Below are 57,671 nucleotides of genomic sequence, written 5' to 3' on the forward strand. Positions count from 1 at the left end.
TTCAGTGAAGATCGAAAGCTTTCCTTTAAGGTCCAATATCATCTGGCGGGCCGTCTTCTTCCCTACTCCCGGAAATTTCACAAGAAACCCTTCATCCTCAGCTTCAATGGCCCGGATCACTTGTTCTGGCTGTCCGAATGCCATGATGGCTAAGGCTCCTTTTGGGCCTATTCCTGATACGTTTAATAATTTTAAGAATAAATCTCGCTCTTTGCGTGTTTTAAACCCATACAGCGCGATCAAATCTTCCCTCACATAATGATATGTGTAGATCGTCTCAGCTTGACCGGGACGATAGATGAATGGATTCGGACAAAAAATTTGGTAACCAATCCCATTGGCTTCAAGAACTGCATATTCAGCAGACACGTGTTCAATCTTTCCATTTATATGTTCAATCAATCATGTTCTCTCCTTAAAAAAGCGACCATACGTTTCTGTCAGTATTGTATCACAGAGTCAGCCCGAACGGGGAGTTTAACACAAAAATCGCAATGCTTCTGTTCAAAGAAATAAAAAAAGAGAACAGAAAAAATCCTGTTCTCTAACGATTATTTTCGAAAGGTCGTTTAACTGCATTTCCTAAGTTGGTGCCTGCTTTTCCGATATCCGCCATAATTCCCTTGATGTCAGAGCTGACTTCATTGGTTGTTTTGCCGTCACGGAGATTATTATCTACGTTTTTGATTCGATTCACGATCGAGTCATCAGTTGTCACGCGAACATCCCGATTGGGAACCAGCTTTTTCACTTCTCTATACACTCTCTGATTGACAGCGCTTTTATCGTTTTCACTGGTATCTATTCCGACAATGACGTTGTTATCATTCAAAATAACGTGAGCATCGTCTACATTGTTCATACTGTTAACCCGGTTCCTGATCTTCTCGGCAAGCGCACCATCATAGTCCTCATGATACGTTACATTATGGTCGGTACGGTTATTATCCATCATGTCAGTAACAGGGCCTTTACTGCGGTCCAAATCACCGCGGTTGTCACCCTCGTTGGAATAATATCCGATCGGCCTTACATCATTATCGTTGCGGTCGAGCGCACCTTTGTTGTTGTTACAGCCCACCAGACCTGCTGTTAATGCAAGAACCGTTATTCCACTTAGTAAAATCTTCAATGCAAAAACCTCCTTTCACCACTAGAATGGCATTCGGAGGTTCTTTTTACTCTGTTACATACCGGTAAGACATATAATTTCTGGATATTACGTGGGATTCTTGACCAATTCCTGTATTGTTTTTATAAACTTTCTCCGGAACGGAAGATCTTCTTCTGTAAAGGCCGTCATTTCTTTGATCTGATCTTTCCCCGCTTCGAATGCACGATTCCATTCTCTGTATAGATCCGTCGGAAAAACAAGGGCGATTAAAAACCATTTTTTACGAAGAAGCGATTCCAGCTCAGGGTCTTGGCATTTTCGCAATATGGATGGGGACCAATCCCAATATGGCATGATCCGGTTTACATATTGAAGAATGTCATAATCATGCGGGACGACGGAAAACAGGTCGTAATCGATTAAGATTACGTTGTCCCCGCTTAAGCGCATAAAATTATGAGGAGCTACATCTCCGTGGCATACTTCACCCTTTTGTCTTGCGTTCTGTTCCATTTTTTCCAGTTCTCTTCGGTTCAATTTGCTCAATGACCATTTCCCCCACCCAATCATTTCCTGAAAAGCTTCACTCATCTCATGAGAAATATGATGTTTTTTACTATTTCTTTTAAAAGCATTAAATCGTTTGGTCCACTTTTCGATAAGTGAATAGCTCGATAGAAGCGAGAGATAGGAGTCAGACTGAAAGATACTCTGGCGGTGGAACTTTCGAATCGCATGGATTCCGTCTCTAATGTCCTTTTCGTCATTCAGATCAAGTTCATCACCTTTATAAAAAGGCATGATGCCCCAATACATGTTCTCATAGTAATGTATTTTCTTTCCGGTCGGAAAAGCCGTATATATTCCCATCATCGGACTTGATTGCTGAGAATACCACCGGGACAGCTTCAATTGCTCCTGACATTCTTCCTTTCTGGAGAACCCTTTAAGCACATAAGTTCCTGCTTTGGTTTCAATAATACAAACATTGTGTTTCACAAAATAATGGTTTTTAATATCCAGCCCTTTCTCAGTAAGGCTACTTAAGAAGAGACGCTTTCTTTTGAAACCGTCTCCGTATGAATTACTCTTCATCTTGATCTTGGCTGTCTAACGAGCCATCACGGTATTGCGCCTGTGAGTATGGATTTGGCATTCCTTGCATCTGACCCATTTGTCCTGCTGGGGGATTACCGCCGTAAGATACTTGCCCTCCGGACATATCACCATAACCTTGAGAAACTTGACCTGGCGGATATTCACCATACATTTGCTGACCCTGCATTCCTTGGCCCATCGGATGGCCGCCATATGGCTGAACTTGCATTCCCTGGCTCATCGGCTGGCTGCCATATGGCTGACCCTGCATTCCCTGACTCATCGGCTGGCTGCCGTATGGCTGAACTTGCATTCCCTGGCCCATCGGTTGGCTGCCATATGGCTGAACTTGCATTCCCTGGCTCATCGGCTGGCTGCCGTATGGCTGAACTTGCATTCCCTGGCTCATCGGCTGGCCGACGTATGGCTGAACTTGCATTCCCTGGCCCATCGGCTGACCTTGCATCGGCATAAACGTAGCATATGGATTTTGCTGCTGATCCTGCGATAGCATCATTCCGTGCTGGGATGCCATATTAGGCTGCTGTTGCATTCCAGTCTGAGGCATGCTGCTGTATCCCATCTGGCCTGAACCTGGCGCCCCCATACCCATTTGTAAACCGCCTGGGGGAACTTGAGGATAAGATCCTGCCTGCTGTCCCTGGCCTTGATAAGGCATGGCACTGAATGGCGGCATTCCTGCCCCTGCACCTCCATATACTGGAGCAGTGTACCCCTGAGGCTGTTCAAACATCGGCGGAACACCTGAAAACATCTGGTTCATTACAGAAGATGACTCTTCACCCAAGAATGGATGTTTATGCTGTTTCCCCATTCCAAACTGGTCTTTTCCATGGACGAGCCCCGGGGAAAGATAGGCAGGCGGCACATAGTTCATTTGAGGTTCTTTATAGTGAATCGGCTCGTGGTGATGTCCCCATTTCATATGTGAAGATGAGGATGATTCCATAAACGCCGCAAAATCTTTATGAGACATAGGGGCAAGCGGTTTTGGTGATTTCATGGACGATTCTTTGTAATCTTTTTTCGGAAGCAATGGATTAAATGGCATATCCTTTTTTGCCGGTGCCGGCTTTAACGGCATGATGGGTTCTGCTTTCATCGGCATTTTATGCTCGGCCTTTGGCGCCATTTTAGGTTCAGCTTTTAGGATTATCGGTGCTGCTTTTGCGATTATCGGTGCTGCTTTTGCGATTATTGGTGCTGCTTTTGGGATAATCGGTGCTGCTTTAGGCGGAGCTGGAATAGGTGCAGGTTTTGGCGGCGGTGGCGGCGGGGCTGGAACCGGAATTTCCTGAACTGGAGCTGCTGGCATTTCTTTTTTGGGCATTTCTTTTTTCTTCGGCTGCTCTTTTTTAGAGCCTGGCATCATAAACGGCATCTTTGCTTTCTCTCCGCGTCCGATCGGCACTTGTTCAGAAGGAATCTTTACTTTTGATCCTCTTTCAAGAGCGCCTGAAGATAAACCGAAATTCACTCTTCTTAATTCTTCAGAAGTTACATTATACTTATCGGCGATTTTTTCGAGAGTATCACCTTTTTGAACGATATGAATTCTCACGTAAACAAAACTCCCTCCTGCCAAATTTCTATACAGTATATGAGAATCTGGGCATTGTGCTACTACCTATTTCAGTAGTCGGTCTTTTACCAATTTATGCCCTGAAAATCAGCTGTATGACTTTGACAGGAAGGAGTCATCTACGCTCTTGCTAACATTCTCTCAAGAGCTTTTACTGCGTATTCAGTTGTTTCGCTGTCCACTGTTATGATGTTCTGAGGATCTCCCTGTGCGATTTTTTCAAGCGCATATGTCAGATGAGGAAGATCAATGCGATTCATCGTCAGACAGGGGCACATATTGGGATTTAAAGAAATTATCCGTTTATCCGGATGGTTTTTTTTCAGGCGGTTGACGAGATTCATCTCTGTCCCTATCGCCCAAGCGCTGTTTGGCTCAGCGTTTTGGATCGTCTGAATAATATAATGAGTGGAGCCCGCCATATCCGATTGCTGAACGACTTCATGGCTGCACTCTGGATGGACGATGACCTTCATCTCTGGATCGTTCACACGCAAGGATCGAATATTATCAACTGTGAATTTTTCATGGACCGAACAGTGTCCTTTCCAGAGAATCACTTTAACTGCATCCAGATCTCCGTCATATTCCAATTTATTAGCAATTGGATCCCATACTGCCATTTGCTCTAATGGAACACCCAGCGTATAGGCAGTGTTCCGGCCCAAGTGCTGATCGGGAAGAAAAAGGATTCTTTCTTTTTGTGCAAACGCCCATTCCAGCATTCGTTCTGCATTTGATGAGGTCACGGTTGCACCCCCATTCTTACCGCAGAATGCTTTGATGGCTGCCGTAGAATTGACATACGTGAGCGGCAGGAGCGTATCACCGAACAAGGACTGTAATCGGTCCCACGCTTTCTCTGTCTGATGGATATCCGCCATGTCCGCCATGGAACATCCGGCTCTCATATCCGGAAGGATCACTTTTTGATGAGATTCCGTCAGCATATCCGCTGTTTCCGCCATGAAGTGCACCCCGCAAAATACGATGAATTCCGCATCACGGTTATTGGCCGACTGCTGGGCGAGCTGGAGCGAATCTCCCGACGTATCCGCAAATTGAATCACTTCATCTTTTTGATAGTGATGTCCTGGAATATACAAACGGTCTCCGAGCTTCTTCTTAACTGCTCTGACCCGTTCGATCATCTCTTCTTCCGTCATCGTGAAATAGGTTTCAGGAATTCCGGATTTCAGCTTGAAGGCTTCCAGTAAGCTCATCTTTTAACCCCCCTGTAATGTTTAAACTGATGTCGAGTGATACCGCTGAGTGAGTGAGCAATCCAAGCGAAATAAAATTCACTCCTGTTTTCCCATAATGACGAAGTTCATCAAGGGATATGCCTCCGGAAGCTTCCGTAATGATATGACCAGGAACATGATGTTTCCATGCTCCAATCTCTTCTGGTGTGCGGTTATCGAACATAATCACATCCGCACCTGCGCTTACAGCTTCTTTCACCTGTTCAAGATTCTCTGTTTCTACTTCCACTTTCACCATGTGTCCCAGACTGGACTTCACAGTATTTACGGCTTCAGTTATACCGCCAGCCCGGGCGATATGATTGTCTTTGACCATCACCCCGTCATACAGGCCGAAACGGTGGTTATACCCTCCGCCGCAGCGGACAGCGTATTTCTCGAACATCCTGAGCCCTGGTGTGGTTTTACGCGTGTCGCAAATTTTCGTTGTTTCACTGTTTAGAACGGTTACTGCTTCATTCGTTAGCGTCGCTATCCCTGACATCCTCTGCACGAGATTCAGAATGACTCGTTCTCCGCCAAAAATAGCAGATGCAGGACCTTTCACCTCAGCAAGAATCTGTCCAGGTTTAATAACATCGCCGTCTTTCACATTAGGAACAACTGTACAATTTTCGCTTAGCAGCCGGTACCCTTCGGAAATCACATCCATTCCCGAAAATACACCGGATTTTTTAGCGATAAAGCGCGCTTCTGTCTCCTCATCCTCCGGAAACAGCAATCCGCATGTGATGTCCCCTTCTCCAAGATCTTCAAGAAAAAATTCCTGCAGCTGCTTTTTTAGCTTCAGCTTGTTCATTTTGATCCTTCTTTCTGTATACTTGTTTTTTCAGCCAGCAGTTATCATCGTTGGACGGAAAATCACTTCTGTAATGGCCGCCCCTGCTCTCTGTCCGCAAGCGAGCAGATGTAACGATCAGCCAGCCGGTTTGCAGCATGTTAATCCTTTCAATTTCATCGGGTTTACAGTGATAATCCGGCTTTTCTATGGAGAAATTTTCAAACCAGCGGATCGCTTCACCCAGGCCTTCCCTTGTCCGGACAATCCCTGCATACTGTGTCATTTGTCTTTGAATCTCATGTTTCTCCGGCCATCTTCTTTTCTGTTGTTCTGTATATTCCCATTTAACCGGGTACAGGGAGGCTTCATGCTCCTTCAAAGCCATAATCCTTGCAGCTGTCCGTTTGGCGAAGACTACACCTTCAAGCAGTGAGTTGCTCGCAAGCCTGTTGGCGCCATGCACGCCGGTTCGGGAAGCTTCCCCAACAGCATACAGATGAGGAACTGTCGTTTCCCCCCATTGGTTTGTGACCGCTCCTCCCATTGTAAAATGAGCACCCGGGGCAACAGGAATTCTGCCTTCGTTAAGTACAATTCCAGCGTTTCGGCAATTTGCTGTTATGGCAGGAAACCGGTTTGTGAAGCTTTTCACTTTTGAAACATCAAGAAAAATTTCATATCCCTTTTGAATGAATTCAAAAATAGTCCTCGAAACGATATCTCGAGGTGCCAAGTCACCCATCTCATGGACACCAGACATCAAGGGTGTTCCTTCGGAAGTAACCAATGTGCCCCCTTCTCCTCTTACCGCTTCCGATACTAAACCGAAAGATGCCCCATTCGTAAATAGCATCGTTGGATGAAACTGTATAAATTCCAGGTCAGAGAGTACCGCACCTGCTCGAAATGCAAGGGCGATGCTGTCTCCTGTAATGCTTTTGTCGTTGGAATTGACGGTATAAAGACCAGCTGCGCCTCCGGAAGCAAGAATGACAGAGTCTGCGAAATAAACAGTAATCTTACCGTCCGCATTCTTTGTCCAGGCACCAACGCATTTTCCTTGCTTAATGATAAGGTCCCCAGCTATTTCAAATTCTTTGACCGTAATATGATGTGAGATTCTTTGATAAAGGACATCAACTATTTTTGAACCTGTTCTATCACCGCCAGCATGGACGATCCGTGCCCGCCGATGTCCTCCTTCCCTGCCGAGCGTGAGACTGCCATCTTTGTTGCGGTCAAAGGGAACCTTCCAATCCTCCATCGTTCGGATCATGTCCGGACCTTCTTTGACCAGAATCTCGGTGAGAGTTTCTTCATTGTGAAAACTTCCTGCTTTTACGGTATCTATAAAGTGTTCAGCCCAGTGGTCTTCTTTTTCAGTGACCGCTGCGATCCCTCCTTGGGCATGATAAGAATTGCTGTTCTGGAAGGAAGACTTTGTGATGATTGTCACATTCTTATGCGAGCGTAAACATTCGGCTGTCATTAATCCAGCAATGCCGGAGCCGATAATGAGAACGTCTGTAGACTCTAGGTTCATGACGAAACCCCCGTTCATTTTCTTTACAGGTGTCTTGACACTTATATTTACATAGAATTACACTTATGACAAGAGTTTTTTACGAGAGGCGGTTTAAGAATGATTTATCTTGATTACGCAGCAACGACTCCTATATCAGAAGAAGCACTGTATGCTTTTACAGAAACAGCAAAAATGTACTTTGGAAATACCTCGAGCCTGCATGACCAAGGATCACAGGCTGCAGATCTGGTCAATCTGGCACGTGCTGAACTGGCCGGGATGATTGGCTGCAATAGTGAAGGGATCTACTTTACAGGAGGAGGGTCCGACGGTAATTTTCTTGCGCTCACAAGCCTTGCTTTTGGAAACAAGGAAAAAGGAAACCACATCATCACTTCACCGCTAGAGCATGGATCCGTGCAGCAGGCCCTTGCTTTTCTAGAAAATGAAGGCTTTGAAATCACCGTACTTCCTGTTGATCAGAACGGGAGGATCGCTTTAAACGATCTTCGCAGCGCCATTCGAAAAGAGACCATTCTCGCTACGATTACTCATGGAAACAGTGAGATAGGCGTTATCCAGCCATTAGGTGAAATCGGAGCTTTGCTGAAAGAAGAGAATGTCATTTTCCATAGTGACTGTGTCCAGACGTTCGGAAAGATCCCTCTTCATGCGGTGGAAATGAATATTGGTGCTCTTACTGTTTCTTCTCATAAAATTCATGGCCCTAAAGGTGTAGGTGCTGTATATATTTCCCCCACTCTCACCTGGCAGCCGCTGCTCAAGAACGGTACACATGAAAAAGGGTTTCGCCCTGGAACAATCAACACTCCGGGAATCGTTTCTTTTATTACAGCGGCAAGCAATCACGTGACTCGTATGGTAGAATGGAAGACAAATGTAGAAGAATTAAAAAACTACTTTCTTTCCCTGACAGAAGAAGATGAATGTTTAATCATTGAAGGAGACAGCCATACGACGCTGCCACATTTTCTGGCCATTCGTCTGAAAGGGATTGAAGGGCAGTATGTCATGCTAGAATTAAACCGCCAGAAGATCGCTGTTTCAACCGGTTCAGCTTGTAAAGCAGGAAAGCAGGAACCTTCCAAAACACTCCTTGCGATGGGGCGATCAGCGGATGAAGCACATGAACTCGTGCGGATTACACTCGGAAAAGAAACAACAAAAGAGGAAATTAAGGCTTTGGCTGCAGCCATCCATGATCTTACACAACGCTTTTATTATCAAACAGGGAGTTGAAAATGTGTAATGGAGACTCCAAAAAAACCAGGAGACGAAAGAAGAGACCTCATACTAAAGTGGTTAAAAGAGAGCAAGAGCCCGATCAAAGGCGGTGAACTCGCACTTAAAACAAATGTCAGCCGCCAGGTTATTGTTGGCGACATCTCGCTGTTAAAAGCAAAAAATGAACCGATTATCGCCACTTCCCAAGGATACCTCTATTTAAAAACGGAAGAAAAAGATGTTCCACATAGACATTTGATTGTTTCCAACCATTCTCCTGAGCAAACGAAAGATGAACTTTTTACAATTGTCGATCATGGAGTGACGGTTAAGAATGTAATTGTCGAACACCCGATTCACGGAGACCTGACTGCATCTCTTCTTCTCAGTACCCGAAAGGATGTAGAGGATTTTCTCGGCAAATTGTCATCAACAAACGCTGCATTGCTCAGTACATTAACAGAGGGCATCCACCTTCATATGCTCGAGGCACCAACGAAAGAGCAGCTGGATAACGTATGCAGGGAGCTTAAACAAAAAGGATATTTGCATTCATAAAAAAAGAGGACTGCAGCAAGATCTGCAGTCCTCCTTTTTTGTTGTTATGCCCCGGTTCCAATCACTTCGACTCGCTCTACAGCTTCCATACGATTCAATGTGGTCAGCAGTTCATTGATTTCACCACGAAGGCCGTTGGTTTCAATCGTCAGCATCACATTGGCTCTCCCTTGCAGCGGTATGGTCTGGTTAATGGTGAGCACATTGCAGCCAACAGAGGCAACAATGGTGAGAAGGCTTGACAACGCACCTGAACGGTCTTCGAGATTGATGGAAAGGGTGATGATCTTTTCTTTGATCATCGTATGAAAAGGAAAAATTCCATCCCTGTACTTATAGAACGCACTCCTGCTGAGGCCCACTTTTTCAGCAGCCTCCGCGACAGTTTTTACCTTGCCACGGTCTAACAAGGATTTTGCTTCAAGCGTTTTTTGCATGGATTCTGAAAGAACATCTTCCCTGACCATGTAAAATTGCCTTTCTTTCATATGTAACCTCCAAAACGGGCTTTTTCATAAGTATATCCAATGAGATAACCATATGTCTATCCCATATAGACAAAAAATAGACTGCCCTCAAGCGCAGCCTATTCGATAAATTCAAATTCATATTTCAAGATTCGGATGGTATCCCCGTGTTCCGCACCTTTTTCACGAAGCGCTTCGTCCACACCCATGGAACGCATCTGGCGTGCAAACCGTTTTACTGACTCGTCTCTTGTAAAGTCTGTCATTTTGAATAGTTTTTCGATCTTTGGTCCGTTGATGATAAATGTACCAGCAGAATCCCGTGTAATATAAAAACCGGACTCTTCCTTTTCGTGGCGGTACAGCACCCGGCTCTCTTCTTTTTCCTCATGGATCAGCGGGAACTCAGGTGTGTTTTCCAGAAGATCAGCTGTTGTGTAAAGGACCTCTTTTAATCCTTGTCTTGTAACTGCTGATATCGGATAAACAGGAATATCCTCAGATAGCCTCTGTTTAAATTCTTCCAGGTTTTCTTCCGCACCCGGAATATCCATTTTGTTGGCTACAACAATCTGCGGACGTTCTGTAAGCCTTAAATTGTATTGCTTTAGTTCTTCATTAATTTTAATGAAGTCCTCGTATGGATCTCTTCCTTCCATGCCGGACATGTCGATCACATGCAGGATAACCCTTGTCCGTTCAATATGGCGAAGGAACTGATGTCCGAGGCCAACGCCTTCATGCGCGCCTTCGATCAACCCTGGCAGGTCAGCCATCACAAAGCTTCTGCCGTCATCTACTGCCACTACGCCTAAATTAGGAGTGATGGTCGTAAAGTGGTATTCTGCAATCTTTGGCCTAGCCGCGGATACAACAGAAAGAAGCGTGGATTTCCCTACGCTCGGGAATCCAACAAGCCCAACATCCGCTAGTACCTTTAATTCTAAAACAACTTCTCTTTCTTCACCTGGTTCCCCGTTTTCCGAAAGCTCAGGAGCAGGGTTTGCCGGTGTAGCAAAACGGGTATTTCCCCGTCCTCCTCGTCCGCCTTTGGCAATAACAGCACGCTGTTCATGATGAACAAGGTCTGCTAGTACTTGTCCTGTTTCAGCATCTGTTACGACAGTGCCAGGTGGTACTTTTACGATCATATCTTCTGAATTTTTGCCATGCATGCCTTTGGACATGCCATGTTCACCGCGCTTGGCTTTAAAATGCTTGTTAAAGCGAAAGTCCATTAACGTACGTAGACCCTCTTCTACTTCAAAAATAACATTAGCGCCTTTACCGCCGTCTCCGCCGGCAGGTCCGCCGTTAGGTACGTATTTTTCACGGCGAAACGCAACCATTCCGTTTCCGCCGTCTCCGGCTTTCACAAAAATTTTGACCTGATCCACGAACATGTTTGCTCGCCTCCTTCTATAATTTCTTTACTGTTTCATCTGTAAAACAAGAAATACTTCATGGGGTTGAATATAGCTTTCGATTACGTCTAATAATTTATGTGCTGAAATGACATCCTTCAGCTCCGACTCAAATTCCTCTGTATTATGTATACTGCCCGTTAAGCGAAACATAAAAGCGGAAGGATGCTGTTGGTTTGAGATCGTGAAAACAAGCCGATTTTCAGCCAGCGGATTAACCGAGCGGTTCATGACGGCAAAAAGAGACTGGCAAGCCTCAAGGATGACCTTCCCAACCTTTGAGAGGTCTCTCGCCTCACCGGCAACTTCCGTTTCAAGTACAATGGGGTGTTTCAGCCAGTTGAAGGTTATGAGGTACTCTGCCAATTCAGGAACTTTCAAATTCATGAGGTTTGATTCGTGCCTGGAAATAAGAATGATTTCCTCGATAATCTCCTTTGCCCGTTCGGTCCGACCCATAGATAGGTTTGCCTTAATAAGCTGGAGCTGATTGAGCCAGTCATGGCGGGCATGCCTTAATAATTCTAACGTTGACCAATCTTTACCCATATTTGCACTCCTGTTTGAATAGTTAAATTGCCATTTCCTCTGCTTCAATGGTATTAGACCCAAAAGCCTGTTAATAAATACCCATTTACAAAAGAAAAAGCTCTAACCAACCCGGTTAGAGCTATCTTCTTACGCTTCGTTTGCGATTGGGTATACACTTACTTGTTTGCGGTCACGTCCAAGACGCTCAAAACGAACAACTCCGTCCACTTTCGCAAAAAGAGTGTCATCTCCGCCACGGCCAACATTCATACCAGGATAGATTTTTGTACCGCGCTGACGGTAAAGAATAGATCCGCCTGATACCATTTGACCATCCGCTCTCTTAGCACCAAGGCGCTTTGATTGGGAATCACGACCGTTCTTTGTGCTACCTACTCCCTTTTTGGAAGCAAAGTATTGAAGGTTTAATTTTAGCATTCGTCCCACCTCCTCATTCGGTGTTTTGCAGCAAACCAAGACTATGCTTGTTTTTCCTGCAATGAAATAAATCGACCATAGTCGTTTTCGATTGTTTTTAAGGAAACAACCATACCTTCCAGAAGAAGCTGCACTTTTTCATGGATATGGTCTTCAAGATGATCCGGAGCACGGAAAATCAGGTAGCCTCCATCCTGTTGTGTTTCCACATCAGGTGTAATGCTGCACAGGACTTCCATCGCATTGATCGCTCCAAAAGAGACGGCTGATGCACCGGCACAGACAAGATCTTGTCCATAAGGGCCGGAATCGGCATGTCCACTCATTGAAAACGAACGAATGTGATGCTGTTCATCTCTGTAGATGGTTACCTTAATCATTGGAATTAACCGTTGATTTTGTCGATAACTACTTTAGTGTAAGGCTGACGGTGACCTTGTTTACGACGGTAGTTCTTTTTCGCTTTGAACTTGTAAACGACCACTTTTTGGCCTCGGCCATGTTTTTCAACTTTACCTGTTACAGTCACTCCATCAAGCAAAGGAGCTCCTACTTTCAGGCTGTCTCCACCAACCATAAGAACATCCTCGAATGTTACAGTATCGCCAGCTTCCACATCAAGCTTTTCAACATAGATCACTTGACCTTCTTCAACTCTTACTTGTTTGCCACCAGTTTGAATAATTGCGTACATCACGTGCACCTCCTTGTAAACTCAGACTCGCCATCACAGGTGCTTATGTAAGCTTGAAAACCTGTTCCTGAGCGGTTGGAGCGGGTGCTCCAATAAACTAACAGAAGAATCATACCATGTTGTGTTCTGCCATGTCAATTTATCTTTTCATTCTTTCTTCAATTTCATTAATCGGCCCGATATGGCGGATAGCATAGGATGGGATGGAATCGTGGCCGCTTTCACTTATATAAATCCGATACGAGAGAAGCGACTCAAGATTTTGAAGATGTTCACTGTCTATCCCTCTTAAATGGCGGGCTACTTCAGGAGTAGCTTCGATCCACAGAGCTTCATCATCCATGTGGCGGTATTCCCGCAGCGCCAGTTCTGCCTGATTGGCGACTGTTCTTGCAGACTGCACCCTGCCTGTGCCCTTACAGACAGAACAAGGCTCGGTCAGTACATGGAACAGTGGCTTTTTCTCTTTTTTGCGAGTCATTTCAAATACGCCCATTCGGGTAAATCCGTGAACCACGGTAGTTGTTCCATCGAGAGCAAGTGCAGCTTTTAAAGCTTCCTCTACACGCTGCTGATCCTCTGGCTCGTTCATCGTAATGAAATCAATGACAATCATGCCGGAAATGTTTCTAAGCCGAAGCTGTTTCGCAATCTCCTCAGCCGCTTGAAGGTTCGTTTGAAGAACAGTCTCCCTCCGGCTTGATTTCCCTGTGAATTTATCCGTGTTAACATCAATAACAGACATGGCTTCGGTGTGATCAATCCGCAATGAACCTCCGTTTTTGAGCCAGACATGCGGTCGGAGTGCTTTTTCCCATTGTGCGTCAACTCCGTAATAGGAGAAGATATTCTCCTTCCCGCTGTACAAAACGATATTCTTTTGAAGCAGCGGAAAAGGCTTGGCCAGCCAGATCAGTTTCCTGAATTCCGCTCCGTCATCAATGATGATCTCCGTTTCGTCTTCATACGCATGGTCACGGATAATCTTATTCAGATAATCACCTTCATCATGCAAAAGAGCAGGAGCTGCCGCTTGTTCCGCCCGTGCCGCCAGATGGCGGTGCCTCTCTACAAGTCCGTCGAACTCCGCTTGTATATCATCTTCCGATTGTCCCGTGCATGCGGTACGAAAAATCACGCCATCTTCGCCCTTCACAAGAGAATGGCCAAATAGACGCCATTTTTCCTTCTCGTTCCTGCTCATTTTCTTGGATACACCGATATGAGAAGCGTTCGGAAGGAAAACAAGCCGTGAGCCCGGGATTGCCAGCATCCCGGTCAGCCTCGCTCCCTTTGAATCTGTTTCTTCCTTTATTACCTGGACGATCAGTTCTTCCCCCTCTTTCACAAAAGAACTGATGGATGTCCCTTTCTTATCTTCTGGTGCCATATACATCTGATGATAGGAAAGCAGGTCATCACGATGAATGAATCCGTTCTTCTCAGCTCCAATGTCCACAAAGGCCGCCTGCATGCCAGGCAGCACTTTCTTTACCCTGCCTTTATAGATGCTTCCAGGTACAGTCTGATCGGACGAATCATCAACTTGAAGTTCTATCGCTTCATCGAAATCCATGACTGCTGTTCTTTTGATTTGGGTTAAAGCATTAATAATAATTTTTTTCACATCTACTTACCTCGCTTACGTCACTCATCCTTTTATTTTAACGAAAAAGATGTCCGATTGCACATCTGACCTGATTGGATGAAAAAAACATGTTAAGCACCTGCTTCTCTTCCACGATCCTGTTTGTTTCCGAAGCCTGGATGACGATAAAATGACGGACCCCTTTTCGAAACAGACTGATGACGTCATAAAGCGCTGCATCCGAGGGAACATGTATGGGCTTTGTCAGCCAGCCCGATCTCCTGTCATCCACAATCCTCGACATCAAGAAACGAAGGAAGACAAACTGCCGCCTTTTCCACTCGATATAATGAGAGACACCAAGGAAGATCGTCACGAACCATAGATTTAAATGCAGGGGATCCCGGGGTAAAAATGAAAAGAACAGGATCAGCATGATGGAGAAAGAGGTTAATAAAAATACAGTATGTGCTTTTTTAAATGGAAAAATGCTGGCTGCAGCGGCAAACATCAGTTTTCCTCCATCAAGGGGCCATACCGGCAGCAGATTAAAAACCAGAAGAGTTACGTTCATTTTAATAAACCACTCAAAGTCCTGAGGATTCCACCAGCCAAGCTGAAATAAGAAAAAAGCGGCCAGCATAAGCCAGAGATGCTGCACAGGGCCCAGCAGGGTAACGATCACTTCTTCACGGAACGGCCGGTTTCCATGTTCCTCTACTTCCGCAACTCCGCCAAACGGAAAAAGTTCGATTTTCTTTACACGCCATTGAAAAAGATGGGCCCCCGCATAATGACCCATCTCATGTATAAAAACTGCCAGAAACAGCAATATGATTTCACGAAAATGTCCGGTGATGATTGAGAGCCCAATGATTAGCCAAAAAAGGGGGTTAATCTTTACTTTGCTGAAAAATTGAAAAACAGGATTATTCAAAAGGGATCACCTTGCTCGGATCAACAAATGTGTTGCCTTTTTTCAGGGCAAAGTAAAATTTACCTGTTTTTCCGTCCTTATTCGGTGTCACTTTACCAAGGTGTTTTTTGCTTTCCATATAGCTGTAGAGCTTTACATCGGGATCAATGCTGTCCAACTCGCCATACCAAGATTCTTCCCCATTGCTGTGCTGAATGACGACGGTATTTCCAAGGTCTTTCTTTTTGCCGATAAAAATGACATATCCTTCTTTTACGGTATCCACGTTCGATGTTTTTCCCGTCTCCATCATAATGCCTTTTCCGTTCGTCTCAAAGGATTCATACACTCTTCCAGATGCAGGCTGGGCATAATCTTCGTTTTTATTTGCAGCTGTTGCATTCTTGCCTGGTTCAATTTGTTTTTCAGGCAATAACGCCAGTGGTTTCCCAAATTGATTCTCGTACCATTTTTTCGCGGCTGCAAACTGAAACTCACTGTGGTACATTTTCTTAATCAAACTCTGCCCTTTTGCCGAAAGCTCACTGTCATTTTTAAATAGAATTCCCGCCCCAAGAAAAAGGCACACGGACATCATGATCTGAAATAAAAAGAACGACCCGTTAAATCGGGGGCCTTTCTTCTTTTCCTCCATTGAAGCTGTACTCCCTGTATACAAGCTGGTTCTGAACGTTTCATTCTCTCCTTGAGCAAGCCTGTCTGCATACCGCCGTCTTATATCATCCGCACTGTTTCTCATCATCCATTCCTCCGCATCATGTTATACCACATCTTATGACTTGTCCGCGGGCCTTATGACAGAGGAAGAAAGGGTCTTTGCCTGAAGAATAAAAAATCCTCCAAGTCCGGGGAAGGGCAGATGGACTGCCTCCCTTTCAATGAAGGAAATTCGGGAATGAATTATCTCATTCCCAGCAACGTTTTAATTTTTGAGAAGAATCCTTTTTCCTCATCAATCGTAGTCAGAGGGACAGATTCTCCAAGAATTCGTCTTGCGATATTTCGATAGGCGATGGACGCTTTGCTATCGGGGTTCATCGCGATCGGTTCACCTTTATTTGCCGCTTTGATGACATTCTCATCATCAACGACCACGCCGATCAGCTCAATGGCAAGGATGGATACAATCTCATCCACATCAAGCATGTCACCGCTTTTAGCCAGGTGGTTTCGTACTCGGTTAACGATCAGTTTAGGAGCTTCCACTTCTTCTTGTTCAAGCAGCCCGATAATACGGTCAGCATCACGAACCGAAGAAATTTCAGGATTTGTCACCACGATGGACTTGTCCGCACCTGCAACTGCATTCTTGAATCCTTGTTCGATACCAGCAGGACAGTCGATGATGACGTAATCATAATCCTGTTTTAATTCTGTAATGATTTTCTTTATCTGTTCCGGTTGAACGGAGCTTTTATCCTTGGTCTGCGCGGCAGGAAGAAGGAATAAACATTCAAACCGTTTATCTTTAATCAGCGCCTGGTGAAGCTTGCAGCGCTCTTCGACGACGTCAACCAGATCATAAATGATTCGATTTTCCAGACCCATTAACACATCCAGATTGCGAAGGCCGATGTCAGTATCAACAAGACATACTTTTTTACCAGAAAGGGCAAGGGACGTACCGATATTCGCAGAAGTCGTAGTTTTACCGACTCCCCCTTTCCCAGAAGTAATGACTATTGCCTCTCCCATGATTCATTCCCCTTTCTTACTATAAACGATTCAAATTGGGCCTGATTCTATGTACTGTACTGATTCGGTCAATCAAAATTTGATTTTCTTCATCAGAAATATAGGCGCATTCCATTTCATGCCCAATTTCCGGATAATGGTCAGGCGCCCGGCTGATCAGATCCGCAATTCTTAGCTGAGTGGGTTTCATGACAGAAGCGGCAATAACCGCTTCACGGTTACCGGATGATCCTCCGTGGGCGATGCCTTTTAACGAACCCATCACAAAAATATTGCCGGTTGCCATTATCGTGCCGCCTGGATTTACATCTCCGATCAGCAAAAGATCCCCCTGAACACTTAACACCTGGCCGGAACGGATGACTTTTGAAACTCTCATGATCTGAGCTTCTTTCTTCATTTCCTCCGCTTCAGCCACCGTAATGACATTGGATTCAAACCGCTTGATGTCCAGGTTCTGCTTTTGTCCGATAATTCCACGCACCAGCTCCGACTGCTGGTCTGATAAATACCGGTTGCCGGTTTTGACAATGACTGAAATAAGCGGTCCATTCAGCAACTGTCCATGGTCGTCGGATAATTTATCATGTAGCTCCTCGACCAGCTGCTCAAATGAGCATAGGTCGTCCAACAGCAGGACAAGACCGTCTTTCGTGCCTTTTATTGTAACATTATGTTGGAGTTTTTGTGCCATTGCCATCGTTCACCTCAACATACTTTCATTCGACAACTTTTTAAATAATCCTCTTTTTATGTCCATTAGTTTTCATGGATGGTTTTCTTCACCTTTTTCAGCAGCTTAACAAACGGATAATAAACGAGAATCGTAAACACAGCGTTCAAGATCAGCGTGGGAAGCAGCCTGTCATAAAAGAAGGAGTCTATACTTGTATCGGCAATACCAATTAAAGAGTTTAATCCATAAACCATAAATTCAAGTCCTGCCACCCCGGCTGCACTTAAAAGTATAGCAACAAAAAAGTTGCTGAAAAGATAGCGGGATAAAACAGAAATAAAGTAAGCCACCAATGCGGTAGAAAACATGTACACACCGATCAGATCTGTATAGATAAGATCGGTAAGAAGCCCAAAGATCATCCCGTACACGATGCCAAACGAAGGTTTAAGATAGCATGACATCAGAATAATCAGGACAAGAGAAAAATGCGGAATCAACAGGAAGCCCCATCCATAATGTTCGGGTGCCAGCACCTGCATGACCGTACTCTCAGCCACAAACGCAATATAGGTAATAAAAGGAAGAAGAATCCTATTCATTATTCTTCCTCCTTTGCTTTAAATTCGTTTTCATCGACTTGAGGCATCGACCGGTCAAGAATCATCACATGATCAAGATCATAAAGATTAGCAGACGGCTTTAAATATGCGGTCTTTGTCAGCCCATATTCATCCGGCTTTACTTCCTTGACTGTTCCGATCAGCAGCCCGCGCGGAAAGACCTCGCCAAGACCCGATGTAATCACCTTCTGGCCTTTTTCCAGCTTGGCATTTACCGGTATCTTTTTAAACAGCAATGCTTGTTTCTTAGAATCATAGCCTTCAATCATTCCGAAAATACGCTTATTGCTTTCAGCGATAGCGGAAATACGGTTCGTCCTGTCGTTGTCGCTGATCAGCTGTATCGTGGAATGGAAAGCAGATACCTTCGCCACTTTGCCGATGAATCCTTCAGGTGAAACTACAGCCATCTTGGATTTGACACCGTCTCTGTATCCTTTATTCACAAAGATGAATTTGTTCCATCGATCAGGAGAGCGTCCGATGACAGAAGCCTCCCTCACCTTATACTCCGTAAGATCAGCCTCTTTTTCGAGCTGGCTCTTTAATGTTTTGTTTTCCTTTTTCAGTTCCTGCACATCCACAGACAGCTGTGCATATTCATCCAGCTTGGATTTCAGCAGTTTGTTCTCATGATACATATGCTTCATTTCTGTCAGGTTCTCAAAGAAACCCGCTATAGAGTTAGCGGGTTTATAAAACAGCGACTGGCTTACACCAACCGTATCTTTTAAAAATTGTTCCGGCCAGCTTAATTCTTCACGATCTTTCATAGAAAAACCGATCATTGCCACCAAGACTATGATACTCGCAAGAAGAATAATTAGCCGCTTGTTTGAGAAAAATTGTGGCACGATCTAAACACCTACTTAAGCCTTTGTTTTCGAACGAGAAGTAATCCCGGCCTTTGAACGGAAAAGATGCAAGTTTTCAAGTGCGCGTCCTGTTCCGACAGCGACACAGTCCAATGCGTTCTCAGCAACGATGACAGGCATCTTGGTTTCTTCGCTGATCACCTTATCCAGGTTACGAAGCAAAGCTCCTCCTCCAGTAAGTACAATTCCGCGGTCCATGATGTCAGCAGCAAGTTCAGGAGGTGTTTTTTCAAGCGTCACTTTTACTGCCTCCATGATGCTGTTAACCGTATCTCTAAGAGCGCTGGAAACTTCTTCCGCCGAAATCGTAATGGTTTTCGGCAGGCCTGTCAATAAATCACGGCCGCGGATGTCCATGTTCTCAATTCCGTCTGCAGAACCGGCAGAACCGATCTCAAGTTTAAGCGTTTCAGCTGTACGCTCACCAATCATCAAGTTGTAGGTTTTCTTAATATACTGAATAATTGCATCGTCCATCTCATCTCCGGCAATACGGATCGATTGGCTCGTTACAATTCCTCCAAGGGAAATGATCGCCACTTCTGTAGTACCGCCGCCGATGTCAACGACCATGCTTCCTGTAGGCTCCCATACCGGAAGATCTGCACCGATTGCTGCTGCAAAAGGCTCTTCGATCGTATACGCTTCACGGGCTCCAGCTTGTTTTGTTGCATCTTCTACTGCACGTTTTTCAACCGCTGTAATTCCAGAAGGAACACAGACCATGACATTTGGTTTTCTAGCAAATACAGAACGGTTCTTCTGTGCCTGCTGAATAAAATACTTCATCATTGTTGCTGTTGTTTCAAAATCCGCAATGACTCCGTCTTTCATTGGACGAACCGCTACAATGTTTCCTGGTGTACGGCCAATCATATTTTTTGCATCGTTCCCTACTGCTTCAATTGATCCTGTATCAGTTCGCAATGCCACCACGGAAGGTTCACGCACAACAACACCCTTACCCTTCACGTAAACAAGAGTGTTAGCAGTCCCTAAATCAATCCCTAAATCTCTTGAAAATCCACCAAACATTTATGTAACTCCCTTCATCAAGCAAAACTCATAAATATGATTATACGCTAACAAAAGCGCAAATGACAATGTTAAACATAACCTTTTTCTTTTAAACTTACATATTTTAAATCGCCGATAATAATATGGTCCAAAAGCTCAATTCCAAGCATTTTTCCGCATTCTACTAATCTTTTTGTAACGTCGATGTCTTCCCTGCTCGGAGCGGGGTCACCGCTTGGGTGATTGTGGAAACAAATAATGGAAGCCGCAGACCTTCTGAATCCTTCCTTGAAAACTTCCCTAGGATGGACGATCGATGAATTCAGGCTTCCAATGAAAATCGTTTTCTTGTGGATGATTTGATTTTTCGTATTTAAATAGAGACAGACAAAATGCTCCTGCTGAAGGAAGCGCAGTTCATCCATCATGTATTGAGCCCCATCGTCAGGTGAGCGGATCGCAAACCGTTCGTCAAACGGCAATCGGCTGATGCGCCTTCCCAATTCAATGGCCGCGAGAAGCTCAACGGCTTTCGCATCCCCAATTCCGTGAATTTCTTTCAATTCACCAATCGTTGCGTCTTTCAAAAAACGAAGCCCTTCAAAATGCTGAATGATTCGGTTCGCAAGCTGAATGACAGATTCGTTCTTTGATCCTGTTCTCAATAATATAGCCAGGAGTTCATGGTTCGCCAGGGTTTCCGGTCCGCTGTTGAGCATTCGCTCACGCGGCCGTTCTTGTACAGGATAATCTCGAATCATAAGCGGTGTTTCGCCCACTTACGTATTCCTCCTTATATGTCATCTTCCTGACTGACTGCGCTGATTCCAAAGCTTTCAAGCTCCCTTACTACTCTGGATACTGGCAATCCCACCACGCAGTAAAAATCTCCGGCGATCGACTGGACGAGCCTTGCGCCCAATCCCTGGATCCCATAACTGCCGGCTTTATCAAACGGTTCTCCGCTGTTCACATAATATTCGATCTCTGCTTCTGAAAGCTCCCAAAACGTTACGTCTGTAGAAACTGAAAACAAACGTTCTACGCCTTCGGACAGAATGCAGACACCTGTATACACGGTATGAGTCCGGCCTGAGAGCGAACGGAGAGCAGCGACGGCTTCTTCCCTTCCAGCCGGTTTTCCCAATACGGTACCATTGTTCACAACAATCGTATCTGCACCAAGCACCACATGTTCCGAGTGCAGCCCAAATACATCTTCCGCTTTTTGCCTGGCAAGCGAACAAACAAGCTCTTCAGGTGACAATGAGGGATCCATGACCTCTTGAATAGTACTTGGAATAACTTCGTACGAGAGAAGGTTCATTGAAAGAAGTTCTTTTCTTCGAGGTGAAGAAGAGGCTAGTATGAGGCGTTTCATATAATCACCCTTTTAATTAGCGGTTCACTAAAACTGTCTAACTTCAAGAGAGATTGAATTAAGCATATCAAAATCTCCAAAGTTAGACAATAAGTAATCCGTTTATCATGATTGTTCTATTAATTTTTCGCCAAACCTTGTCTGTTTATGTCTTGATTTAACATTTTATTTTAAAATTTGTCGGATTTCTTTTATATGGAAAACATAAATGAAGCAAGGCAGGTTCACCCCGCTTTGCTTCATTATAGGCTATTTTAAGGTTTCAAGGAGCTTTGTATAGGACACAAAGCTGTCGAGCACAGATTGCTGCAGCGGCCAGTCAGCCTCGTCAGACCGGTTTGCCGTCAGCTTGGTTAACGCCCGGGAAATATCCTCCTCATAGTTTTTAACAGCCTTTTCCTGTTTGGCTGGCCATTGTTCATGCTGCTTATCACCGTATGCTTTCCATCCTTCATAATCTTTCATGATCGAATCCTTCGCTTTCTTGCTGAGCGACGGCACCTGGGAAAGGGTAATCACATTCTGCAGGAGAATCTTGCCGTTCACGATAAATGGTTCATCCATCTTGTGCGGAATTTTCAAGTTCGTATAGGAAGCATCGAGCTGTTTTGGCCACACTTCCACTCCTTTTAGCTTATAAACATCCGCCAGTGTTTGGGCCTCTTCTTTTTTATTGCCTAGCCCGATGAGGACAGAATAGTTTGCCCCTTGTTTGTAAACAGCCGCTGCATATCCTTGATCTTTAATGCTCTCGCTTATTTCCTTCGCTTTTTTCTCTGTGGAAAAGAGTCCATTCTGAGCGGCATGAAAGTCCATGGAGATATTTGAAATTGTTGCCGGAGCCTGTGCTTTGGAGCTAGCATTGCCAGGTTGGGCAGCCACTGTCTGGCTCTGGGTCGATGCCGTTTCACCGGTAAAAAGCATAAGGATAATGGCTCCAAACGTGCAGCCTGTTACAATCGCAGCAAGGACTGCAGTCATGAATTTTTTTGAGAACAGACTGGTGTTCCTTTTATGATCCATGATTATCATTCTGCGTTTGGACCACTTTTTCCGTAAGGTCGACGGGCGAGGAACGGAAGAAATTACTTTTTTGAAATCAAGCACTTTGCCGGCGCCTTCCGAATCAATAATCTCCCACCCTGCTGCTTCTTCTGTATAAACAGCCGCCGCGAGTTCCTTCGTCGAAGTCTCCTGCTCTTTCTGCACTTCTTTATAGGCAGTGGCTTTGCCGTTGATCAATACCGTGATCGGCTTTTGGTCCTTCATAACATCCGCTCCTTTGTTCTATCATCTAGTAAACATGGTATGCAGATCACCCATTTCATAGAACTAAAAGAATGTTATTTACTAGAATAGAAAAGAAAAAGACAAAACACTCCAAAGAGCGCTTTGTCCTTATTTTTTCTTTTCATTTGAAAGCTCAGCATTTGTGAGCGGATCCTTTTTTTCTACTGGCTGATCATACTTCATTTTCGGCAGATCTTTCATATATTGTGTCAGCTCCGGCAAATAGTAGGCGCTGATTAAAATTTTAAAAGATAGTCCCTCAGGCTGATCCTCTGCCATTAAAGGCGTCTCTTCTGTCGATGGAAGTTCTTCCTCCGTACCAGTAAAAGCGACTCCCTCAATAATCGAGATCCGCTTCAGTTTTTCAACCTCTTTTACAAACCGGGCTAGCCCATTATAGTCCTTTGAAGTAACGGTAAGCTCCACACTGGTTTTTTTTACGCCTTCAGGAAGAGGCGCTCCAGCAAGAGGAACAGCTGCTGTTTCTTTATCGGAACCCGTCTTTGGATCTTCAGTTTTTCCAGTTTGTGAAGCTGTTGTTGAATTCGTATCTGAAGTGTTAGATGAGTTCTGGGAAGAAGAACCAGTACTAGCTGACTGGGAAGTTTGCTGTCCCTGAGCAGTAGCCGCCGTTCCATCCTCTCCTTTAAATTCCATTCCTTCAATAATACTGTCAGAAAGAACCTCTGCTTTTTCCAGCTGAAGCATGAATTGGTCAACGAGAGGTTTGACCGGCACCTCCTGCTGAAGAGCATACGTATTTTCAATCATGGATGGAGCTGAAGCTTCATGGACGGCTGGCATCTCGTTCTGCTTCTTCAGCAGCTTGGTCTCCGTTTCATTCTGGTTGGCTTCTTCATGCAATGGAGTAATAACCCCAACATAAAACAAGGCGCCAGCCAACAGGACGATAACAGCTGAAAATGGAAGAATGTATTTTTTTAGTGATTCGGTCATTGTTTTCCGCCATCCCTTAAGTCCTTAAATGCCGCTTCGTTTAACGTCAGCTTATAGGTCGCCAAGTATCTTGGGAGTACATTTTTTTCACCTTTAAGATCATCTGTTTCCAATTTTTTCGATTCCACTTTTTCAAGCTCCGCATCCGTAAAATTCGGGGATGATGACAGCTCATGCAGGTACTGTGCAGAATCAGGCAATGTATCAAACTGAACAGCTATGGAAATATCTTTACCGCCATCATATTTGTACGTTATAAAATAGCCGCGCTCCGGCAGGAAAGAGACAAGATGCTGAAGCAGTTCGGCTGCAGGTATTTCTATACCTTTAATATAGTCGATCTTTTCCTGAAGCGGCGCACTCGCTGCAGGCTTTGTGCTTTTCGCATTCTGCTTTTGAATATCAGCCCTTTGCTTTTCTTGTTTAAGGTCATTCCTCGTCTGGTTAACCTCTTGCTTTGCAAGATAATAATCCACCCCAAGCCAGATGCTCCCTACAAGCAGTATGGCCAGAACACCCATGGGCAGCAGCTTGCATGAAAAAGATGACCGCTCTTTTCGCGGCAGCAGATTGATATCAACTAACATGCTGCACCTCTTTCAAACCAAGGCCAAGCACGACATCAAACCGGGATGGAAGATCTGCTGAAATTCTCTGGTTGGATTCAGAAGAAATAATTACAATTGGAACGGAAAACCTGGCAGAAAGCTTCTCTTTCACATAAATCAGTTCTGGGTGTTCACCGGTCAGCAGAATTTTCGTCACACTTTCTTGTCCCGAGCTTAAATTGTTTCGATAGTGTCCGGCAATCCGGTCAATTTCCAGCATCATATCATCAATTTCACCATGCAAATATCCAGGTTCTCCGTCCCAAAAGGCCGCTTGGCTGTTATGTGCATGGTTAAATGTAACGTTTGAAAGATCCACATCCATTTTCAAATGATTGAAGAAGTATGGTTTATGCTGATGAAAGATACTAAGCTGAATCGACTGGATATCAAACTGAAGGCAAAGGATGTGTTCCTCTTGATCCGCCAAACTGCGATGAAAAATATAACGGTACAGCGCCAAGAAGGAAGCATCCGCAACAACGGGCTTCAATTTCGCCTGTTCAAGCATCGAAGTGTAATCCGACACAATTTCTTCTGCCGCCGCAAACAGCAATATTTCAAGAGAAGACTCCGATCGGTTAAGGATCACATAGTCAAATACAGGATTATCAAACGGCACATGGATGGTGAAACCCAATTCCAAATAAAGGTACCCCTTGATCTCCTCCTCTTTCAATTCAGAGGGCAGGTTTTGTTTGCGCATCACGAGTTTTGCATCGGGCACATTAAATTGCACTTCTCTCCCTTTAATCCCCCAGTCACTAACACACTCTTCCAAAATAAGAGAAAGTGTTTCATGATCCTGAATTTTACCATCTTTAATAAGCCCTTCAGGCAGATACTTTTCCCCAAATTGACGAATATCAAGCGTTTCCGGCTGCTTAAATTCCACGAAACGAATGACATGATCCTGTATGAATAAGTTTGCTTTCCTGCGGTTAAATGAAGCCAATCCCCATGCCATTTCTTCTACACCTCTGTCTATGTTCAACTCAGTTCATTAATTGAAAGTTCCAGTTGATGATCTCGTGATAAAAAAAGTAGGATACGAGAGTGCCAAGTACAATATAGGGGCCAAATGGAATCGGCTGCCCTCTTTTCACAAGCTTTAACGCCAAACCCGCAACCCCGAGCACTGATCCAAACAGCGTGGCCAGCATAAAAGCTAGCAACGTTGCCTTCCAGCCAAGGACGATGCCAAGAACTCCCATCAGCTTGATGTCTCCGCCGCCCATTCCTCCTTTTGATACAACAGCAATGAGGAACAGCAGCCCGAAACCGAGAGCAAAGCCAGCAACAGGATCCCACCAAGGATCAAGCGGAATAAAAACGCGCAAAACAATAAAAACGGGAATAAAGAATAATAGCACCTTATCTGGAATGATCATGTATTTGATATCTGAAACCGTGATAATAACAAGGAGCGAGATCAGACACCAGGAAACGAGCAGTTCCTTTGACCATCCCACCAATAATGGCGAAATCGTAAAAAGAATTGCCGTGGATAATTCTATTACTGGGTAGAGAGCTGATATTTTCGTTTGGCAGCCTCTGCATTTTCCTTTTTGAAAAATCCAAGAAAAGACAGGAATGAGTTCGTACCAGTTAAGGTTACGGTCGCAGGTTGTGCAGCGGGAGCCTGGGTGTACGATTGATTCGTTGTTAGGGATGCGCAGGCCGACTACGTTGAAAAAGGAGCCCAATACTAATCCATAAGTAATTAATAATAGAAATATTGTTTGCATCTACTTCTCCTACTAAATATAAAAGTATGAACCTCCCTCGCATTTGAGAGAGGTTCTTAAATTATTAGTTAACTTTGTCTCGTTTCACAATATTTTCTTCGACAGGGCTGCCATCCGTATTTTTAACTCCTCTAGTTCCATTTATTAATTTAACAGAGTATGTGTAGTTATTAGTTGTAGTTTTAGTCACTACCACATAGGATCCAGTAGGTGCTTCTGCCGTTGGTGCAGTATCAGCTGAAGTAGTGTATCCACCTGATGTTTTATCAGGATCAGCAACATCATCCAAATATCCTTGTTTCTGTAAAAAATTCAAGGATAAATATTTGGTACCAGTATAAGTATCAGGATCTGCTGTAACTGCCATTTTTGCCGCGTTTATCATTTGCTTTGCATTACCAACATGAGCATCCTTCTTGGAGTTATCCAATATTCCTCCAATACTCAAAACAGCAATAGCTGCAATAATCCCCAAAATAACAACGACAACCAAAAGCTCGATCAGCGTTAAACCTTTTTCATTCTTTAAATACTTTTGCATTAACTTACGCATCCGTATTCCTCCTTTTTTCTTATATATCGGTTTGCTTCAGGAAATTTTTATAACTTTCCGACTACTTTCCGACAGAATCATAGATTTTAAACATAGGCACAATGATGGATATAACTATTGTCCCGACCACCGAGGCAAGAAAGACGATCATAAGCGGTTCAATTAAGGATTTGAGCCGATCGGTCGCGGTTTCAACCTCTTTTTCATAGAAATCAGCTACTTTTCCAAGCATCGCATCGAGCGATCCTGTTTCCTCACCGATCGCGATCATCTGTGTAACAAGTGGTGGAAAGATCCAGTGTTCTTTCATCGGTTCAGCTAAACGCTGCCCTCTCTCAAGCGCACCTCTTGATTGTCTCAGTACTCGGGCAACCACCTCGTTTTCTACTACCTTTTCCACTATTGATAGAGCCTGCAGCACAGGCACGGAACTGGAGAACAGTGAACTTAAGGTACGAGCCATCCGTGCCAATGAGGACTTTTGTAACATTTTACCGAATAATGGTAATTTCAATATAGCATAATCTAGGTAATATTTACCAGACGGTTTTTTTCTGATGAGATAGATTGATAGAGAAAATAGAAAAACAAGCACCAAGATAATCCACCAGTATCCCTGAACAAAATGACTGGCTGAAAGAACGAACTTTGTAATACCCGGAAGCTCTCCTCCTGCCTCTTCAAGCATGGAAGCAAACGTCGGCACAACCTTTGCCAGCAAGAATATAACTACCCCAACGGCGACGACTCCGACGATGGCCGGATACGTCATCGCTGAAATGATCTTCTGCCTCGTGTAGTGCTGCTTCTCAAAAAAATCAGCAAGTCTGGATAACGTTTCCTCCAGACTGCCCCCAAGTTCTCCAGCCGCAATCATATTGATGACGATGGAAGGAAAGATGGCAGGGTGTTTCCCCATCGCTGCCGAGAGTGGATTCCCCTGTCTCAGCTCTTCTTCCACATCAATCAGTACCTTTTTCAATGCCTTGCTTTCGGTCTGGCCGGCAAGGATTGAAGTTGAGTCAACCACTGAGACACCGGCTTTCAGCAAGGTGGAAAACTGCCGAAGAAAAATAACAAACTGCTGGGACTTTACCCGCGGCCCGATGGAAATCTCCTTGTTCAGGAGAGTCTGCTTTGCTTCATTCAGCTCCATGACCGCGATGCCTTTCTCACGGAGCTTGAGCACCACTTCCCGTTTAGAAATTCCGATAATGGTCCCGGTTTTCTTTTTGCCGGTCCTGTCCCTGCCGGTATATTGAAATTGCGGCATGCTAGTAACTCCTCTCCTGAAGGTAAGGCTCAGCCGACTCTTTTAATATTTCCTGCCGTTCCAACGCTTCCTTCAGCGACATCTCAAAGGTATGCATGCCCGATGCCTTGCTCGTCTGCATGACATTATTGATCTGGTGAATTTTCTCATTGCGGATCAAGTTGGCAACTGCAGAGTTGTTTAAAAGAATTTCTGTTACTGCTTTTCTTCCATTCTTATCAGGAGTTGGGAACAAACGCTGTGAAAGAATACCGACAAGCACGGAAGCCAGCTGAATGCGGATCTGTCCCTGCTGATTCGGCGGAAACACGTCTATGATCCGGTCGATCGTGGACGGTGCACTGCTTGTATGAAGCGTTCCTAACACCAAATGTCCCGTTTCCGCAGCTGTTATGGCTGTTGAGATCGTCTCCAAATCTCTCATTTCCCCCAGCAGAATGACATCAGGATCCTGTCTGAGCGATGAACGAAGCCCGTTAGCAAAGTTAGCCGTATCAAACCCGACTTCACGCTGGTCGATGATGCACGTATTGTGCCGGTGCAAGTACTCAATCGGGTCTTCAAGTGTGATGATATGGCGTCGCATCGTGCGGTTCATATAATCAATGATAGAAGCTTGAGTGGTCGATTTCCCGCTTCCCGTCGGCCCTGTTACCAGGATCAGCCCTTGCGGCTTTACTGCCATCTTTTTTAACGTATCAGGAAGGGCAAGATCCTCCAGAGTCGGGATGCTTGTAGGAATAACCCGGATCGCCAGACTGACACACGACCGCTGATGGTATGTATTGATCCTGAAACGGGATACTCCTTTTATGCCGTAGGAAAAATCAAGTTCTCCCTTTTCTTTGAATGTTTCATAGCTTTCAGAAGGAATAATCGACCGGGCAATCCCGTACGTGTCTTCCGGCAGCAGCGGCTCGTTTCCGTATTTTTTTAAATCACCATTAATCCGGAAAACCGGCGGCATGCCAACGGTTAAGTGAACATCCGATGCTCTCAGCTGAAAAGCTGCCCTCAGCCATAATTCCAATTTTTCTTTCATCATTTACACCTACTCACTCGTGGCTACCCGCAGGATCTCTTCAGTAGTTGTTAGTCCTTTTTTCACTTTAAGCAGCCCGTCATCGATCAAAAAGATAGTGCCGCTCTTTAAGGCATATTCACGGACTTCAAGCATCGGACGGTTATTCATGATAAGCTGCCGGATATGCTCGTCCACGACTAAGATCTCGTGAATAGCAAGGCGCCCTTTGTAGCCTGTCATGTTGCATGTTCCGCATCCTTTCCCGCGAGTTACAACCTCGATTTTCATGCCCCTCTTGGAAAAGATTTCTTTTTCACGTTCTGTCGCTTTATATTGCTTCTGGCAGTCCCGGCAGACTCTGCGGACGAGGCGCTGTGCGACGATTCCGGAAAGAGAAGCGGCCACGAGGAACGGCTCAACGCCCATATCCGTTAATCGGGCAATAGTGCCGATCGAATCGTTCGTATGAATCGTACTTAATACAAGGTGTCCTGTTAAGGAAGCCCGCACGGCGATTTCTGCTGTTTCCGTATCCCGAATCTCACCGACCATGACAACATCGGGATCCTGCCTCAGGATCGCTCTCAGACCGTTGGCAAATGTCAGTCCGACATTGCTGTTTACCTGAATCTGGTTGATGCCCTCGAGCTGGTATTCTACCGGGTCTTCAACCGTAACAATGTTAGACTCTTCATCGTTCAGACGATTAAGCGCGGCATACAGCGTGGATGACTTTCCGGAACCCGTCGGACCTGTGATCAATACGATGCCGTTTGGCTGCTCGATCAGCTGCGTAAACCTTTGATAGTTCAGCTTGTTGAAGCCGAGGTTATCCAAATTGTTCAGAGAGCTTCCCAGATCCAGGATACGAAGAACGATTTTTTCTCCATATATGGTCGGAAGCGTGGAGACACGCAGATCTACCGGATGCATATCCGCGTTCATTTTTATCCTGCCGTCCTGAGGAAGCCGGCTTTCGGTAATGTTCAAGTTAGCCATGATTTTAATTCTGGCAGTCAGCATGTTCTGCATGTGTTTCGGCAGATTCCGGTCTGTTTTCAGCATACCGTCGATCCTGTAGCGCACAGCTAATTTCGTTTCCTGCGGATCAAAATGGATGTCTGACGCCTTTTGAAGCACCGCCTGCAGGATGATCTGGTTAACGAGCTTTACGATCGGTGAATCTTCTTCCGTGATGCGGCTATCATCGCTTAAAACTGAATCTTGCGGAAGCAGATCCATTAGCTCGCTCATCGATTCATCCATATTATAAAACTTGTTATGCGCCTTTAAGATATCGTCTTTCGTCGCAATGGCACGCTCAATCTGAAATCCTGTGGACAGACGCAGGTCATCGATCGCTGTAAAATCCATCGGGTCCGCCATCGCGACGAGCAGTTTGTCTCCTTCTTTTTTTAGAGGAATGAGCTGGTACCTCTTGGCCACGTCTCCCGGAACAATCGATACGATCTGTTCCTCGATGGGGTAGCGGAAAAGGCTGATATGCGGTATGCCGAGCTGAAATTCAAGCACTTCGATCAGCTGCTGCTCTGTGATGTAGCCTCTCTCGATAAGCGCATCGCCGAGCTTTTGTGATTTTGTTTTCTCCTTTAATGTCTGCATCAACTGCTCTTCCGAAAGGAGTCCGGCATCAACCAAAATGTCACCAAGTCTTTTTCGCTGGCTTAGCATTCCGCTCACTCCTGTTTATCTCCTTTATCCGACTGAACGTTATTCTGGCCAGCCGCAGACTGTGTGTTTGAATCATTCAATCTTTTTCTTGCGATATCGCCAGAGGGTATTTCGGGTATCGGCGGATACGTTACGGTTCCGGGAGTCCCTGGAACAGCAGGTGTTGAAGGCCTCGGGTCCGTTGCTGTTCCGGGATCTGTTGAACTGCCTGGATCCGTCGTTACCGGATCGGCAGGAGATGTACCGTCTGTTGCCGTTTCTATCGGAAACCCGCGTTTTTCCATCCGAGGAACCGGAGGATAGAAATCCTCTGAAAGCTTTGTTTTTTCAACGATTTTGCCTGCCCCATCATAAGATACTCTGAAAACCGCAGCCAAAATCCCCTTCTCTCCTGCCTGTAAAAGCTCGATAGCGCCAGGGTCCATATCTTTGTTATATTGAACGATTGTCCTTGGATCATATACTGTTTTCTTAACCGCTGTTTTATATGTAAACGGAAATGGAGCTCCGACAAGAGAGACTTTAACCGTTTTCTTTTTATAGCTCATGCCAAGGATATAAGAACCCGGATTCGGATTTTGGAATACGAGATCCTGCTCATCCGGATCAACTGCTGCTTCAAAGCCCAGTTTAATAAAACCAGGAAGCTCCCTAGAAGTATTCCTTTCAATCATTCCAAAATTGGACTTAGCTACCACCGAATAAATTGAGCTTGCAAGAAGAGCCAGATCATCAGAATCTTTCGGCTGAAGGCCCTTTTTCTCCATGACTTCACGCAAAGAAAAGATAGCACCCGGTTCAATTTGATAGCCGTTGAGTGCTTTGACCCAGTCCTCCAATAAAAAATATTCATATTCCAATGGCACTTTAGCTGTGCTTACTTTAACTGGTTCAAGATTTTGTTCAGCATAAAAGTCTCCAAGTTTAAGTACGGTCTGGCCGGAAGCAAGGATGGATGCCGTCTCTCTTATTTGGTGGAGAAGCAAATCCATATTCAATGATTTTTCCAGACCTTTATCTTTAAACTTTTTTAAAGAGGCTGTCACTTTTTCCTGCTTTACATCAACGAGAAGAGGATTGTCACCTTCTTTCGCCTGGTTCAGGCTTTCGGAGATCCGAAAAGCCACGGCTCCAGCAGGGAGAATAACTTGTTTTTCGTTATAAGCCAAAAGGATGCTTGAACTCTTTTTCCAATCAGCAACCTTCTTATCAAGTAACCCTAGTGCATCTGCGTTTGTTTTATTTTCTAAAGAAACCGGCCCTACTTGGACCCCCTTATTTTTTATTTCTTCTCCGAATGATTTATTGTATAAGTTTGAGCCGTAGAGAGAAACGCCAAAAATAAAAAAGGAGGAAAGGCAAAGAATACCAAAAATCATTAGGAACCGTGTGTTCTTAAATTCTGGTTGCGCCAAATTCCCTCCCCCCTTTTTTAGTCAGCCACGTTCATGGATAGCTCAACCATGACAGAAGGGCCTTCCTCACGAGCTTTTACAATATCTTCTCTGCTGAGCAGTGTTCCGCTTGGGATAATTAAATTACCTGTTTTTGAATAAATGTCTTTGGAAGCACGCTTACCATTTAACAGTTCTAACTGTTTTTCTTTTAGCGGATCTTCGTTCGCGAATCGATCGAGTGTCAATTCTTCTAAAGTCTGTTCAGGCTCGATTAGCTGTTCTGGTTCATTTAAAAAATGCAGCTGGCTTTCTTCCTTCACCACGATTAAATCACGTCCAAAGGTCACCACAAATTCCGATTTCAAGACTGCCTCTTTATCCTTCATACCGATTGTCAGACCAAGGATCGATCCGTTATCTTCGTTAATATAAAATTCATCGGCTTCACCAAGCAGCTGCCCTTTGCGGTCAATGACTCTAGCTCCCGAAATACTGATTTTTTTCTGTACGAGTTCGTTGGCAATGGGTATCTCCGTTAAATCGAAAATAGAATTGCGGTCTTCGATGGTTACCGCAAATTCACCGACACCCACGATCTTTTTAAACGGAACCGCCATTACACTGATCTGCCCGTCCTCATGTTCTACAATTAAAAAGTCAACGCTCCCCTGCTGTGCGTTGATCACCAGGGACTTCACTGTTCCGATTTCTGCTCCTTCATTGATGCTGATAATCGGCAAGCCGACAAATTGGTTGCTCTTCTTCACACTCATCACTCAATTCTAATCTAAATTGGTAATATTATCATGCAACACCAAATTATTGTACTATATCTTCTGGAATTAGGTAAGTAGTAAAATAGTACTCTATTTCACTTTTTATCACACCATATTCCGAATAGCGTTCTTTCAAATCTGATAACAATGATGCAAGCTTGAGATTTTCCTTTTCCTGAATATAAAAATCCCTCAGTAAACCGGAAAAGATATAATAATCTTTGGGAGAAAGCTGCTGCTGCAAAACGGTTGTCAGCACGCTTTCGAATTCTGCTCTCTCGCCATGTTCCCTCACCCAGCTCACCTGTTCAATCATAAATTCAAGAATGTCTGGTGACAGATCTGCCTTTTTTTCTTCCATAACATCTGGCAATACGGCCTCTGCCTCATTCTCCTCAGAATCCTCTGAATCTTGTTCAGTCAACACATCAAGTTGGATCAAGTCTTCCAAATCTTCAAGCTTATCTTCAAGCTCACTTGCAGCTTGAACTTCAGTCTCTTCCAAATCCTCTGGCTGAGCGATGTCTGTTGTTTTTTCCTCAGCAGATGCCTGGTCTTCAATTTCTGATACCTGTACTTCAGACAACTCTCCTAGCTCTTCCAATTCTCCCAGCAGCTGCTCGCGTCCGTGAGCAATCTCAGCAGAATGTTCCTCAGGCTGCGTCTCTTCCTCCATAACCGGCTCTGTCTTTCGTCCTTCTACGAGGAAATCAAATTCATCCGTATTTTCTGCTTCTTCCAGAATGGTTTCAGGTTCAACAGGAACAGCGATTTCCTCCAGTTCCGGAATTTCCACGTTCTCAAGTTGGTTCGGCAAGTCCTGAAATACTTCAAGCTCTTGTTCAACTTCACTCTCCACTGGTAATGGAGCCTGTTGTTCAGCTGTGTCCACATGGTGAACCACTTGAATACTGCGGCTCTCGGGCCCTAGTAAACTATCGTTTTGTGTTAATCCGGCCGGCTCCGCTGTTAAAGGAATTGCTTCCCATCCAGCTTGATCGGCAGGTATGGCTCCCAGTTTTTTCTCCGTTATGTAGGCGGCAATGAATGAGAGTCCCGCCATGAGACCTGCTGTAAGCCAAAACGGCAGGTAACCTGCAGCAATCAATCCAATGAACGAGAGTAGGATTGCGGTCACAGCCAGCAACAATTTATTTTTCTTCGGTATGAAGCCCGGTCCAAAATAAAGCAAGGCTGTAACAAGTATCGCGCCAATTATTGCTATAAAATAAAGAGCCAATTGCCTCCATTCCCCTCTGTAAAATTAAACCATTTGATAAAATTCTTTCTTTTATTACAAAATATATCAAATTTCTGTAAACAAATTGTATAATAAAAACTATTAATTGGAAAGAACCTTTGCGGGGGGATTTTTTTGAAGAAGACAACCGAATCCGGTTTTACATTAGTAGAAGTACTTATTTCCTTTACAATTCTTATCATTCTAACGGCTGCTGTTTCCCGTTTTTTCTTGCAGGCCAACGCCTACTCCGAACAAAACAACAAGAAATTGGTGGCAGTCAACCTTGCCAGACAAATCGTTGAGGCCGTGGAAGCGTCTCCGCCTAAGGATGTGACAGCACTTACACCTGCCGTTCAACAAGCGGCTAACATGAACTATGATACTTGTGTTCAAACGAGTCTTTTAACTCAGGATCAATGCTCTGGTTTCTATAAGCACTTGATCAATAACACGCACTATACTGTAAAGCTTTTGATTACAAACGGACAGACGGACGAATGGAATGAAAAGCTCGTTCCGTTTACAGCAAGAGTTGACTATAACGACGGCAAGGACCGCTTTGTTACTGTTGAGGGCAATTATTTGAATACCAAATGGAAAGGGACTTCCACTCCATGAAAAAAAGAATAAAAAATGAACGCGGTTTAACCCTTGTGGAGCTATTGCTTAGCCTGTCGATCATGCTTATCATATCAGCCGTCGCTTATTTTGTTTTTTTTAACGGCATGAACAGCTACAAAAAAACATATACAGAAACCCTGATTCGTGATGAAGCCGATGTCATCATGACCCAATTTATGAACGCCGTCTACCCAGCTAAAGACGCTTTACTTTCAACCGATAAAAATAATGTCATCATTCTGGACAAAGGGAAACAGACCGAACAAAAATTTGGCTTCGACGGCTCGAACGCTGTCCTTAATTCTACTGCCCTCAACAATTCAGATTTTGATCTCAGCGGTTCGGTGCTTGAACTGGATACGACGGCGAATTCGATAAAAATCAGTATGAAAATAAAAAGCACAAAATCAGATAAAGCGAAGCCATTGGCATTGAACAGTCAGATCAGCCTGCTGGGGGGAGGCGGAAACTAGTGAGGTTCCGTTTAGATGAAAAAGGATCAACATTAACTCTTGTACTTTTAATCTCTGCAGTGTTCGCCATAATAGGATTGACGTTAATCAGCACGACGATAAACGGGGCAAAACAGACAAGTACCAGGGAAGCTGAAGTACAGGCTACCTATCTTGCCGAAAAAGGCATGGATTACACTGCTGCCAAGATTAACAATAAACTCAAAACAGATATAGGAAACGGAATACTGGTCAGCCAGTTCCCAGCCACCTTCACAAACGTAATTAATTTTGTCAGAGGACAAGTTATCGGGAAAACCATCAATCCAAGCGGAAATGGAACGTATACAGTAAAAGATATACAGTTTACAGATACGAGCAGCACAACTCCTAACCGGAAAAGTGTCACGATTCAAGTGGAAGCTAACGTCAAGAACCAGACAAAGCTATTGAAACGAACCATATTTTTTGGAACTGGTAATGCTCCTGAGATATTGAAGTATGCATTGGGTTCGTTTTGTTTATCAAAGAATTGTCTTCCAGGAGAAGGAAATATGTACCTTCAAGGAGCTTCTCAAATAAAAGGTGATCTCTATGTAGCGAATAATTTATTTGTAAAAGACAGCGGCCCTACAGTTTACAATTATAATTATCGTTATGGAACTTATACTGTTCCTTACTGGAACGATACGCTCTCACCACAGCTTATTCCTAATGATTCTTCAACAAAATCAAAAATAGCATTAGGAGGTAATCTTTTTACTTTTACAGACGCGGCTCCTTTTTTTAATTTTAACTTTTCAGAATTAAAATATGAGAATGAGTACAGAAGTATCAGCAACTATTATCAAGCCCATTTAAACACGCCGGATGTTACAAATAGTTTTTACCAGAATGTAACCAATTCACCCGCTAATTATTTTACCTCTTCCGTTCCGTCGATTGTTAAAAGTAATTTCCGGCCTCCTATTATAGAAATTGCAGGTAAAAGAAACAGTTATAAATATAATTGGAATGATTCAGGTGTTTCCCCCATTCCTTTACCAAACAACAGAATAAATGATTCAAATACTTTATATAAGAGTTTGAAGATTTATCCCTACGATAAAAATGGAACGAACTTTGATTCATTTATACTTGAGGGAAACAACACGATCAATCAGTTTTCTTTTCCAGGCAATACCGAGATCACTGGACAAAGCAATAAAATCTCCAGATTAGAGTTTACAAATGGAGCTTATATTGGAGGGGATTTAGAGATTGGGTCAAAAAGTGCTTCAAATAATCCTAATACTTATCCAACTATTCAAATCAGAGGTCCTATTTTTGTTGACGGTGACTTAACCATTAATAATGTAAATGGACAGTTTGCATCACTCATCTATGTAACCGGAAAAACAACCATTGAGTATTCAACATTAAATGGTTTAAATGAATCTTTAAAACCTCCTGGTTCCTTGATTGTTTTCAGCAAAGGAGATATTAATATTCAAAACAACAGTCTATACGATGATAACCCAAGCTACTTAAAAGGATTTTTTTATTCCGAGAGAGATATTGAAATGTATGGGGTAGGATCAAACATTTCTATAGATGGAGGCTTGTCGGCAAGGAAAATCATTTTGAATGCACTGGCTGGAAAGTACGCTAACCAGGGCCAAGAAGCTCTCATAAAATCCAGTGATATTAACTTATCACGGTTAAAAATCAATTACGATCCGGATATCATTGAAACATACGCCAACCTTAAAGAATCCGAACCGATGATTACAGATCTTGATGAGCCTGCAATCGCTGAACCTCATATGAAATAAAAAAAGGCCTTCTCCGATGAGAAGGCCTTTTGGCTATCCTACATACCTCGCAACCTTGTTCCTGCCCTGCTGTTTGGCGCCGGTGTACATGGCGCGGTCTGCATTGCGCAGGAGAGTGAGCGGATCCTCGCCCTGAAGTGGAGCAGTAGAAATACCGATGCTGGCGGTAATGTAGATTTGATGATGGCGTTTGTCTTTTAGATCATCTTTAATGAGAAACGGATGCAGGGATATAATGCTCCGCAGCTCTTCTGCCACGCGATAGCAAGTCATCTCATTCGTATGAGGAAGCATGATGACGAATTCTTCTCCCCCATATCTTGCCACTGTGCCGTTTTCCCCAATGTATTGTTCGAGACGGCGTGCCAATTGAATTAACACTTCGTTACCGCTTTGATGTCCATATGTATCGTTAACCTTTTTAAAATGGTCAATGTCCATAAGGATGACAGAAAACTCCCGCTGAAAATAATTAAACTCATCATACATTTGAGAGAGGAGATTCTCAAAATATCGGTAATTAAAGAGTCCCGTCAAAGGGCATTGCTCGCTTTTGAGCTTTGTTGTTTCATAATTTTTTGCATTATCGATGGCTACCGCTAAATAGTTGGCCAGAATTTCCATAATCATCAGATGGTGTTTTTGAAACGTTTTTTTCTTCTGGTTCATAAACGTAATGACACCAACAATTTTCTGGCTTCGAATCATCGGAACGGAAATAATAGATTCTCCGTGCCCGTTAAAATGGCTCTCAGATGTATCTCTCCATTGTTTTTTTGATGAGTAGAGTATACTCTTCCCAGTTGCCCAAACTTTTCCGCTCACCCCTTCTGTACGGAGGAGTTTAATATCATGTTTGATCATGCCCTCATTTTTCTCGTATTTCCGGATGAGTTTAAAATATTCTCCGGACTCTGCATCAAAGATATAAGCACCATCGACCAAAATAAACGAAGTCAGCTTATCAATGAACACATCCAGTATGTCATTTACTTGCAGATGCTCAGACAGCTGCTGGCCGATCTCACTGGATTTTTGCAGGAGATCATTGACCTGCTGGCTCGCATGGTACAAGTTGATGATGATGGACAGGCTTAAAAATGGAAAACCCACGTAAAAAATGGCCGGTGTACCAATCTGCGAATAGAGAACATAAAGGAGTACGCCGACAGGAATGACCAGCATCTCAAAAATAATATCGACCCAAAGATCTTTTTCAATAAAACGAACTTTTTGTGCAAACGCATATGTTCTTACCACATATAAAAAGAGATGGTTCAATAAGAAATGTGCCAATATGTATCCGGCAATCGGTATTAAGTAAAATCCTTTGTTAAGGTCGTATGGGCCGGTATGCCCCCCGAGCAGCGCAAATATGATGCCGGATCCAACCGATATCCAGGCAAACATCAATGTATTGGTTAAATACCGATAATGCTCATTCGTACTGAAATACACCTTAAGAGTTAATGAGAATACCGCAATCTGAGTAATGATCAGGGAGAGAAATAATCCATAGTAAAGGAAAATCGCTAGCGAGATGCCGGTAATGAGCGAAATATTGGAGTTTAATACTCTGATCGGGAAAAGTGAAACGACCACGGTGAGTACCGTTAATACCGAAATATCAAAAAAAGAAATGGATGCAGGAAAATCATTCAGGGAGTAGCCTGTCCAAATTGCTGCTGGATAGAATATAACCCATACTATCCACATAACAAGCCGCCTTTTTTTATCCATGTTCCCTCGGTCCCCCTTCATGAGCCAAAAGTTCTATACCCTGCATACAGCTAGGTAAATACTATTATCTACTTATTGTAACAAAAGTTTGGAAAATTTCAATTACTTACCAATTATTTTCTTTAAAAAATTCTTACACGCCCCAATAAAGTAGAGGGAGCCTGTGATTAGCAGGATATCTTGCTCATTACCTGTTTCAAGAAAATTAATAAGAGCGGTCTCAAAATCCTCATCGTATTGCTTTTTTTTCATAGTACTTTTTTCATATAAGGATTGTGCACTGTCCGCTCGATGATGCTCAAACGAAGTAAACATCATGGATGAACTGATCTCCTCCAACGGTTTGAGCATGCTTCCAGTGTCTTTATCCCTTAATGCAGCAAACAGCACATGAATGGCTTTTCCGGGAAAATGGCTTTTTAACGTTTCCGTTAAGGCCAGGATGCCCTCGGGATTGTGGGCTCCATCCAAAATTATTTTTGGGCGGTCGTTTACAACCTCAAATCGGCCAGCCCACTTCGCCTTTTTTATTCCACTGGTGATAGATTCCTCATCGATCACCCACCCTATCTCATATTTCAGGAGATCCATTGCCATTAAAGCTAATCCCGCATTGCTGACTTGGTGCTTTCCTGGCATGGTAATTTCCATAAGTGTTCGGTTTGAATAAGGTGATCTATAGGAAAATATCTCATTCCCTTCTGACGCCTTTATACGCTCCGTGTACATTTCTTTACCCAGTCTGTAGCATTTCGAGTGATTGTCCTTGGCTGTTTTTTCAATTACAGACAGAGCCTCAGTCTGATCAGCACCTGTAATGACAGGAACAGAAGGCTTGATGATCCCCGCTTTATGTTGGGCGATCTCTGAAAGGCTTGAGCCAAGAAGATTCATATGGTCGTAGCCAATGCTGGTAATGATAGAAAGCAAAGGCACGATCACGTTCGTTGAATCGGTCCGTCCTCCAAGTCCGGATTCTACTAGGCAAAAATCCGGTGCACGTTGGCTGAAAAAAACATAAGCAGCAACTGTCACCGCCTCAAACTCGGACAGGCTGCCTAATCCTTCGTTTTCCACGTCCCTGACAAGAGGCTTCATCTTCTCTATGATTCTTTCCAATTCCTTATCTGTAATCCATTTACCATCGAGCTGAATATGTTCTCTGACGTTAACTAGAAAAGGAGACGTAAATGTGCCTACAGAATATCCTTGTTCACGGAGAATGGCTTGAATCATCTGGATGGTAGAACCCTTCCCATTCGTTCCTGCCACATGGATGCAGCGCAAGGTTTTCTCCGGATTACCGAGTTTCTGAAGGATTGCCTTCATGCGTTCGAGGCCCATCTTCATCTCTCCTGCATCTGTCAGTTCCAGTTCATGGTTGATGTCTTCATAAGATGTAAACATCCACGCTTCCCCTTTCGTATTGTGATATATTCTTGGGAACGATAAAATAACGGTATAGTATTTGTAACACGGACGGAGGACAACAATGGCACAACCATCCTGCTGGATCATCTATAACGGAAACCTGCACCAAAAAAAATTCATGGACTTTGCCGAGTGGACGGCCAAAGCGGCTGAAAAAAAAGGCATTAAGCCCACCATCATTAAAAACAATGACCTGCTCGTTACATTTAAGAACGGAAAATCTATGATTTCTGGAAGCTATAAAAATAGCTCTCCTGATTTTGTGATCTTTGGAGACAAGGATATCTTCCTTGCCAAACAACTCGAAAAATTAGGTATTCCACTATATAATTCTGCCGATTCCATTGAAATCTGCGATAACAAGTCGAGAATGTACCAAACCCTCGCAGACCGCGGAATCCTTTTTCCAAAAACCATTATAGCACCAAAAGTATTTGGAGACCTTCATGATGAAAGCCATTATTCTGCTATTGCAAAGGAAATCGGCTTTCCGATGGTTATTAAAGAAGCCTACGGATCGTTTGGTATGCAGGTTCACCTAGTAGAAAATGAACCGGAACTGCTTGACCTGATGAAATCTCTAAAAAACACCGAATATGTATTCCAGGAATTGATCAAGTCCAGCTACGGGCGGGATGTACGCATCAATATCGTAGGCGGCAAGGCTGTTGCTTCCATGCTGAGAAAATCCGAGACAGATTTCCGGGCAAATGTCAGTTTCGGCGGAAAAACAAAGCCTTATACACCGACCAAAGAACAAATCGATCTGGCGGCAGTCTGTGCGGAAGTTACAGGGACATCATTTGCTGGAGTCGACCTGCTGTTTGGCAATGATGGCTCTCCCCTCGTCTGTGAGATCAACTCCAACGCTCATATCCGCAGCATTTATGAATGTACAGGAATTGATGTAGCTCTGCATATGATGGATTTCATCCTCAATGATCTTAAAGAAAGAGGACTCTCACATGAATAAAAAGGGATGGTTGATTTACAGTGTACAAGATGCTGAAAAGAATGCCTCCTTTATAAGCTGGATGACAGAGGAGGCTGCAGCAGCCGGGTTAGACCTTGAACTTCGATACACTGAAAGATTTGCATTTGGTGTAACGAAAAATCAGCTTTCAATTTATTACGAAAAGCGTCAGGACCCTTTGCCAGCGTTTGCTGTGGTCCGTACGATTCACCATCTCTTCTCTCAGCAGCTTGAACAGTTGGGTGTAAAAGTCTTTAACTCTTCTTTTGTTTCCAGGGTAGCCAATGATAAGGCAAGAACACACCAGCTTCTGGCGGAGGCTGGTATTCCCATGATGGACACCCTTTTCATCTCTCCTTCTTTATATCGTCCTGATTCTTTGCCTTTTGACTTTCCTTTAATTGCAAAGTTATCTTCAGGAAGGGGCGGATCACAGGTCCACCTTGTAACAGACGAACAAGAATTGCGTGAGGCCCTTTCCACCTATCCCCATCAAGAATGGGTGATTCAAAAACCTGCGGCTCATCCTGGCAGAGATGTCCGGGTATTTGTCGTCGGAGATCAGATCGTCGGCGCAGTCCTTCGAAGTTCTGACGAAGATTTCAGAGCGAACTTTTCACTCGGCGGAAAAGCTCAGTTCTACGATCTAAATGAGGAACAAAAAGTATTGGCTCAAAAAGTAATGTCCCATTTTGAGATGGGAATGGCCGGAATCGACTTCTTACTGGATAAAGACGATTCTTTTATTTTTAACGAAGTGGAGGACGTGGTGGGCAGCCGCACGTTAAGTGCTACATCAGACATCAACATCGTTAGGACCTATATGGCCCACATCGCCGGACAAATAAAAGAGCCTGAAAGTGACTGATCACTTTCAGGCTTTCTTTTTATGCTTTCAGTTCTTGAATGCGCTGGCGGACTTTATCGCGTTTTTCGCTATAGTCCTTTTCTTTTGCACGCTCTTCTTCGATTACTTTTTCAGGCGCTTTCTTCATGAAGCCTTCGTTGCTTAGTTTCTTCTGTACACGCTCGACTTCTTTGTTGTATTTTTCAACTTCTTTTTCAAGACGCTGAATTTCTTCGTCTAAATTAATCAATCCTTCAAGCGGCAGATACATTTCAACCCCGGTAAGTACAGCACTCATTGATTTATTCGGTGCAGATAGATCTGTTCCGAGTGTCAATGTGCTTGGGTTACAGAACTTTTCAAGATAGCTGCGGTTTGCCTCAAGCGCGTTCAGCACTTCCTCACTCTTGGCATTGATCTGAAGCTCGATCGGTTTGCTCGGTGCAACGTTCATCTCAGAACGGATGTTACGTACTGTACGGATGATTTCCGTTACGAGATTCATATCTCTGGCGGCTTCCGGGAAATGAAGATCTTCACGCTTCGCTGGCCACTGAGCCACTGTGATGGATTCACCCTCATGAGGAAGATGCTGCCAGATTTCCTCGGTAATAAATGGCATGATCGGGTGAAGCAGTCTCAATGTGTGATCCAGGACATAAGCCAATACAGATCGAGTCGTTTTCTTTGCTGCTTCATCTTCTCCATAAAGCGGCAGTTTCGCCATCTCGATATACCAGTCACACAAGTCATCCCAGATAAAGTTATAAAGGAGACGGCCAACTTCTCCAAATTCATACGTATCGATCAGCCTTGTTACATTTTCAGCGGTTTCGTTGAAACGGGTTAAAATCCATTTATCCGCCAGGTTCAGCTCTCCAGTAAGATCAATTTCCTCAACTTTCATTCCGTCCATGTTCATAAGGGCAAATCGGGAAGCATTCCAAATCTTATTGGCAAAGTTCCAAGTAGATTCTACCTTTTCCCAGTAAAAACGAAGATCGTTTCCTGGTGAGCTGCCTGTGGATAGGAAGAAACGAAGAGCATCCGCTCCGTATTTTTCAATAACATCCATCGGGTCAACACCATTGCCAAGAGATTTACTCATCTTACGGCCTTCGGAATCACGTACAAGTCCGTGGATCAATACATCATTGAACGGCCTTTTTTCTGTAAACTCCATGCCTTGGAAGATCATGCGTGCTACCCAGAAATAAATGATGTCATAGCCGGTAACCAATGCATTGGTCGGGTAATAACGCTTGAAATCAATCGCTTCTTCATCCGGCCACCCCATTGTGGAGAACGGCCATAATGCGGATGAGAACCATGTATCCAATACATCTGTATCCTGCTCCCAGTTTTCTTCATCTTTCGGCGCCTCGTGGCCTACGTATACTTCGCCTGTTTCTTTATGGTACCAGGCAGGAATTCGATGCCCCCACCACAGCTGTCTTGAAATACACCAGTCACGGATGTTTTCAATCCAGTGAAGATACGTTTTCTCAAAACGCTCCGGTACAAAGTTTACTTTGTCCTCTGTTTTTTGAAGCTCGATCGCCTTTTCTGCCAAAGGCTTCATCTTAACAAACCATTGTGTGGAAAGATAAGGCTCAACTACTGCTCCACTTCTCTCAGAGTGCCCTACGGAATGCATGTGGTCTTCGATCTTGAAAAGAACTCCTGCATCTTCCAGGTCTTGAACAATTTGTTTACGGCATTCGAAGCGATCCATGCCTTGGTACTTTCCGGCATTTTCATTCATTTTTCCGCCTTCATCCATAACAAGGACACGCTCAAGGTTGTGGCGGTTTCCAATTTCAAAATCATTCGGGTCATGAGCAGGTGTGATTTTTACAGCACCTGATCCAAATTCCATATCTACATAGTCGTCCCCGACAATCTCAATCTCGCGCCCGACAATTGGGAGAATTGCTTTTTTGCCAATCAAATGCTTGTAGCGCTCATCTTCCGGATGAACGGCAATGGCGGTATCACCAAGCATCGTTTCCGGCCTTGTTGTTGCGATTTCAATATGGCCGGATCCGTCAGCAAGAGGGTATCTCATATGGTAGAACGCACCCTGTACATCCTGATGGATAACTTCAATATCAGAAAGAGCTGTTTTTGTCTGCGGATCCCAGTTGATGATGTATTCGCCTCGGTAAATCAGTCCTTTGTTGTAAAGCGTTACAAACACTTCACGAACAGCATCAGACAAACCTTCATCAAGGGTAAAGCGCTCACGCGAGTAATCGAGGCCAAGTCCAAGCTTTGACCATTGATTGCGGATAAAGTCAGCATACTCTTCCTTCCACTCCCAGGCTTTCTCAAGGAACTTTTCTCTGCCAAGATCGTAGCGGGAAGTGCCTTGTTCACGGAGTCTCGCTTCAACTTTAGCTTGTGTGGCGATTCCGGCATGGTCCATTCCAGGAAGCCAGAGTACATCATAGCCCTGCATTCTTTTTGCTCGGCTCAGGATATCTTGCAGTGTTGTATCCCATGCATGGCCAAGATGCAGTTTGCCGGTAACGTTCGGCGGCGGAATGACAATGGTATATGGCGTTTTGGATTCATCACCCGTTGCCTCAAAAAATTTGCCGTCCACCCAATATTTATACCAGGATTCTTCGGTTGCCTTTGGATCATATTTCGTTGGCATTGTAAGTTCTTGCTTTTCAGTAGACATGAACGTCTCCTCCTTCTCAATACAAATAAAAAAGCCCCCTCCGTCTCAAAGGACGAAAGAAGCATTGTTCGCGGTACCACCTTTGTTTGCAGAAAGCAGAAATAAACGCCTTTTGCACACTCATTGCCGGATAACGGTTTTTCGCCGTCTTCTTCTAGAAAGGCCGTCTGCCTTTGTTCAAAGAAGCTGCTCCAGGGCGACCTTCCATCGCTGTTTCCTTAGGAAATCTCTCAGCCATCTGATTTCCCTCTCTTTAAGGACAGTCGTTGTACTCTTCCCTTTCAAAGCAAGTTATATGATTTCATTGGTTCTATTTTAACTAGTAAAACAGGAAAACGTCAATAGTTTTCCCATTTGTTGTAACAATTATTCTATTCTTTTACAAGAAATATGTGCATTCCGGCAATATTCACGAATAGGCAGGCTGGTGAATACCATGATATCAACCTAGATGTACGAAAGAAGGATAGTTATGGCCAGACGTTATTTTAAAAGAAACCGCACGCCGTTTAAATTTCAGGTTCCCGATTGGCTTCGGACAGCAAGGGATATCGTAAGCCAATTTACAATACCTCTGATCGTGTTCCAGATCATCCGTACCATTCTGTTCCCATCCGGCATTGATTTTGTAATCATGCTTATTTTAATCATTCTTCACTTTTGCTTTTCCTATGAGGTGTTATAAAGAAAAGCGGAAAATAAAAAAAGATCACATATAGGCTACTATATGTGATCAGTATTTTCATTCATATCGAGCGGTTCCGGCGGCGGCGGGGTCAGGATCAGATCACAGAAATCCCTGATGTGCCTCATCGCTGAAATTCGTTTTTCCAAACGGTGGACAAACTCGATTTGGCTGTATCGTTCCCTTTGATGACGATATAAATCAACGGAGTTAAAGATCGGTTCGGGATAGCTCATATAGCTGACCAAGAGGCTTTTTTCCTCCTCGAGGAGTGGAATGTGCCTTTGATACAGCGAGAGCAGCCTCCCGCCCTCTTCTCTCGTCCAGTTCGAAAGGTGTACTGCTTTTCTGAAGAAGATCGCCAAATCTCTTACAGGCGTATCAAGCACTGCTTTTTCAAAATTGAGGAGATGCGGTTCCCCATGATGAGAGAATAACAGATGATTTCGTGATAGTTTGCCGTGGCAAAGTGCACTGCGATACCTTTTTTCCGCATGGCAGGCATCATACCAGTCTTTCAAACGGCGTTTTGCTTCCTCCGCCATTTTCATCATGTGGTGAAAATGGCTTAAATACGTCAGCTCAAAAGGAGACATGTACGGCATGCGTTCGGATTCTTCAGCAAACCTCTCCATTTCAAGCTGGCGTGTTTCCCATCTCTGCATTAAATACTGAAAAGAATGGTCTACCACTTCTGGCGAGAAATCCTGTTCTTTCAGGGTCAGATAATGAATTTTTCCGATCTCATCGATCATCACTTCTTCCCGCGTCTGGCCGAGCCGTTCACCACCTGCAAACCACGGCATGAGATAGTACGTTTTGTTTCCATGCTGTACGGTATAATCACCGTATTTAGTTGGATAGAGCGGCACCACCTGATGATAGCCGATTTCCGACAATCGGTGAACGACATGGGTAAACCAGTTCGATTCTTCTTCGTTTAAACTCGTTTCCTTTAAAGCAAACGTGCCTCTTTTTGATATCACTTTTTTCACTTTGCCGAACGCTTCGATTTTCTCTGGATAAAGATCGTACTGAAATAAAACCGGACCATAATTGACGTTTTCACTTGAATGGCTCACAAAGCCACCCTCTTTCGTTTATCGTCCATCCAGTCAGTAAAACAGTGAAGCAGGATTCTGTTAAAATCCCAATCCTGTTCAAAAGATTCAACGCAAGCAACAATGTGTGAAAGCTCTTTATTCTTTAACTGATCCACACAATCCTGAAGTTCCCATGGTGTCAAGATCTCTGCCAGAAGCAAATATCCCTGTTCCCGTTCCAAAGAGAAATGTTCATTGATGCAGGTTAATAATTTCCGCAGTGAGTAGGGGCCGCATTCCTTTAGCCACTCGGTCAAAAAATTGCGCAGCGGGCGATAACCCTGTTCAGGATAACCATTGCTTCCCCGGTAAAATAATATATTAAAAATTTGTGCTCCATTGCTCATGTGTGTATCAGAATCAAGGAGCGGAAGCGGCACATTAGAGGATGCCTGTTTGAGTTCCATGGCAAGGTTCAGTCTTTTATTTGCTTCAGGCAAAGAATTTCTGACACTGACAAGTTCATTGTAATCCTTGCTTAGTTTGTGGATCGCCGCCAGGCAGGCGTCAAAGGAATAGTGATCAGCATGGGTAATGGAACCAAACTCTTTTTGCAGATCTAGGCCCGCTTGAAGCATGTTGCCCAAGAGAAGGCCCCACCTTTTTTCATGGCCTCCCCTTTCATGCCGGCCTTCTACATAATCATGCAGGGTAAGGTACCTGCCTTCCAACTCAACCCATGGATTTCCATCCGCCGTCCTGATCATTCGGTCTGCTACAGCCAAACTGTTCTTGCCGACTTCATCCCTCCATCGGACATGCCAGTTTAAAAGGTTCAGATCATTCCAGATCCTGATCCGTTTGACCCCGCAATCAGTGTCCACCAGGCTTTCTTTATCTTTCCATTTCACGGTTTGAAGATCATAATGCTTCTTGATTTCATGTAATAGGGTCATCGCTTCCACCCGACCTTAACGGCTTTGTGAAACTGGGATGTAAATAATTTGGCCTACTGCGACCTCTTCCTGATTGATCCTGTTGACTCTCATCAGAGAATGAATAGAGATATCATAGCGTTCACAAATGCTGTCAAGCGATTCCCCACGCTGTATAATATACATTTTTACCTTTGAAAACCTTTCTTCATTTCCAGAAAGCATTTTTGTTAAATATAATGCATTTTCCTCTTTCCTTGCCTCAGTGGAGGAAACTTTCTCTTGTTCCTCCTCCCGCTCCTGCACCTGTTCAAATGCTTCTTCAGGCGGCTGCTGATTGTAGTTATAAGCTTCCTGTTCTTCCGAATGTATATTGATCTGCTCGATTTGAGGCAAAGCAGGCGGCGGTGGCGGCGGTGTATAGGAAGGTGTATAGTAAGAAAGTGACTTTAAAGCCGGAATCCCATTGTCAGCCGGTTCTTCCTGATATTCTTCCTGATATTCTTCCTGATATTCTTCCTGATATTCTTCCTGCTCTTCTTGCTCTTCCATTGCTTCCGCTTCAGCAAAGGTTGGGGTTGGATAGGCTGCCGGTTCATCGTCTTGACGGTTGTAATTGATCGCTGGCTCTGTGAATTCTGCTTGCGCAGGTTCGCTTTCCGGTTCAATGACCGGCATCTCGTACAGCTTCTTGGCTTCAAATTGGAAAGGAGCAAATATTTCTTGTTCTTCCGTTCTTGCTTCCTCTTCTGAATTCATCTCATCCTGCTGCTCATTCTCTTCAAACCTGGCTTCAAATACGGGAACCTGGAACGGCTCGTATTCCGTTTCTTCATTCATCGGCGTTTCCTCAAATGTCATGCCCTCATCTTCCATCGCCTGACCCTGAAAAGATTCTTGCTCCTCTTGGGCAGGTTCTTCATTCCCATCCTGAATGCCTGAGATGGAAATGGATGCAGTTAGCTCCAGGCAGGTTGGATTGGGAAGCTCATAATCAAAGGCATCAACAAGAACAAACACCTCTTCAAGCTTTTGGACCCGTGTTGAAGGGATCGTGATGTCAACAGGGAACCGATGATCCAGCTCTGCTATCCCCTCATCGTTCATTTTCAGCTGTGTCAGCGAACGATAGGAAACCTGCTCTCTGAGCGAGCCTGTTTCCAAATTGAGAGAATTCCCATCATCCATTGCACATGGACGGTACTCTCCATGCAGCTTTAAAGCTCCTTTAACACAAACCTGGCCGCCTTCTTCAGTGATCTGAATATCAGGCTCCAGTGCCATTGATAAAACTTCTGCAACTTCCTGTCCTTTCTTTAACCAGACAGACTCCTCTATGGAGAAACGCAGCTTCGATGGATTCATGCCTTTCTCCTCCTTTCAGCCAAATATCTCATACGTTACAGGATTATGACCAACTTGGTAAAAATATGATTGGAAAGAGAAGAACAAAAAAAACTGCTCCTCAAAGGAGCAGTTTGTCTTTATAGTCTGGAGAAGGCTTTTTCACATGCAGCAATGGTTTTCTCAATATCCTCAACACTGTGTTCAGTTGATAGGAAGAGACCTTCAAACTGGGAAGGAGGAAGTGAGATTCCTTCTTCCAGCATATATTTAAAGTAGCGTGTGAAGTAATCAAGGTTAGAAGATTTCGCAGTTTCGTAGTTCACCACGTCCTCATCGGTAAAGAAAAATCCGATCATAGAGCCCGCACGGTTCAAGCTATGCGGAATGCGGTATTTTTCTGCAGCCGCTGCAATCCCCTCAGCGAGGCGGTCGCCTTTTTTTACAAAGTCCTGATACGATTCCGGTGTAAGCTGAGACAGAGTCTCATAACCCGCTGCCATCGCCAGAGGATTTCCTGAGAGAGTTCCTGCCTGATAGATTGGACCGCTTGGTGCGATCTGCTCCATGATCTCCTTCTTCCCGCCGTACGCGCCGACAGGAAGGCCTCCGCCAATGACCTTGCCAAGGCAGGTAAGATCAGGAGTAACGCCAAAATATCCTTGCGCACAATGGTAATCCACACGGAAACCGGTCATGACTTCATCAAAGATTAAAAGAGATCCATATTGTTTGGTTACCTCTCGAAGACCTTCCAAGAATCCTTTTTTGGGAGGGACTACGCCCATGTTTCCGGCAACCGGCTCGACGATAATACACGCAATGTCATCACCGAACTGCTCAAACGCATAGCGTACACTTTCAAGATCATTGTAAGGGACAGTAATGGTGTTCTTAGCGACCGACTCAGGAACTCCCGGGCTGTCAGGAAGTCCAAGCGTAGCCACACCTGACCCTGCTTTAATGAGCAATGAATCGCCATGGCCATGGTAACATCCTTCAAATTTCAGGATTTTGTTTCTGCCTGTATAACCGCGGGCAAGGCGAAGCACACTCATCGTCGCTTCTGTTCCGGAGTTCACCATTCGGACGATTTCAATGGAAGGGACCCTTTCTACAACAAGCTTGGCGAGCATCGTTTCCCACTCGTTCGGAGCTCCAAAGCTCGTACCAAGCTCAGCTGTTTTTTTAAGGGCATCCACTACTTTTTCATTGGCATGTCCAAGGATTAAAGGACCCCAGGATAGCACGTAATCTATATACTCATTTCCATCGATGTCATAGATTTTGGAACCTTTTCCGCGTTCCATGTATACAGGATCCATGTTTACCGATTTAAACGCACGCACAGGGCTGTTGACACCGCCTGGCATGTATTTCTTGGCTTCCTGAAAGGCTGCACTTGATTTTTCAAAGCTTCTCATGTTTAAATCCTCCTGTCTTAGCGGTTTAACCAGCGCGATACATCTTTCGCATGATACGTAATGATCAGATCAGCACCTGCACGCTTCATGCCTGTCAATGTTTCCATCACGATGCTTTCTTCATCAATCCAGCCGTTTTGGGCAGCGGCTTTGATCATGGAATATTCACCACTCACATTATAGGCGACAAGCGGAAGAGGGTAACGGTCTTTCAGTTCACGCAGTACATCCAAATATGCAAGCGCCGGTTTTACCATAAGGAAGTCTGCTCCTTCTTCAATATCCGACTCTGCTTCACGCAGTGCTTCCAGGCGATTGGCCGGGTCCATCTGATAAGATTTGCGGTCCCCGAACAGAGGAGAGCTGTGAGCAGCCTCTCTGAACGGCCCATAATAGGCAGAGGAATATTTTACAGAGTATGACATGATCGGCACATTGATAAAACCTGCTTCGTCCAGTCCTTCACGAATCGCTGCAACAAACCCATCCATCATATTGGAAGGAGCAATGATGTCCGCTCCAGCTTTTGCTTGAGAAACTGCTGTGTTTGCAAGCGCAGAGAGTGATTCATCATTCAGAACTTCTCCGTCCCGAATGATCCCGCAATGTCCATGGTCCGTATATTGGCAAAGGCATGTATCAGCAATAACGGTAAGCTGCGGAAAACCATTTTTTATTTTCTTGATCGCTTTTTGTACAATTCCATTATGGTCATACGCCGAGCTTCCTGCATCATCCTTATGGTCGGGTACTCCGAAAACCATAACAGAACGGATGTTAAGGTCCACAAGCTCCTGCATTTCCTCTTCTAGATAATCAAGTGATACGTGGTATACACCAGGCATGGAAGGGACTTCCTGCTTAATGCGCTCACCTTCTACAAAAAAGATCGGATAAATCAAATCGTCTGTTCTTACATGCGTTTCCCTCACGAGTGCACGCATGCTCTCACTGCTTCGCAATCTTCTATGACGCTGAAAATTCATATTATTTCTCCTCTCCGATAAAACTCTTCACAGCCTCTATTATACCTTCTTCTGTATAATCAGTGGCACTGATCCGCTTATGAAACCCGGATTGTTTCGCTTTCGCCTCTGTTACTGGCCCTACACAGGCTGCCCAAGTGTTCTTCTGGTACATTACCCGGCGATCACCAGCCGCTTCACCGAAATAAACAACACTGGAAGGGCTCATAAAAATGATCACGTCCACCTTCTCGGGTAGCTGGTGTATTGATACTTCTGCCTTCTTCGTCTCGTAAACGATGATCTCGGTTACTTGAGCAAGGTCATGTAGCGTATTTGCCACCGTCTGCTTCGCAAGGCTGCCTTTTGGAACGAGTACTTTGGAACCCGGTTTCACTCTTTTCTTTAATTCTACCGCCAGTTCTTTCCCTTCATACTTCCCCGGCATCAGATCAATAGAAACTCCATTCTCCTCAAGCCTTCTACCGGTTTTTGGGCCGACCGCCGCTATTTTCTGAGAAGTAAACGTCTTCCCGGTCTCCTGAAGCATTTGAAGAAAATAACGTACCCCGTTCGCACTCGTAAAGACCACCCAATCAAACTGCTCCAGCTGCTGAAGCACAGCTTCTTCTTCTGAATCCATGGTTGCTTTTGCTATGTGCAGTACCGGAAAGCTGACAGCCTCTGCCCCTTCTTCTTCAAGCTTTGCAAGAAGACTTGCAGATTGATGAGCCGGCCTTGTGACGACAACCGTCTTTCCCGCTAAAGGCCGGGACTTCATATTCCCAGGTCTTTCTTTACTTTCTCAAGGATCTCAAGTGCACCTTTCTCCTGAAGCTTAACAGCTAGTGTCACTCCGAGCATGTTAGGATCATCCGAGACAGCCTGCTCCTTGATTACAGTTTTGCCATCAGGAGTAGCAACAAGCCCAGTTAAGGAGATCTCCCTCTCTTCTGTTCTTTCTGCGTAGGCCGCAATCGGCACCTGGCATCCGCCTTCAAGCGTGTGAAGGAATGCGCGTTCTGCCATCACCGTTTTGTACGTGTCTTCATCATTCAAATGCTGAAGAAGAGCTCTAAGCTCAGCATCGTCTCCCCTGCATTCAATGGACAGAGATCCCTGTCCTACCGCAGGAAGGCTCAGTGACACTGGCAGGTATTCAGTCACCGTATCCGCTGACCAGCCCATTCTTTCAAGACCTGCAGCCGCAAGAATGATAGCATCAAACTCACCAGATTTTAATTTACCAAGACGTGTATCGATGTTTCCTCTGATTGATTTAATTTCAAGATCCGGACGGACATGCAAAAGCTGTGCAGCCCGGCGGAGTGAGCTCGTACCGACAATCGATCCTGCCGGAAGCTCTTCTAACGAGTTATATTTTTCTGAAATAAAGGCATCCCTTGGGTCAACACGTTTAGGTGTGCAGCCGATGATCAGCCCATCCGGCAGAACAGAGGGCATGTCCTTCATACTATGTACTGCCATATCAATCTCTTTATCAAGCATGGCCTGTTCAATTTCTTTCACAAACAGCCCTTTACCTCCTACTTTTGAGAGAGTGACATCAAGGATCACATCTCCCTTGGTCACGATTTCCTTCACCTCGAACTCAAAAGGAAGGCCCAGCGCCTTCAATTGGTCAATGAACCAGTTTGTTTGAGTGAGTGCCAGTTTGCTTCGTCTTGAACCTACTATTATTTTTCTCATCTATAAAAACCTCCTAAAAGAGTGACCGTAGGCCTTATTGATACCAAAAATGAAATTCAGTAAGGGTAGATGCCAGAAAATAATTGATCAGAACGATAAGAAAAGCTCCCGTGTTCCAGATCGCCAAAGTCTTTCCTTGAAGACCCTTCGCCACTTTTTGATATAAAAACACACTGTATACTGCGATGACGATAAAAGACGTAATGACTTTGGCGTCAAGCAGTGAAAAGCCCTGTATCTTTAAGAATGCCCAGATTACGCCTAGTATTAAACTTAAAAGCAGAATTGGAACACCTGTCATATTCAGTACAAAGGATAGCCTTTCAAGGGTAGACAGGCTTCCAAGACGCTGCAGCCTCTTGCTCCACTTTTTCTTCTTTAAGAGCCTGTGCTGAAGCAGATACATGATCGAAAAGATAAAAGAGAGGGTGAATGCACCATAGGAAACGAAGGCCATCGTAACATGGATCACCAGCAGCTCCGAAATGAGACGGGTCGACATCTCATCACTCACCTGTTCTCCAGGAGCAAAAAGATTAATAGACATAATCAAAAATCCGAGCACGTTCGTAAAGAATACTAAGAAATCGATCCTGAAAAAATAGTTCATGACCAAAGAGAAAGTCACTAAGATCCAGGCATAAAAAAACAAGCCTTCAAAAGGCGTTAAAATAGGCGGACGGCCTACTTCTATCATTCTCTGGACAAAAAATACCGTCTGCAGCATCCAGACAATAGAAAGCAACCAGAAGGCCATTCGGTTAGCCTTCCGGTTGTTTTGTAAAAAGTCGATAAAATAACCTATGATGCTTAAAGCATACAAGATGATTGTTGTATCATATATCCAATTTGCGTTCTGCATATCAGAAACTCCTCTCTAGGAGCCCAGTGACATTCCCGTTACAGAGGCAATGAAGGGGATGTTTCACTTAACTTTGTTGATTCCATTTCACTTTTTAGCTCTTGCAGTTTAACCTCTTCTTCAAGCGCGAAGATCTTTGTGAAAAATTCAAGCGCCTGATCCGCCCCAGGTTCTCCGGCTTGCTCTTTAATCCTTACGATTGGATCGCGCAGCAGCTGATTCACTATGCTTTTGGTATGCTTGCTCAACACTTTTTTCTCACGGTCCGTTAACTGAGGCATTTTACGCTCAATGCTCTGCATTGTTTCCGCTTGTACAGCGAGCGCTTTTTCACGCAATGCAGTTATCACCGGCACAACTCCAAGCATGTTGACCCATGAATGGAAGCCTATAATTTCTTCTTCGATCATGATCTCGATCTTTTCAGCTTCTTTCTTTCGCTCAGCCAAATTGGCTTCTACGATGCCTTCCAGATCATCTATATCGTAAAGAAAAACGCTTTCCAGTTCGTCCAATGATGGATCCAAATCACGTGGAACGGCGATGTCCACCATGAACAAAGGACGGCCTTTTCTTTGCTTAAGTACAGATTGAACCATCTCTTTTGTAATAACGTAGGAATCCGATCCGGTTGAAGTAATGACGATATCGGCATGTGCCAGCACAGATGTTAAATGCTCCACAGGGTGAGCCGTTCCTTCAAACCGCCCAGCCAGTTCTGACGCTTTTTCAAACGTTCGGTTGACGACATGGACACTGGCTACGCCATTGCTGTGAAGATGCTTGGCAGTCAGTTCACCCATCTTGCCTGCACCCACGATTAAGATGTCTTTCTTTTCAAGCCCGCCAAAGATTTTCTTTGCAAGCTCAACAGCAGCATAACTTACAGATACAGCATTTTCCCCAATTTCTGTTTCCGAGTGGGATCGTTTTGCAAGTGTTATTGCCTGTTTGAACAGATGGTTAAAGATTGTGCCTGTTGTTCCTTCCTGTTGTGCAAGAAGGAAGCTGTCACGAACCTGTCCGAGAATTTGCGTTTCTCCGAGAACCATAGAATCAAGACCCGCAGCAACTCTGAAAAGATGCTCGACAGCGATCTCTTCTTCACGGATAAACAAGAACGGATTCAGTTCATTTGTATCAATAGAAAACCATTCTGCGAGGAAAGACTTCATGTAATAGCGCCCTGTATGGATCTGATCCACCACGGCGTATACTTCTGTCCGGTTGCATGTTGAAACGATCGTACATTCCAATATGCTTTTTCTTTCCCGCAAAGCCTTCAAAGCCTGGTCCATCTCATTTGGATTGAATGCAACTTTTTCTCGAATCTCAACAGGTGCTGTCTTATAATTTAAACCGACAACAAGGATGTGCATCCCACTCACCCCCTTTATCTCTATCGTAAATACCACAGTAAATATCCATAATCATTATAACATGTACTATGAAATAATCATTTTAAAATTGTGAACAGAATATGAATCGTATGCTATGATAGGACAAGCGAAATAGTTCTTCCCTATTCTGTCCAAACCGTAACAAACTATAAAAAAATAGCGCTAATTAAAAAAAATTATAAACTAATACCCATATAAAAATAACAAATTTCGACCCTTTTAGCAAAGGTTTGATTTACTCGTTTGGCTATTTTCGCAATCTTTGGTGCTCTTAGGAGTGGTTGATTTCCGTTTCAGGTTGCTCGCTTTCCGCGGGGCGTGCGGTGAGCCTCTTGGCGCAGGCGCCTGCGGGAGTCTCACCTGTCACGCAAGTCCCGCAGGAGTCTCGCACCTTTCACTCCAATCAACTTGTCAAGGAAGGAAGCTAGACATAAACCCTGCACCAAGCAACAATCTTTAAGATAAGAGCCATTCGTGTCAAATGATTTGGAGGTTGTAATGAAAGGTAAAGGAAATTTTTCAGGAATTGTATTGCTGGGAATCGGGCTATTTTTCTTAGCTCGGCAAATGAACGTTACATATGTACTTCCCTATTTAACTTGGCCAACTTTTCTAATCATCATCGGCTTGGCCTTTCTTGTTCAAAGTGCAAGCGGGAAAGAGGGCCCAAGTGCTTTTTCTGCGATCCTGCTGCTTGGTTTAGGCATCCATTTTCACGCCATATCTCATATTGACGGCTGGCCCAAGGAGCCTGCCATGATCATCCTTATTATAGCTCTTGCCTTTTTATATATGTATAAGCAAACCAAAGAGGGCTTGCTGGCAGGCATTGTACTGCTTGCCATCTCAGGATGGAGCTTCTTCAACAAATCAGACACTCCCTCGATCAAAGAATGGTTTTCGTCCATTGAAGGATTTTGGCCGTTCATCCTGATCGGAGTCGGTGCTTATTTTATCTTTATCAAGAAAAAATAAACCAGAGCAGATGCTCTGGTTTATTTTTTTTGTGTGTATCCAAGGATGGTGCTCCATGCAGCATCCTTCCCATAGCCCGTTTCAGAAGAAAAAAGAATCAGCGGATCGTCTGGTTTCTTTTTCAATGTGTCACGGACGACTTTTAAATGTTTTTCCCATTTTCCTTTTGGAATCTTGTCACACTTGGTGGCGACAACGATGACAGGGATGTCATGATATTTCAGCCAATCATACATTATCACATCGTCTTTGGACGGTGCATGGCGTATATCAACGAGCTGGACAACAGCTTTCAGCTGTGGCCTTTCCATGATATAACGTTCAATCATCCTGCCCCAGGCTTCTCTCTCGCTCTTTGAAACTTTAGCAAATCCGTATCCCGGAACATCCACGAAATAGAGCTGCTCATTGATGATGTAGAAATTAAGAGTTTGCGTCTTACCTGGCCGTGATGATGTTCTGGCCAGGTTTTTGCGTGCAATCATTTTATTAATAAATGAAGACTTCCCAACGTTTGAACGGCCGGCGAGGCCGATTTCCGGTAGCTGGTCTTCAGGATACTGCTCAGGCTTTACTGCCGAAATGACGATATCTGCTTTTGTTACTTTCATTTACTATCTCCCACTAACGCATGTTTTAACACTTCATCCAGATGAGATACCGGTATAAACGCAAGACTGCTGCGGACACTTTCCGGGATATCATCTATGTCTTTTTCATTTTCTTTAGGCATGATAACAGTTTGGATTCCTGCACGATGGGCGCTTAATGATTTTTCTTTTAAGCCGCCGATCGGCAGAACACGGCCGCGAAGTGTGATTTCACCCGTCATGCCTACATCCTTGCGAACAGGCTTTCCTGAAAGTGCGGATACCAATGCCGTTGCGATGGTAATACCTGCAGAAGGTCCGTCCTTCGGTGTTGCTCCCTCCGGAACGTGAATATGAATGTCCGTCTTTTCATAAAAGTCCGGATCAATTTCGAACTCCTCTGCTCTGGAACGAACGTAGCTCAGCGCCGCCTGGGCGGATTCCTTCATTACGTCTCCGAGCTTACCGGTAAGAATCAATTTCCCTTTTCCAGGCGTAAGAGCGACTTCAATAGACAGCGTATCGCCGCCTGCGGTTGTATACGCCAAGCCTGTAGCTGCTCCTACCTGATCTTCCATCTCAGCCTGGCCATATCGGAAGCGCGGTTTTCCAATATAGCTCTCGAGGTTTTTGTCAGTGATGGTAACCCTTTTCTTCTCTCCTGACACGATCTGTTTGGCCGCTTTTCTGCATAAGCCTGCAATCTGGCGCTCCATGCTCCTAACGCCTGCTTCTCTCGTATAGCTTCGAACGAGTTTAAGAATGGCATCTTCTTTCAGCTGAAACTGCGATTTTGTCAAGCCGTGCTCTTTTAATTGTTTTGGAATAAGGTGATTTTTAGCGATATGAACTTTTTCCACTTCTGTATACCCTGCGATTGAAATGATCTCCATACGGTCAAGCAGCGGGCCAGGGATGGTCGCCAGGCTGTTCGCTGTTGTAATGAACATAACCTTGGAAAGATCATAAGGTTCTTCGATGAAATGGTCGCTGAACGAATTATTTTGTTCCGGATCCAGGACTTCCAATAGGGCAGAGGATGGATCGCCTCTGAAGTCATTGGACATTTTATCGA

58 protein-coding genes and 2 other annotated features (2 of these 60 running past the window's edge) are annotated in these 57,671 nt (G+C 44.3%); of the genes, 9 read left to right on the top strand and 49 right to left on the bottom strand.

The annotated features are described in order from the left end of the window. From ruvA to nadB, 7 genes are all read right to left on the bottom strand, one after another. Positions 1–402, bottom strand: the 5' portion of a protein-coding gene (gene ruvA / locus M1K46_RS12235) for a Holliday junction branch migration protein RuvA (protein WP_256226191.1). Its footprint begins 192 nt before the window's first position; the window shows 402 of its 594 coding nt (coding positions 1–402); its start codon is at positions 400–402; its stop codon lies beyond the left edge, outside the window. 142 nt (positions 403–544) lie between these two features. After that, positions 545–1,132, bottom strand: coding sequence for a YhcN/YlaJ family sporulation lipoprotein (locus M1K46_RS12240; RefSeq protein WP_256226193.1), 588 nt, complete (start codon positions 1,130–1,132; stop codon positions 545–547). Between the two features lie 87 nt (positions 1,133–1,219). After that, positions 1,220–2,209: a phosphotransferase gene (locus M1K46_RS12245; RefSeq protein ID WP_256226194.1), complete on the bottom strand. Its 990-nt coding sequence runs from the start codon at positions 2,207–2,209 to the stop codon at positions 1,220–1,222. After that, the gene (locus tag M1K46_RS12250) at positions 2,199–3,794 is read right to left on the bottom strand and encodes a LysM peptidoglycan-binding domain-containing protein (RefSeq protein ID WP_256226195.1); all 1,596 of its coding nucleotides are present in this window, start codon (positions 3,792–3,794) and stop codon (positions 2,199–2,201) included. Before M1K46_RS12250 ends, M1K46_RS12245 begins: the two co-directional genes overlap by 11 nt. A gap of 140 nt (positions 3,795–3,934) precedes the next feature. After that, complete coding sequence (gene nadA, locus M1K46_RS12255; protein WP_256226200.1) at positions 3,935–5,038, bottom strand: quinolinate synthase NadA; 1,104 nt, start codon at positions 5,036–5,038, stop codon at positions 3,935–3,937. Next, positions 4,995–5,879 carry a carboxylating nicotinate-nucleotide diphosphorylase gene (gene nadC, locus M1K46_RS12260; protein WP_062234178.1) on the bottom strand — a complete coding sequence of 295 codons (885 nt, stop codon included), beginning with the start codon at positions 5,877–5,879 and terminating at the stop codon, positions 4,995–4,997. Before nadC ends, nadA begins: the two co-directional genes overlap by 44 nt. Then, a complete protein-coding gene (nadB, locus tag M1K46_RS12265) occupies positions 5,833–7,404 on the bottom strand; it encodes an L-aspartate oxidase (RefSeq protein WP_256226201.1) in 1,572 nt (523 codons plus the stop codon). The genes nadC and nadB overlap by 47 nt, the downstream gene beginning before the upstream one ends. 99 nt (positions 7,405–7,503) lie before the next feature. Between nadB and M1K46_RS12270 the strand changes: the two genes are divergently transcribed. After that, positions 7,504–8,646 (top strand): IscS subfamily cysteine desulfurase, encoded by a 1,143-nt coding sequence (locus M1K46_RS12270; protein WP_256226203.1) that lies wholly within the window; start codon positions 7,504–7,506, stop codon positions 8,644–8,646. 9 nt (positions 8,647–8,655) lie between these two features. Next, positions 8,656–9,189 (top strand): transcription repressor NadR, encoded by a 534-nt coding sequence (locus M1K46_RS12275; protein ID WP_256226206.1) that lies wholly within the window; start codon positions 8,656–8,658, stop codon positions 9,187–9,189. 44 nt (positions 9,190–9,233) lie between these two features. Here the strand turns inward: M1K46_RS12275 and M1K46_RS12280 are convergent, their stop codons facing one another. The 28 genes from M1K46_RS12280 to M1K46_RS12415 all read right to left on the bottom strand — a co-directional run bounded on the left by M1K46_RS12280 (position 9,234) and on the right by M1K46_RS12415 (position 34,093). Further along, entirely contained in the window at positions 9,234–9,677 is a 444-nt protein-coding gene (locus M1K46_RS12280; protein ID WP_053357706.1) for an ACT domain-containing protein, read from the bottom strand. 98 nt (positions 9,678–9,775) lie between these two features. After that, positions 9,776–11,059 (bottom strand): GTPase ObgE, encoded by a 1,284-nt coding sequence (gene obgE, locus M1K46_RS12285; RefSeq protein ID WP_053357705.1) that lies wholly within the window; start codon positions 11,057–11,059, stop codon positions 9,776–9,778. Positions 11,060–11,086: 27 nt separating this feature from the next. After that, positions 11,087–11,629, bottom strand: coding sequence for a Spo0B C-terminal domain-containing protein (locus M1K46_RS12290; protein WP_256226207.1), 543 nt, complete (start codon positions 11,627–11,629; stop codon positions 11,087–11,089). 129 nt (positions 11,630–11,758) lie between these two features. Next, positions 11,759–12,049, bottom strand: coding sequence for a 50S ribosomal protein L27 (gene rpmA, locus M1K46_RS12295; protein WP_053357703.1), 291 nt, complete (start codon positions 12,047–12,049; stop codon positions 11,759–11,761). Between the two features lie 41 nt (positions 12,050–12,090). After that, on the bottom strand, positions 12,091–12,429 hold the full coding sequence (locus tag M1K46_RS12300; RefSeq protein ID WP_256226208.1) for a ribosomal-processing cysteine protease Prp: 339 nt from the start codon (positions 12,427–12,429) through the stop codon (positions 12,091–12,093). Between the two features lie 5 nt (positions 12,430–12,434). Further along, positions 12,435–12,743, bottom strand: coding sequence for a 50S ribosomal protein L21 (gene rplU, locus M1K46_RS12305; RefSeq protein WP_053357701.1), 309 nt, complete (start codon positions 12,741–12,743; stop codon positions 12,435–12,437). 13 nt (positions 12,744–12,756) lie between these two features. Next, positions 12,757–12,830 (bottom strand) — a sequence feature (ribosomal protein L21 leader region). A gap of 52 nt (positions 12,831–12,882) precedes the next feature. Further along, entirely contained in the window at positions 12,883–14,370 is a 1,488-nt protein-coding gene (locus M1K46_RS12310; protein WP_256226209.1) for an Rne/Rng family ribonuclease, read from the bottom strand. Positions 14,371–14,407: 37 nt separating this feature from the next. Next, the gene (locus tag M1K46_RS12315; protein WP_062234155.1) at positions 14,408–15,268 is read right to left on the bottom strand and encodes a M50 family metallopeptidase; all 861 of its coding nucleotides are present in this window, start codon (positions 15,266–15,268) and stop codon (positions 14,408–14,410) included. Beyond that, positions 15,261–16,010, bottom strand: coding sequence for a M23 family metallopeptidase (locus M1K46_RS12320; protein WP_082316188.1), 750 nt, complete (start codon positions 16,008–16,010; stop codon positions 15,261–15,263). The genes M1K46_RS12315 and M1K46_RS12320 overlap by 8 nt, the downstream gene beginning before the upstream one ends. 158 nt (positions 16,011–16,168) lie before the next feature. Beyond that, positions 16,169–16,963, bottom strand: coding sequence for a septum site-determining protein MinD (gene minD / locus M1K46_RS12325; protein WP_053357697.1), 795 nt, complete (start codon positions 16,961–16,963; stop codon positions 16,169–16,171). A 19-nt stretch (positions 16,964–16,982) separates the two neighbouring features. Further along, on the bottom strand, positions 16,983–17,657 hold the full coding sequence (minC, locus tag M1K46_RS12330; RefSeq protein WP_053357696.1) for a septum site-determining protein MinC: 675 nt from the start codon (positions 17,655–17,657) through the stop codon (positions 16,983–16,985). Positions 17,658–17,722: 65 nt separating this feature from the next. Further along, on the bottom strand, positions 17,723–18,241 hold the full coding sequence (gene mreD, locus M1K46_RS12335; protein ID WP_091004189.1) for a rod shape-determining protein MreD: 519 nt from the start codon (positions 18,239–18,241) through the stop codon (positions 17,723–17,725). Then, positions 18,241–19,116, bottom strand: coding sequence for a rod shape-determining protein MreC (gene mreC, locus M1K46_RS12340; protein WP_256226212.1), 876 nt, complete (start codon positions 19,114–19,116; stop codon positions 18,241–18,243). The genes mreD and mreC overlap by 1 nt, the downstream gene beginning before the upstream one ends. 15 nt (positions 19,117–19,131) lie before the next feature. Next, a complete protein-coding gene (locus tag M1K46_RS12345) occupies positions 19,132–20,172 on the bottom strand; it encodes a rod shape-determining protein (RefSeq protein WP_053357693.1) in 1,041 nt (346 codons plus the stop codon). Positions 20,173–20,243: 71 nt separating this feature from the next. Beyond that, positions 20,244–20,915, bottom strand: coding sequence for a RadC family protein (radC, locus tag M1K46_RS12350; protein ID WP_053358515.1), 672 nt, complete (start codon positions 20,913–20,915; stop codon positions 20,244–20,246). Between the two features lie 32 nt (positions 20,916–20,947). After that, positions 20,948–21,535: a Maf family protein gene (locus M1K46_RS12355; RefSeq protein ID WP_256226213.1), complete on the bottom strand. Its 588-nt coding sequence runs from the start codon at positions 21,533–21,535 to the stop codon at positions 20,948–20,950. A gap of 249 nt (positions 21,536–21,784) precedes the next feature. Continuing rightward, on the bottom strand, positions 21,785–22,804 hold the full coding sequence (locus tag M1K46_RS12360) for an SPOR domain-containing protein (protein WP_256226214.1): 1,020 nt from the start codon (positions 22,802–22,804) through the stop codon (positions 21,785–21,787). 129 nt (positions 22,805–22,933) lie between these two features. Next, on the bottom strand, positions 22,934–23,782 hold the full coding sequence (locus tag M1K46_RS12365) for a hypothetical protein (RefSeq protein WP_256226215.1): 849 nt from the start codon (positions 23,780–23,782) through the stop codon (positions 22,934–22,936). Next, positions 23,779–24,369, bottom strand: a complete 591-nt coding sequence (locus M1K46_RS12370; RefSeq protein WP_256226216.1) for a PilN domain-containing protein — start codon at positions 24,367–24,369, stop codon at positions 23,779–23,781. Before M1K46_RS12370 ends, M1K46_RS12365 begins: the two co-directional genes overlap by 4 nt. Next, the gene (gene pilM / locus M1K46_RS12375) at positions 24,359–25,357 is read right to left on the bottom strand and encodes a type IV pilus biogenesis protein PilM (RefSeq protein ID WP_256226217.1); all 999 of its coding nucleotides are present in this window, start codon (positions 25,355–25,357) and stop codon (positions 24,359–24,361) included. Before pilM ends, M1K46_RS12370 begins: the two co-directional genes overlap by 11 nt. A 28-nt stretch (positions 25,358–25,385) precedes the next feature. Then, on the bottom strand, positions 25,386–26,138 hold the full coding sequence (locus tag M1K46_RS12380) for a prepilin peptidase (protein ID WP_256226218.1): 753 nt from the start codon (positions 26,136–26,138) through the stop codon (positions 25,386–25,388). Between the two features lie 64 nt (positions 26,139–26,202). Beyond that, positions 26,203–26,691 carry a type II secretion system protein gene (locus tag M1K46_RS12385; RefSeq protein ID WP_256226219.1) on the bottom strand — a complete coding sequence of 163 codons (489 nt, stop codon included), beginning with the start codon at positions 26,689–26,691 and terminating at the stop codon, positions 26,203–26,205. A gap of 61 nt (positions 26,692–26,752) precedes the next feature. Then, complete coding sequence (locus M1K46_RS12390; protein WP_256226220.1) at positions 26,753–27,964, bottom strand: type II secretion system F family protein; 1,212 nt, start codon at positions 27,962–27,964, stop codon at positions 26,753–26,755. A 1-nt stretch (position 27,965) separates the two neighbouring features. Beyond that, positions 27,966–29,006, bottom strand: coding sequence for a type IV pilus twitching motility protein PilT (locus M1K46_RS12395; protein WP_256226221.1), 1,041 nt, complete (start codon positions 29,004–29,006; stop codon positions 27,966–27,968). Positions 29,007–29,015: 9 nt separating this feature from the next. After that, positions 29,016–30,680, bottom strand: coding sequence for a GspE/PulE family protein (locus M1K46_RS12400; RefSeq protein ID WP_256226450.1), 1,665 nt, complete (start codon positions 30,678–30,680; stop codon positions 29,016–29,018). A 5-nt stretch (positions 30,681–30,685) separates the two neighbouring features. Next, positions 30,686–32,095: a G5 domain-containing protein gene (locus M1K46_RS12405; protein WP_256226223.1), complete on the bottom strand. Its 1,410-nt coding sequence runs from the start codon at positions 32,093–32,095 to the stop codon at positions 30,686–30,688. A gap of 17 nt (positions 32,096–32,112) precedes the next feature. Beyond that, on the bottom strand, positions 32,113–32,844 hold the full coding sequence (locus tag M1K46_RS12410; RefSeq protein ID WP_256226224.1) for a PRC-barrel domain-containing protein: 732 nt from the start codon (positions 32,842–32,844) through the stop codon (positions 32,113–32,115). 52 nt (positions 32,845–32,896) lie between these two features. After that, positions 32,897–34,093 (bottom strand): hypothetical protein, encoded by a 1,197-nt coding sequence (locus M1K46_RS12415; RefSeq protein WP_256226226.1) that lies wholly within the window; start codon positions 34,091–34,093, stop codon positions 32,897–32,899. 135 nt (positions 34,094–34,228) lie between these two features. On the opposite strand from M1K46_RS12415, the gene M1K46_RS12420 reads away from it, so the two are divergent. The 3 genes from M1K46_RS12420 to M1K46_RS12430 all read left to right on the top strand — a co-directional run bounded on the left by M1K46_RS12420 (position 34,229) and on the right by M1K46_RS12430 (position 36,983). Further along, positions 34,229–34,714, top strand: a complete 486-nt coding sequence (locus M1K46_RS12420) for a type IV pilus modification PilV family protein (RefSeq protein ID WP_256226227.1) — start codon at positions 34,229–34,231, stop codon at positions 34,712–34,714. Further along, the gene (locus M1K46_RS12425; protein ID WP_256226228.1) at positions 34,711–35,190 is read left to right on the top strand and encodes a prepilin-type N-terminal cleavage/methylation domain-containing protein; all 480 of its coding nucleotides are present in this window, start codon (positions 34,711–34,713) and stop codon (positions 35,188–35,190) included. The genes M1K46_RS12420 and M1K46_RS12425 overlap by 4 nt, the downstream gene beginning before the upstream one ends. A gap of 77 nt (positions 35,191–35,267) precedes the next feature. Continuing rightward, positions 35,268–36,983: a hypothetical protein gene (locus M1K46_RS12430; RefSeq protein WP_256226229.1), complete on the top strand. Its 1,716-nt coding sequence runs from the start codon at positions 35,268–35,270 to the stop codon at positions 36,981–36,983. A gap of 33 nt (positions 36,984–37,016) precedes the next feature. On the opposite strand, the gene M1K46_RS12435 is transcribed toward M1K46_RS12430, so the two are convergent. Together M1K46_RS12435 and M1K46_RS12440 are read right to left on the bottom strand one after the other, a co-directional pair. Then, positions 37,017–38,699: a sensor domain-containing diguanylate cyclase gene (locus M1K46_RS12435; RefSeq protein ID WP_256226230.1), complete on the bottom strand. Its 1,683-nt coding sequence runs from the start codon at positions 38,697–38,699 to the stop codon at positions 37,017–37,019. A 126-nt stretch (positions 38,700–38,825) separates the two neighbouring features. Beyond that, the gene (locus M1K46_RS12440) at positions 38,826–40,130 is read right to left on the bottom strand and encodes a bifunctional folylpolyglutamate synthase/dihydrofolate synthase (RefSeq protein ID WP_256226231.1); all 1,305 of its coding nucleotides are present in this window, start codon (positions 40,128–40,130) and stop codon (positions 38,826–38,828) included. A gap of 85 nt (positions 40,131–40,215) precedes the next feature. On the opposite strand from M1K46_RS12440, the gene M1K46_RS12445 reads away from it, so the two are divergent. Further along, entirely contained in the window at positions 40,216–41,127 is a 912-nt protein-coding gene (locus M1K46_RS12445) for an ATP-grasp domain-containing protein (protein ID WP_062234085.1), read from the top strand. Next, the gene (locus M1K46_RS12450; protein ID WP_256226232.1) at positions 41,120–41,995 is read left to right on the top strand and encodes an ATP-grasp domain-containing protein; all 876 of its coding nucleotides are present in this window, start codon (positions 41,120–41,122) and stop codon (positions 41,993–41,995) included. Before M1K46_RS12445 ends, M1K46_RS12450 begins: the two co-directional genes overlap by 8 nt. Positions 41,996–42,014: 19 nt before the next feature. On the opposite strand, the gene M1K46_RS12455 is transcribed toward M1K46_RS12450, so the two are convergent. After that, entirely contained in the window at positions 42,015–44,663 is a 2,649-nt protein-coding gene (locus M1K46_RS12455) for a valine--tRNA ligase (RefSeq protein ID WP_256226233.1), read from the bottom strand. A gap of 45 nt (positions 44,664–44,708) precedes the next feature. Then, positions 44,709–44,957 (bottom strand) — a binding site (T-box leader). Positions 44,958–45,135: 178 nt separating this feature from the next. On the opposite strand from M1K46_RS12455, the gene M1K46_RS12460 reads away from it, so the two are divergent. Further along, a complete protein-coding gene (locus M1K46_RS12460) occupies positions 45,136–45,348 on the top strand; it encodes a hypothetical protein (protein WP_062234076.1) in 213 nt (70 codons plus the stop codon). Between the two features lie 38 nt (positions 45,349–45,386). On the opposite strand, the gene ysxE is transcribed toward M1K46_RS12460, so the two are convergent. The 9 genes from ysxE to hemA form a co-directional block, all read right to left on the bottom strand. Continuing rightward, entirely contained in the window at positions 45,387–46,430 is a 1,044-nt protein-coding gene (gene ysxE, locus M1K46_RS12465; protein ID WP_091004137.1) for a spore coat protein YsxE, read from the bottom strand. Continuing rightward, positions 46,427–47,347: a hypothetical protein gene (locus M1K46_RS12470; protein WP_256226234.1), complete on the bottom strand. Its 921-nt coding sequence runs from the start codon at positions 47,345–47,347 to the stop codon at positions 46,427–46,429. Before M1K46_RS12470 ends, ysxE begins: the two co-directional genes overlap by 4 nt. Positions 47,348–47,362: 15 nt before the next feature. After that, positions 47,363–48,691 carry a LysM peptidoglycan-binding domain-containing protein gene (locus tag M1K46_RS12475; RefSeq protein WP_256226235.1) on the bottom strand — a complete coding sequence of 443 codons (1,329 nt, stop codon included), beginning with the start codon at positions 48,689–48,691 and terminating at the stop codon, positions 47,363–47,365. Positions 48,692–48,810: 119 nt separating this feature from the next. Beyond that, positions 48,811–50,094, bottom strand: coding sequence for a glutamate-1-semialdehyde 2,1-aminomutase (gene hemL / locus M1K46_RS12480; protein WP_256226237.1), 1,284 nt, complete (start codon positions 50,092–50,094; stop codon positions 48,811–48,813). A gap of 17 nt (positions 50,095–50,111) precedes the next feature. After that, entirely contained in the window at positions 50,112–51,080 is a 969-nt protein-coding gene (gene hemB / locus M1K46_RS12485) for a porphobilinogen synthase (RefSeq protein WP_256226238.1), read from the bottom strand. Between the two features lies 1 nt (position 51,081). Next, the gene (locus M1K46_RS12490) at positions 51,082–51,840 is read right to left on the bottom strand and encodes a uroporphyrinogen-III synthase (RefSeq protein ID WP_053357666.1); all 759 of its coding nucleotides are present in this window, start codon (positions 51,838–51,840) and stop codon (positions 51,082–51,084) included. Further along, positions 51,837–52,769 (bottom strand): hydroxymethylbilane synthase, encoded by a 933-nt coding sequence (hemC, locus tag M1K46_RS12495; protein WP_062234054.1) that lies wholly within the window; start codon positions 52,767–52,769, stop codon positions 51,837–51,839. The genes M1K46_RS12490 and hemC overlap by 4 nt, the downstream gene beginning before the upstream one ends. A gap of 34 nt (positions 52,770–52,803) precedes the next feature. Continuing rightward, positions 52,804–53,631 (bottom strand): cytochrome c biogenesis protein, encoded by an 828-nt coding sequence (locus tag M1K46_RS12500; protein WP_091004126.1) that lies wholly within the window; start codon positions 53,629–53,631, stop codon positions 52,804–52,806. Positions 53,632–53,669: 38 nt separating this feature from the next. Beyond that, a complete protein-coding gene (gene hemA / locus M1K46_RS12505; RefSeq protein ID WP_256226239.1) occupies positions 53,670–55,010 on the bottom strand; it encodes a glutamyl-tRNA reductase in 1,341 nt (446 codons plus the stop codon). Between the two features lie 519 nt (positions 55,011–55,529). Here hemA and M1K46_RS12510 point away from each other — a divergent pair. After that, positions 55,530–56,006 (top strand): LiaF transmembrane domain-containing protein, encoded by a 477-nt coding sequence (locus M1K46_RS12510; protein WP_053357662.1) that lies wholly within the window; start codon positions 55,530–55,532, stop codon positions 56,004–56,006. Between the two features lie 20 nt (positions 56,007–56,026). Here the strand turns inward: M1K46_RS12510 and yihA are convergent, their stop codons facing one another. Together yihA and lon are read right to left on the bottom strand one after the other, a co-directional pair. Then, complete coding sequence (gene yihA / locus M1K46_RS12515; protein ID WP_053357661.1) at positions 56,027–56,617, bottom strand: ribosome biogenesis GTP-binding protein YihA/YsxC; 591 nt, start codon at positions 56,615–56,617, stop codon at positions 56,027–56,029. Then, positions 56,614–57,671, bottom strand: the 3' portion of a protein-coding gene (gene lon / locus M1K46_RS12520) for an endopeptidase La (protein WP_256226240.1). Its footprint extends 1,267 nt past the window's final position; only the last 1,058 of its 2,325 coding nucleotides appear in the window; its start codon lies off the right edge, out of view; the stop codon is at positions 56,614–56,616. Before lon ends, yihA begins: the two co-directional genes overlap by 4 nt.

Origin of the sequence: Fictibacillus sp. WQ 8-8 (assembly GCF_024494405.1) — a bacterium.
GTDB classification, from domain to species: Bacteria; Bacillota; Bacilli; order Bacillales; family Fictibacillaceae; genus Fictibacillus_C; species Fictibacillus_C marinisediminis.

What these genes read in the sequence shown, in the direction of transcription:
- M1K46_RS12300 (WP_256226208.1), bottom strand. Translation starts at nt 12,429, where the DNA reads ATGATTAAGGTAACCATCTACAGAGATGAACAGCATCACATTCGTTCG.
- M1K46_RS12475 (WP_256226235.1), bottom strand. Translation starts at nt 48,691, where the DNA reads ATGAATCCATCGAAGCTGCGTTTCTCCATAGAGGAGTCTGTCTGGTTA.
- M1K46_RS12245 (WP_256226194.1), bottom strand. Translation starts at nt 2,209, where the DNA reads ATGAAGAGTAATTCATACGGAGACGGTTTCAAAAGAAAGCGTCTCTTC.
- M1K46_RS12460 (WP_062234076.1), top strand. Translation starts at nt 45,136, where the DNA reads ATGGCCAGACGTTATTTTAAAAGAAACCGCACGCCGTTTAAATTTCAG.
- M1K46_RS12400 (WP_256226450.1), bottom strand. Translation starts at nt 30,680, where the DNA reads ATGCTAAGCCAGCGAAAAAGACTTGGTGACATTTTGGTTGATGCCGGA.
- M1K46_RS12435 (WP_256226230.1), bottom strand. Translation starts at nt 38,699, where the DNA reads ATGTGGATAGTATGGGTTATATTCTATCCAGCAGCAATTTGGACAGGC.
- M1K46_RS12290 (WP_256226207.1), bottom strand. Translation starts at nt 11,629, where the DNA reads ATGGGTAAAGATTGGTCAACGTTAGAATTATTAAGGCATGCCCGCCAT.
- radC (WP_053358515.1), bottom strand. Translation starts at nt 20,915, where the DNA reads ATGATTCGAGATTATCCTGTACAAGAACGGCCGCGTGAGCGAATGCTC.
- M1K46_RS12380 (WP_256226218.1), bottom strand. Translation starts at nt 26,138, where the DNA reads ATGCAAACAATATTTCTATTATTAATTACTTATGGATTAGTATTGGGC.
- nadA (WP_256226200.1), bottom strand. Translation starts at nt 5,038, where the DNA reads ATGAGCTTACTGGAAGCCTTCAAGCTGAAATCCGGAATTCCTGAAACC.
- M1K46_RS12270 (WP_256226203.1), top strand. Translation starts at nt 7,504, where the DNA reads ATGATTTATCTTGATTACGCAGCAACGACTCCTATATCAGAAGAAGCA.
- M1K46_RS12345 (WP_053357693.1), bottom strand. Translation starts at nt 20,172, where the DNA reads ATGTTTGGTGGATTTTCAAGAGATTTAGGGATTGATTTAGGGACTGCT.
- hemB (WP_256226238.1), bottom strand. Translation starts at nt 51,080, where the DNA reads ATGAATTTTCAGCGTCATAGAAGATTGCGAAGCAGTGAGAGCATGCGT.
- nadB (WP_256226201.1), bottom strand. Translation starts at nt 7,404, where the DNA reads ATGAACCTAGAGTCTACAGACGTTCTCATTATCGGCTCCGGCATTGCT.
- M1K46_RS12370 (WP_256226216.1), bottom strand. Translation starts at nt 24,369, where the DNA reads ATGTTAGTTGATATCAATCTGCTGCCGCGAAAAGAGCGGTCATCTTTT.
- M1K46_RS12445 (WP_062234085.1), top strand. Translation starts at nt 40,216, where the DNA reads ATGGCACAACCATCCTGCTGGATCATCTATAACGGAAACCTGCACCAA.
- pilM (WP_256226217.1), bottom strand. Translation starts at nt 25,357, where the DNA reads ATGGCATGGGGATTGGCTTCATTTAACCGCAGGAAAGCAAACTTATTC.
- rpmA (WP_053357703.1), bottom strand. Translation starts at nt 12,049, where the DNA reads ATGCTAAAATTAAACCTTCAATACTTTGCTTCCAAAAAGGGAGTAGGT.
- M1K46_RS12500 (WP_091004126.1), bottom strand. Translation starts at nt 53,631, where the DNA reads ATGCAGAACGCAAATTGGATATATGATACAACAATCATCTTGTATGCT.
- minC (WP_053357696.1), bottom strand. Translation starts at nt 17,657, where the DNA reads ATGGCACAAAAACTCCAACATAATGTTACAATAAAAGGCACGAAAGAC.
- M1K46_RS12455 (WP_256226233.1), bottom strand. Translation starts at nt 44,663, where the DNA reads ATGTCTACTGAAAAGCAAGAACTTACAATGCCAACGAAATATGATCCA.
- M1K46_RS12490 (WP_053357666.1), bottom strand. Translation starts at nt 51,840, where the DNA reads ATGAAGTCCCGGCCTTTAGCGGGAAAGACGGTTGTCGTCACAAGGCCG.
- M1K46_RS12385 (WP_256226219.1), bottom strand. Translation starts at nt 26,691, where the DNA reads ATGCGTAAGTTAATGCAAAAGTATTTAAAGAATGAAAAAGGTTTAACG.
- M1K46_RS12440 (WP_256226231.1), bottom strand. Translation starts at nt 40,130, where the DNA reads ATGTTTACATCTTATGAAGACATCAACCATGAACTGGAACTGACAGAT.
- hemL (WP_256226237.1), bottom strand. Translation starts at nt 50,094, where the DNA reads ATGAGAAGCTTTGAAAAATCAAGTGCAGCCTTTCAGGAAGCCAAGAAA.
- M1K46_RS12320 (WP_082316188.1), bottom strand. Translation starts at nt 16,010, where the DNA reads ATGATGAGAAACAGTGCGGATGATATAAGACGGCGGTATGCAGACAGG.
- M1K46_RS12470 (WP_256226234.1), bottom strand. Translation starts at nt 47,347, where the DNA reads ATGACCCTATTACATGAAATCAAGAAGCATTATGATCTTCAAACCGTG.
- minD (WP_053357697.1), bottom strand. Translation starts at nt 16,963, where the DNA reads ATGGGAGAGGCAATAGTCATTACTTCTGGGAAAGGGGGAGTCGGTAAA.
- M1K46_RS12395 (WP_256226221.1), bottom strand. Translation starts at nt 29,006, where the DNA reads ATGAAAGAAAAATTGGAATTATGGCTGAGGGCAGCTTTTCAGCTGAGA.
- M1K46_RS12365 (WP_256226215.1), bottom strand. Translation starts at nt 23,782, where the DNA reads ATGACCGAATCACTAAAAAAATACATTCTTCCATTTTCAGCTGTTATC.
- M1K46_RS12425 (WP_256226228.1), top strand. Translation starts at nt 34,711, where the DNA reads ATGAAAAAAAGAATAAAAAATGAACGCGGTTTAACCCTTGTGGAGCTA.
- nadC (WP_062234178.1), bottom strand. Translation starts at nt 5,879, where the DNA reads ATGAACAAGCTGAAGCTAAAAAAGCAGCTGCAGGAATTTTTTCTTGAA.
- M1K46_RS12355 (WP_256226213.1), bottom strand. Translation starts at nt 21,535, where the DNA reads ATGAAACGCCTCATACTAGCCTCTTCTTCACCTCGAAGAAAAGAACTT.
- M1K46_RS12360 (WP_256226214.1), bottom strand. Translation starts at nt 22,804, where the DNA reads ATGAAGGACCAAAAGCCGATCACGGTATTGATCAACGGCAAAGCCACT.
- hemA (WP_256226239.1), bottom strand. Translation starts at nt 55,010, where the DNA reads ATGCACATCCTTGTTGTCGGTTTAAATTATAAGACAGCACCTGTTGAG.
- yihA (WP_053357661.1), bottom strand. Translation starts at nt 56,617, where the DNA reads ATGAAAGTAACAAAAGCAGATATCGTCATTTCGGCAGTAAAGCCTGAG.
- hemC (WP_062234054.1), bottom strand. Translation starts at nt 52,769, where the DNA reads ATGAGAAAAATAATAGTAGGTTCAAGACGAAGCAAACTGGCACTCACT.
- mreD (WP_091004189.1), bottom strand. Translation starts at nt 18,241, where the DNA reads ATGAATAGGATTCTTCTTCCTTTTATTACCTATATTGCGTTTGTGGCT.
- obgE (WP_053357705.1), bottom strand. Translation starts at nt 11,059, where the DNA reads ATGTTCGTGGATCAGGTCAAAATTTTTGTGAAAGCCGGAGACGGCGGA.
- M1K46_RS12510 (WP_053357662.1), top strand. Translation starts at nt 55,530, where the DNA reads ATGAAAGGTAAAGGAAATTTTTCAGGAATTGTATTGCTGGGAATCGGG.
- rplU (WP_053357701.1), bottom strand. Translation starts at nt 12,743, where the DNA reads ATGTACGCAATTATTCAAACTGGTGGCAAACAAGTAAGAGTTGAAGAA.
- M1K46_RS12275 (WP_256226206.1), top strand. Translation starts at nt 8,656, where the DNA reads ATGGAGACTCCAAAAAAACCAGGAGACGAAAGAAGAGACCTCATACTA.
- M1K46_RS12390 (WP_256226220.1), bottom strand. Translation starts at nt 27,964, where the DNA reads ATGCCGCAATTTCAATATACCGGCAGGGACAGGACCGGCAAAAAGAAA.
- M1K46_RS12450 (WP_256226232.1), top strand. Translation starts at nt 41,120, where the DNA reads ATGAATAAAAAGGGATGGTTGATTTACAGTGTACAAGATGCTGAAAAG.
- M1K46_RS12280 (WP_053357706.1), bottom strand. Translation starts at nt 9,677, where the DNA reads ATGAAAGAAAGGCAATTTTACATGGTCAGGGAAGATGTTCTTTCAGAA.